The following is a 57,325-nucleotide window of genomic DNA, read 5'->3' as shown; positions in this document are numbered from 1 at the left end:
CGAACACCTCTCTCGGGATGTTCTGCAGCGTGGTAAGGAAGACCAGGAACGGCAGACTGGCGATCCACGGAAAGCCGATCATCAGCAACGCGCCGAGCGCGGTCCGCGGGTCGCCCACCCAGTTCAGCGCCAGGCTGTCCAGGCCGATCGCCTGCAACGCCCTGTTCAGTACGCCGTTGTTCGGGTCGTAGATGAACGACCAGACCAGGGTCGTGACCACACCGGGGAATGCCAGCGGGGCGATCAGTAAGGTCCGGAAGACGAACTGCAGCCGCTCACTGCGGAGGCTGATCACCAGTTCCGCGGCGAGCAGCGGGAACACCCACATCAGCGTCACGGACGCCGCGAAGATCACCCCGAGGTTCCGGAACGACCGCCACCAGAGGTCGTCGGCGAACATCGTCCGGTAGTTCTCCAGCCCGACGAAGGGCGAACTGAAGCCCGGTCGCCAGTCGAAGAACGAGTGCAGCACCCCGCTGATCGCCGGGTAGTACTGCAGCACGCCGAGTACGGCGAACGTCGGCAACAGCCCGAGGTAGATCAACCACCCGGACCGGCGCCGCCGTGGTCGCGGCGCCGCTCTGACAACCGCGGCCGCTCTGACGACCTCCGTCATAGAACCCTCTCCTCACCGACCGACAAACGCTTTCCGATGGACAGGTTTGCGCGGTGTTGGCGTTTCGTCAATATGTTGAAGGAGTTTGAGCGATGTTGCGAGATAGGCTAGAGTCCACTGCATGACGAAGCACGAACGGCTGCTCGCGTGCTAGCCGCCGAGCGGCGGTCGCGGATCATCGCGCAGGCCCGGCGCTCCGGCGCGGTCCGGGTCACCGACATCGCCGGCGCCCTCGGCGTCTCGGAGGCGACCGTGCGACGCGACCTGGACTCCCTGGTCGCCGACGGGCTGCTCGACAAGGTGTACGGCGGTGCCACGCTGAGCACTGCCGGACCGGTCACCGCGGCCATCCAGGTCGGCGTCGTGATCCCGGCCGCGACGGCGTACTACCCGCGGATCCTGGACGGAATCCGCGACCGGGCGGACGACCCCGACGCCGGCCTGACCGTGAACCTCGCGCTCTCCCGCCGCGGCACGGACCCGACACTGGAGTCGATCGTCGGCAGTGAGCGGGAGCTGATCGGCGGACTGATCGAGTCCGGCGTCAACGGCCTGCTGCTGCTGCCCGCGTTGGGCAGCCGGCAGCAGCACAACGCCGCCGTCCGGGAGTACGAAGCGTGGCTGTCGGAGCTACCGGTTCCGGCCGTCCTGATGGAGCGCGAGCTGCCGAGCATGTTCCTCGACGGCCCCAGCTCGATCCGGACCGCCCACGAGCGCGGCGCCGCAGGAGCAGTCCGACACCTGTCCGAACTCGGCCATCGCCGGATCGCGTTACTGGCCCGCACCGACACCCAGACCGCCGAGCTCGTCCACCACGGCTGGCAGCACGCGATCGCGGAGCTCGACCTCCCGGCGGACGTCCCGTTTCTGGCCGGCAAGAGCGCGCTGGACTGGCCGGGTTGGAGTACCGCCGATCTCGACCTGATCCTCGACCAGCTCCGTGACCAGGAGGTCACCGGTCTGCTCTGCCACAGCGACGAGGACGCGTTGACCCTGCTCCGGCACGCCCGCGCCCGCGGCGTCGACGTACCGGGCGACTTGTCGGTGGTTGCGTACGAGGACGAACTGGCAGCGTTGGCACACCCCGCACTCACCGCGGTTGCGCCACCGCGCCGCCAGGTCGGCCAACTCGCCGTACAGATCCTCCTGGGGCTGATCAACGACCAGGCGCGAGACACCGTCAGCCATCTGACGTTGGATCCGCAGCTGATCACCCGCTCCAGCACCAGCCGGCTCCTGGTGGATTTAGACGATTCAATCGGGGCTGACTAGACTGCCCGGGACCGAGTCGGCTGCTGGACGGGGGATGATGGCGACGCCCAGCATCAAGGAGGTTGCGCGGCAGGCCGGGGTGTCGGTGGGGACGGTCAGCAACTTCCTGAACCGGCCGGCGATCGTGGCGCCGGCGACGCGGAAGCGGGTGCAGGACAGTATCGACGCGCTCGGCTTCGTGCGGAACGAGGCGGCGCGGCATCTGCGAGCGGGCCGGAGCCGGACCGTCGGGCTGGTGGTGCTCGACGTCACGAACCCGTTCTTCACCTCGCTCGCCGAGGGGGCGGAGTCGCTCGCGTACGAGGACGACACTGTGGTGATGCTGTGCAACAGCAAAACCGACCCGGTGCGCGAGATGCACCACCTCGACCAGCTCGAGCAGCAACGCGTGATGGGCGTGCTGATCACCCCGTTCGACAGCAACGACCCGCAGCTCGGCGCGCTGGTCGAGCGCGGTACGCCGGTGGTGCTCGTCGACCGTACGGCGGACCGCGGGCTGTGCTCGGTGTCCGTCGACGACCAGCTCGGCGGGCGACTCGCCGGCAGCCACCTGATCGAGTGCGGGCATCGCCGGATCGCCTTCGTCGGCGGGCCGTTCAGCATGCAACAGGTTGCCGACCGCAAGCAAGGCATCAGCGCGGTGGTCGCGGGCGCGGACGGCGTCGAGCTGCAGTGCCACGAGGTCGACGTGATGGGCGTCGTCGAGGGCCGCGCGATCGGTGAACGGATCGCCGCGATGCCGGCCCGGTCCCGCCCGACGGCAGCCTTCCTCGCGAACGACCTGCTCGCGCTCGGATTCCTGCAGGGAATGGCGGTGGCCGGCCTGCGGGTCCCGCGGGACATGGCGATCGTCGGGTACGACGACATCGACTTCGCCCGCGCCGCCGCCGTACCGCTGTCGTCGGTGCGGCAGCCGGCCGAGCTGCTCGGGCGGTCCGCGATGGAGCTGCTGCAGGAAGAGGTCGAGGACGCCGAGCAGCACCGGCACCGGCAGGTGATCTTCCAGCCGGACCTGATCGTCCGCGAGTCGAGCGATTTCCGACGCCGTCGATGACGCCGACTCCGCCCGACGACGAACACGCGTCCGCCGCCGTGCTCTACGAGAACCCTCTCGCCTCGGCGGACGACCTCGGCGGTTTCCGGCTCGAAGGCGACGGTACGACGTCGTTCCCGCTCGGCCGACTCCGGTTGGAGAGCCTGCAGCCGGACGCGAACGTGGTGCTCTGGTGCCCGGAGGACTTCCCGCCGGACATCACCGTCGAGTGGGACTTCTGGCCGGTCCGCGAGCCTGGCCTCTGCATCCTGTTCTTCCACGCGCGGGGCCGCGCCGGTGAGGACCTGTTCGACCTGCGACCGCGCACCGGGCCGTACGACCAGTACCACCACGGCGACCTCGACACGTACCACGTCTCGTACTTCCGGAGGCGCTGGGCGGAGGAGCGGGCGTTCCACACCTGCAACCTGCGCAAGAGCTACGGGTTCCACCTGGTCGCGCAGGGCGCCGACCCGATCCCGGACGTCGCGGACGCCGACGGGCCGTACCGCCTGAAACTCACCGTCCGGAACGGCGAAATCTCCTTTGCGATCAACGATCTGGTCAGCTTCCGTTGGCAGGACCAACACCCGCTGGCCGGCGGCAAACTCGGCTTCCGGCAGATGGCACCGCTGATCGGCGAGTACGCCAACCTGCGCGTCAGCCGGCACTGAGCTGCCGCCGCGGCGCGCGAATCTCCTCGTGACCGGTCCCTGACAAACGCTTTCCAACGTCTTGACATTGAGACGATTCAACCATACGGTCACACCACTTTTCACCGTTGAAGAGGGCGGGAACCGGCATGGGCACTGGGTGGGCCATCAAGCTGTACGGCGTTGCGGACGAGGTCGTCTGGACGATCAAGCTCAACGCGCTGTGGATCCTATTCACGCTGGCCGGCGGTATCGCACTGGGTATCGGCCCGGCCACGCTTGCCGCATATTCACTGGCCAGACGCAGGTCATCCGATGAATCGTTTCATGCGTTCCCCGCTTTCCGTGCCGCGTTCCGCCAGGAGTTCCGGCGCGGCACGGTCCTGGTGCTCCCCCTGGTCGCGGTCGCCGTCGTCCTGGTCGGCAACTACCTGTACTTCGCCGCGCTCGGGGCCGCGCTCCCCCGCCTGGCCAGCCTGTTCGCGCTCGTCGCGCTCGGGCTGATCGCCGCCTACGCGTTCCCGATGGCCGTGCATTTCGACCTCGGCGTCCGCCTGTTGTTGCCCAAGGCATCGCTGCTCGCGCTCGCGCGGCCGGCGTCGTCCCTGGTCCTGCTGTTCGTGGCGGTCTCCGTCGGCTACCTGTCGGCGCGCTTCCCGGTGTTCGGGATCGTGCTCGCAGGCGGCGCGTGGATCCGCCTCGACACCTGGCTCTGCCTGCGCTTCTTCGCCGAGAACGACGCGCGCCTGCACCCCAGTAGTAACTGAAAGGGAACCAATGACCATCTTCTCTCCCCGGCGGCTCGCCGTCGCCGCAGTCACCACGGCCCTGCTCGCCGCATCAGCCTGCTCCGGCGGCGGTGGCGACTCCAAGGGCCAGGAGGCAAGCAACGAACTGACCGTGATGGCACCGCTGTTCGGCACCGCGCCGGATCCGAACGGCGAGCTGCAGCAGGCGGTCGAGAAGCTGATCGGCAAGAAGCTGCAGATCACCTGGGTGCCGAACGCGGAGTACGGCGACAAGTCGAACGTCACGCTGGCCTCGGACAAGATCCCGGACATCATGGTCGCGAACGAGAAGAGCCCGTCGTTCGTGAAGGCGGCCGAGGCCGGTGCGTTCTGGGACCTGACCGGCAAGCTGGACAAGTACCCGAACCTGAAGCCAGCCGACCAGCAGACCGCGAAGAACTCGCAGACCAACGGCAAGACGTACGGCATCTACCGCGTCCGGCCGCTGCTCCGCTCCGGCATCGTGATCCGCAAGGACTGGCTGGCGAAGCTGGGCCTCAAGGAGCCCGAGACCGTCGACGACCTGTACAACATCGCGAAGGCGTTCACCGAGAAGGACCCGGACGGCGACGGCAAGAAGGACACCTACGGGCTGATCATCCCGAAGTGGCCCGGCGGCTACGCGAGCGCCAGCCCGTACGACGTGATCGAGACCTGGTTCGGCGCGCCGAACGGCTGGGGCGAGCGGGACGGCAAGCTGGTGCCGGGCTTCGACACGCCGGAGTTCCTGAAGGCCAACGAGTGGCTGCGCAAATGGGTGCAGGAAGGCCTGGTCAACCCGGACTTCGCGACCCTGGACAGCGCGAACTGGAACGACCCGTTCGTGCAGGGCAAGGGCGGCATGATCATCGACGTGAACGTGCGGGCCACGCAGTTGCTCGACCTGTTCAAGGAGAAGAACCCGAAGGACTTCGACAAGGTCACGCTGGTCGGCAACCTGAAGGGCCAGGACGGCCAGAAGCACTCGTACCCGTTCACCGGCTACAACATGGTGATCGCGATCTCCAAGCAGCACGTGCGGACCGAGCAGCAGCTGGACGACGTACTGAAGACGCTGGACAAGCTCGAGTCCAAGGACGGCTCGATCCTGCTCACCAACGGGATCGAGGGCCGCAACTTCAAGGTCGACGGCAACTACGCGGTGCCGATCAACCAGGACGACCCGAAGGTGAAGGCGATCCAGAACGACGTCGACAAGGGCTTCATCCAGCTCGGCACCCGGGCGTCGGTCGGGCTCGGCGCCTACGCGCTGCGGCCGAACGACGAGGCCAGCCGGAAGATGCGGGAGAAGTTCGACGTGCTGATGAACGAGGACCTGAAGACCGCGGTGTTCAACCCGGCGCTCAGCATCATCGCGCCGACCGCGATCGCCAAGGGGCAGACCCTGGACACGATCATCCCGGACGCGCGGATCAAGTACCTGTCCGGCGCGATCACCGAGGACCAGCTCAAGGCGCAGATCAAGCGCTGGTACGACAGCGGTGGCACGGACATCGCCAAGGAGGTCAACGACCTGTCCGCCAAGGCGGGCGGCTGACCGATGGCCACCGACCTCGTACCGGAGGTGGTGCAGCCGGCCGCTGACGACAAGCGGCCGGCCCCCACCCCGAAGCGCCGTACTCGCGGGCGTGACCTCTGGCGCTACCGCTGGCTGTACCTGCTGCTGTTGCCGGGCCTCGTGTACTTCGTGGTGTTCAAGTACCTGCCGATGTACGGCCTGACGATCGCGTTCAAGGACTACGTACCGTTTCTGGGCTACTCGGGCAGCGAGTGGGTCGGGCTGAAGCATTTCCAGGAGCTGTTCAGCGGACCGGACTTCGGACGGTTGCTGTTCAACACCCTGTTGCTCGCATTGTTGACAATCCTCTTCGTCTTCCCGGCGCCGATCGTCGTCGCGCTGTTGCTGAACGAGTTGCGCGTCAATGTGCTGAAGCGGTCCGTACAGTCGCTGGTCTACATCCCGCACTTCCTGAGCTGGACGATCGTCGCGTCGCTGACCTACCTGCTGTTCTCGGTCGACTTCGGCGTGATCGCGAACTGGATCCACAGCATCGTCGGCGGGCAGAAGACGGACTACGTCGCGCAGGCGGCGTGGTTCCGGCCGCTGATCGTGCTGCAACTGCTGTGGAAGCAGACGGGCTGGGGCACGATCATCTACCTGGCCGCGCTGGCCGGGGTGGACTCGCAACTGTACGAGGCGGCCCGCGTGGACGGGGCCGGACGGTGGCGGCAGTTCTGGCACATCACGCTGCCGGCCATCCGGCCGACGATCGTGGTGATGGCGATCCTGACCTCCGGACACCTGATGGATTCCGGGTTCGAGCAGATCTGGCTGATGACGACCTCGCTGAACCGTGACGTCGCGGACGTGTTCGACACGTTCGTCTACTACATCGGCATCACCCAGGGCTCGTTCAGCTACGCGACCGCGGTCGGTCTGTTCAAGGGTGTCGTCGGCGTGATCCTGATCTTCGGCTCCAACCTGCTGGCCAAGCGCATGGGCCAGCGCGGCCTGTTCTGAGGAGGCGAAATGAAACAACGAGTGCGGTACTACGACTCCGTCGGTAGCCGGGTCTTCGACGTCGTCAACGTGGTCTTCCTGACCGGTTTGGCGCTCGTGACGGTGCTCCCGCTGCTCTACGTGCTCGCCGGGTCGTTCGCGACCGAGTCCGAGATCAGCTCGCGGCCGTTCTTCCTCTGGCCGCACAAGTTCGTCACCGACACGTACCACTACATCTTCTCGACCGACACGTTCGTCCGGGCGTTGCTGACCACCGTCCTGGTGACGGCGGTCGGCACGGTGATCCAACTGGTGCTGACGCTGACCATGGCGTACCCGCTGGCGAAGCGGTTCCTGCCGGGGCGGGCGCTGGTGCTGAACCTGGTGATCTTCACCCTCGTGTTCAGCGGCGGCATGATCCCGACGTACCTGGTGGTGCGCGACCTCGGGCTGCTGGACAGCTACTGGGCGCTGATCCTGCCGCTGGCGATCAACCCGTTCTACCTGATCGTCGTGAAGAGCTTCTTCCAGGAGTTGCCGGAGGCGCTCGAGGAGGCTGCCCGGATCGACGGGTGCAACGAGCTGAACGTGTTCCTGCGGATCGTGCTGCCGTTGTCGAAGCCGATCATCGCGACGTTCTCGCTGTTCTACGCGGTCGGGATCTGGAACGACTACATGTCGCCGCTGCTCTACATCGACGACAGCCACAAGTGGACGTTGCAGATGATCGTCCGGCAGCTGACCGCGGCGAACGCCGACTCGGCGAACGTGCTGCAGCAACTGGAGACCGTGACGTTCCCCGAGCAGGGCCTGAAGTTCGCGGTCGTGGTGGTGGCGACGCTGCCGATCCTGTTCTTCTACCCGTTCCTGCAGAAGCACTTCGCGAAGGGCGTACTGATCGGCTCGGTGAAGGAATGACCACACTTCATTGGCTGGAAACTCCTTGTAGACAGGGCGTTTCCTGGGGAGTGCCGTGGCCGCGCGGAAAGGTTGCCGAGGGCACCCGGTTCGCGTTGGCCGACGGTACGCCGGTGCAGAGCTGGACGACCGCCACCTGGCCGGACGGGTCGGTCAAGTGGTCGGCGCACGCGATCGGCCCGGCGCAGCGGCCGGAGCCGTCGTACGAGCTGATCACCGGGGAGCCGGCCACTCCGCCGCGGCCGGTCACGGTGGAGCAGGCGGACGGCGAGGTCCACGTGCGGACGGGGGACCTCACCTGGACGTTGCGTACGCCGTACCTGATCGCGTCGATCAGGTCCGGCGATCGGGAGATCGTCCGCGAGGTGCGGCCGGTCAGCATCCGGGACGGGCAGCAGACGACGGGGATTGTCGACAATCTCATTGTCGAACAGGACGGGCCGGTGCGGGCCGTCGTCCGGCTGGAAGGCAGGCACCGCGACTGGCTGCCGTTCTCCGTGCGGCTGTACTTCTACGCAGGTGCCACCGACGTACGGGTCGTGCACAGCTTCGTCTGGGACGGGGATCCGGAGCGGGACTTCCTGGCCGGGCTCGGGATCAGCGCCGACGTGGTGATGCGCGACGAGCCGCACAACCGGCACATCCGGCTCGCCGGCCCGTCCGGGTTCCTCACCGAGGCGGTCCGCGGCCTGACCGGCCTCCGGCGCGACCCGGGCGAGGAGGTACGCCGTCGGCAGGTGGCCGGCGAGGCCGTCGACGAGATCCCGAACCCGGAGGTGGCCGACCGCCTGCACCTCATCCCGCAGTGGAACGACTACACGCTCGACCAGAACAGCGCCGACGGCTTCACGCTGCGCAAACGCACCGGCCCCGGACACGCGTGGGTGACGATCCCGTCCGGCACCAGAGCACCCGGTTACGGATACGTCGGTGGCGCGAGCGGCGGGCTGGCCTTCGGCCTCTGCGACTTCTGGAAACTACATCCGACCCGCCTGGACATCCGCAACGCCGCAACCGATGTAGCCAGCGCCACGGTGTGGATGTGGTCCCCCAGCGCACCGCCGATGGACGTGCGTTCCTGGCATGACGGCATGGGCCAGGAAACGTACGCCGAGCAACTCGAAGGTCTCGAGATCACCTACGAGGACTACCAGCCGGGCTTCGCCAACGCGCACGGCATCGCCCGTACGCATGAGCTCCGACTGCGCGTTCACGACACCACGCCGTCGGCGGCCGAGCTGGCCGAGCACGTATCGCTGCTGAACTCCCCAGGTCTGCTGACCGTCGCCCCGGCGCGGCTGTTGGAGGCAGGCGTGTTCGGCACCTGGAGTCTGCCGACCGCGGACCACCAGGACATCGAGGCCCGGCTGAACTTTCTGTTCCAGTACTACGTCGCACAGCGCGAGGAGCGACGCTGGTACGGGTTCTGGGACTACGGCGACGTCATGCACACGTACGACGCCGACCGGCACACCTGGCGGTACGACGTGGGCGGCTTCGCGTGGGACAACTCCGAGCTCTCCCCCGACCTGTGGCTCTGGTACCAGTACCTGCGGACCGGCCGCGCGGACGTGTTCCGGTTCGCTGAGGCGATGACCCGGCACACCGGTGAGGTCGACGTACACCATCTGGGCCGGTGGAAGGGCTTGGGGTCGAGGCACAACGTGCAGCACTGGGGCTGTAGCTGCAAGCAGGTCCGGATCTCCAGTGCGATCTACCGGCGCTTCTACTACTACCTGACCGCCGACGAGCGGACCGGCGACCTGCTGGACGAACTCGACGGCATCGAGGAGACGTTCCTCACCACCGATCCCCAACGCAAGGTGCGGCCGGACGTCTACTCCCCCGACCTGCATGCGCTGTCGATCGAGCTCGGCGTCGACTGGGGTGCCTTGGCGGCCGCCTGGCTCACGAAGTGGGAGCGGTACGGCGACGAGCGCGCCCGGGCGCGGCTCTTGGGGACCATGGCCGACATAGCCGCCCTGCACTATGGCTTCCTCACCGGCAACGCCCGGTTGGACCTGTCCACCGGCCGGTTCGACACCAGCCGGCGAGGCATCGCGGTCTCGCACCTCTCCAGCCTCTTCGGGCTCCCTGAACTCTGTTCCGAGCTGATCGACCTCGACCTCGACGTACCGGGCTTCGAGAAAGCCTGGCTCGACTACTGCCGGCTTTACCTGCTCTCACCCGAAGAGCAGGCCGCCGAGCTCGGTCAGCCACTGCAAGGCATCTCGCAAGAGCTCGCACACAGCCGCCTGGCCGCGTACGCCGCCGCGCGCACCGGCGACCCCGAGCTGGCACGGCTCGCCTGGCGGAAGTTCCTTGTGGACAAGGCCGAATGGAAGACCACCCGCGTCGACGGCTGCCTGATGCCCGTCGACGAGGCCGCCTTCATCAGCACCAACGGCGCAGCGCAGTACGCGCTCGCAGCGATCCAGAACCTGTCCCTGATCCCCGAACACCGAAACGACAGAGGTGGAACGGCATGGAGGTTTCCCGACGCACCGTCCTAGCAGGGATGGCCGCCGTACCTGCGGTGTCCCTGCTCGACAACATCCAACCCGCCACAGCCACAGCAGCCGGCGCTCCGGACGTGAAGCTCAGCTGGCTCGAAGGCAAGCCCACCACGGCCGCCGTCACGACGTGGGGCACGCCGTGGCCGAAGGGCGCCGTACCGGCGAACCAGTCCTTCGCGCTCACGTCCGCGGACGGCGCCGCCGTACCGCTGCAGAGCTGGCCGACGGCGTACTGGCCGGACGGCTCGCTCAAGTGGAGCGCCCACGCGATCGCCGTGGACGCACCCGCCGAGTCCTACACGCTCGGCCCCGGTACGTCGACCGCGCCGGCGCAGCCTGTCACGGTCGACGACGAGAAGCTGTACGTCGACGTGAACACCGGTGTGATCAAGGTACGGATCCGGAAGAGCGGGACCGATCTGATCAGCCACATCTGGCGGGGCGAGGTACTGATCGCGCACAAGGGCCGGCTGATCAACCTCAAGCAGGACAAGATCGCCGACGACGAGGAAGGCGGTGCCGTCCGGGAGCGCTTCGACAGCGACATCACGAAGGTCACCGTCGAGCAGTCCGGTCCGGTGCGCGCCGTCGTGCGGATCGAGGGCCGGCACAAGTCCCGCAAGGGTGTGACCTGGCTGCCGTTCTCGGTCCGGCTGTACTTCGTGGCCGGGGCGGAGAACGTACGGATGGTGCACACGTTCGTGTACGACCGCGACGGGCAGAAGGACTACGTCGCGGGGCTCGGTGTGCGGTTCTCGGTGCCGATGCGCGACGCGGCGTACGACCGGCACGTCCGGTTCGTCGGCGAGGGGCACGGCATGGTGTCCGAAGCCGTGCAGGGCATCACCGGGCTGCGGCGTGATCCGGGCGCCACCGTGCGGGCCGCGCAGATCGCCGGGACCAAGCTGGCCGATCCGGCGACCTGGGACCAACGCGTGACGACGCGGCTGCAGTGGATCCCACAATGGAGCGACTACTCGCTGAGTCAGTTGACCGCGGACGGGTTCACCGTCCGCAAACGGACCGGTACCGGCCGCGGGTGGATCTCGGTCGACCAGGGCAAGCGTGCGTCCGGGCTCGGGTACGTCGGCGGCGTGAGCGGCGGGTTCGCCTTCGGGCTCAGGGACTTCTGGCAACGGCACCCGACCCAGCTCGACATCCGCAACGCGGCGAGCGACGACGCCGAGGTCACCGTGTGGCTGTGGTCGCCGGCTGCCGGAGCGATGGACACGCGGTTCTACCACGACGGCATGGGCGAGGACACATACCCGAAGCAGCTGGACGCCCTCGAGATCACCTACGAGGACTACGAGCCCGGCTTCGGTACGCCGTACGGCATCGCCCGCACGTCGGAGCTCACCTTCTGGGCGCTCGCAGCGACGCCGACCGCGGCCCGGCTCGGGGACCTGGCCGACCAGGTGCGGACGCCGCCGCAGCTGATCAACCCGGTGGATCACCTGGTGTCGGCGAAGGTCTTCGGCGGGCTGTTCACGCCGGTGGACCGTTCGGTGCCGGCCAAGAAGGCGATCGAGGACCACCTGGACTTCCTGTTCGACTACTACCGCGGGCAGGTCGAGTCGCGGCACTGGTACGGGTTCTGGGACTACGGCGACATCATGCACACGTTCGACGAGGACCGGCTGGTGTGGCGGTACGACGTGGGCGGGTACGCGTGGGACAACTCCGAGCTCTCACCGGACCTCTGGCTCTGGTACGCGTTTCTGCGGTCCGGGCGTGCCGACATCTTCCGCTTCGCGGAGGCGATGACCCGGCACACCGGCGAGGTCGACGTGTATCACCTGGGCAAGTGGGCCGGGCTGGGCACGCGGCACGGCGTACAGCACTGGGCGGACAGCGCGAAGCAGCAGCGGATCAGTACGGCGGCGTACCGGCGGTTCTACTACTACCTGACGGCCGACGAGCGTACGGGCGATCTGCTGTCGGAGCTGGTCGACTCGGACCAGACCTTCCTGGTGCTGGACCCGCTGCGGAAGATCCGCACCGAGCCGTACACGCCTGATCCGCACGCGCTGTCGATCGGCCTCGGCACGGACTGGAGCGGCCTGGCGGCGGCCTGGCTGACCGAGTGGGAGCGGCAGGGACCGAAGGCGGACGTGGCGAAGGCCAAGCTGCTCGGGACGATGGAGACGATCGGGGCGATGCCCAACGGGTTCGTCACCGGGAGCGGGCTGTACGACCTGGACACCGGGCGGTTCGCGCCGGTGACCGCGAAGACCGTCAGCGTGTCGCACCTGAGCGCCATGTTCGGCGAGGTCGAGATCTGCGCGGAACTCATCGACCTGGTGGACATGCCGGCGTTCGAGAGCGCGTGGCTGCAGTACTGCCGGCTGTTCAACGCCACCCGTGCGGAGCAGACCGCCGAGTGCGGGGCGTACTTCGGCAACCTCATCCTGCGGCAGGGCCACGCGCGGTTGACGGCGTACGCCGCCGTCCGCCTGAACCGCGATGACCTGGCAACCCGCGCCTGGAAGGAGTTCTACACCGGCGACGGCTACGCGCCGACGCTCCCCTGGTCCGCCGAGGACGTCACCACCACGCTCAACCCGAGCAAGGCCGCCAAGTGGGTCTCCACGAACACGACGGCGCTGTACGGACTCGCAGCCATCCAAACCCTGGCTTTGGTCGGGGACAGCATCGTCAATCCGTAACGCCGAGGGCCTCGCCGGTCGGTCAGCTGATCGACCGGAGAGGCCCTCGGGTTCGAAGGTCAGGCGTTGACGGCTTCCATGATCTCGTCCGAGACGTCGAAGTTCGCGTAGACGTTCTGGACGTCGTCGCTGTCCTCGAGGGCGTCGATCAGGCGGAAGATCTTGCCGGCGCCGTCGGCGTCCAGCTCCACCGTCATCGACGGGACGAACTGGACGTCGGCGGACTCGTAGTCGATGCCGGCCTCCTGCAGCGCGGTCCGGGCCGCGACCATGTCGGTGGCCTCGGTGACGACCTCCCAGGACTCGCCGAGGTCGTTCACCTCGTCGGCTCCGGCCTCCAGCACGGCCTCCATCACGTCGTCCTCGGACAGCGACTTCCCGTCCTGCTCCTTGTTCAGGACGATGACGCCCTTGCGATTGAACAGGTAGGCGACCGAGTTCGGGTCGGCGAGCGAGCCGCCGTTCCGGGACATCGCCGTACGGACGTCCGCGGCCGCCCGGTTCCGGTTGTCGGTGAGGCACTCGACCAGCATCGCCACGCCGTTCGGGCCGTAGCCCTCGTACATGATCGTCTGGTACTCCGCGCCGCCCGCCTCGGCACCGGAGCCGCGCTTGACGGCGCGGTCGATGTTGTCGTTCGGGACCGAGGACTTCTTGGCCTTCTGGATGGCGTCGTACAGGGTCGGGTTCCCGCCGGGGTCGCCACCGCCCATCCGGGCGGCCACCTCGATGTTCTTGATCAGCTTCGCGAAGAGCTTGCCGCGCTTCGCGTCGATGACGGCCTTCTTGTGCTTCGTGGTGGCCCACTTGGAGTGGCCTGACATGGCGAACCCAACCCTTCTGACTGCTACGAGCGTCTAGAGGCCGCGGACCAGCTCGGCGAAGTAGCCGTGCAGCCTGGCGTCCCCGGTCATCTCCGGATGGAACGACGTGGCCAGCAGCCGATCGTGGCGAACCGCGACGATCCTACCTGCGGCCGGGCCCGACCTCACCGTCGAGAGTACCTGTACGCCCGGACCGACGCGCTCCACCCACGGTGCACGGATGAACACCGCGTGGTACGGCGTGTCGAACCCGGGGCCCAGGTCCGGGAACTCGAGGTCGGCCTCGAACGAGTCGACCTGCCGCCCGAACGCGTTCCGCCGGACCGTCACGTCCAGCCCGCCGAGCGTCTCCTGGCCGCTGATGCCGCCGGTGATCTCGTCCGCGAGCATGATCATCCCGGCGCAGGTCCCGAACACCGGCATCCCGTCGGCGATCCGCTTCTGCAGCGGCTCGAACAGCTCGAACGAGCGGGCCAGCTTGTACATCGTGGTGGACTCGCCACCGGGAAGCACCATCGCGTCGACCCGCTCGAGCTCCGCGGGCCGCCGTACCGCGAGCGCCTCGACACCCACCGACGTCAGCATCGCCAGGTGCTCCCGCACGTTGCCCTGCAGGGCGAACACACCAATGGTCGTCACAACGTCACTCTCCGTTGCCAGTTGAGGGTGACCTCGATGCGGCCCTCGTCATACACCGCCGGGAGGTCGTGCTGGTGCAGGAGCCCGAGCACGTCCTCGAGGAGCGGCTCACCCGGCGCGACGTTGGCGGTGTCGGGATGCCAGAGCTTGAGCTCGAGCATCCCGAAGTCGACCGCGTGCCAGACGTCGGTGTCGGTGAAGAACACCAGCCCCTTCGGGTCGTCGGCGGCCTCCAGCGCCTGCCGGGCGGCGTGGTGGTCCGTCGTGTACCGGACCACCACCAGGCCCTGCGCCTCCAACTCACCGAGGACGTCGTCCAGCCGGTCCGGATCCGTGATCGCGGGCCAGCCGGCGGCCTCCTGGTCCAGGTCCATCACGGCCTCGCCGAGCAGCAGCGGCACCAGCGCGGCGGCGTCCATCGCCGGCGCGTCCTCCTGCACCGCCTCGGTCAGCGCCGCCGTGATCGCCGCATGGTCCGCATATCCGGACCGCACCAGGACGCGGGCCAGGCCGCGCAGTTCCCGGGCGGTCCGCTCGTCGACGCGCATACCACCAAGCGTAGTGCAGGGCGACCTGCCCTACGGCCTACTTGACACCGCCGGCGGTGGCGGAGGCCTGCAGTTGGCGCTGGAAGACGATGTAGACGACCAGCACCGGCGCCACGGTGATCACTACGGCGGCGAACAACGCGCCGAAGTCCACCGCGTACCCGGCCTGCGACGCGAACGACGCCATGCCCTGGGAGAGCACGTAGTTGTTCGAGTCGGTGTTCAGCGCGACCGGCAGCAGGAACTGGTTCCACAGACCGAGGAAGTTGAAGATGGCAACCGACGCCATACCGGGCCGTGCCATCGGCAACATCACCGAGAAGAACGAGCGCCACTCCCCCGCGCCGTCGATCTGCGCCGCCTCGTACACCTCGCCCGGCAACTGCTTGAAGAACGAGTGCAGGAAGAACACGGTGAACGGCAGCGCGAACGCGACGTACGTGATGATCAACCCTGGCAAGGTGTTCAGCAGCGAGAGGTTCTTGAGCACGAAGAACAGCGGCACGATCGCCAGGAAGACCGGGAAGGTCAGGCCGGCCAGCATCGCGTAGTAGATCAGCCGGTTGCCGGGGAACGTGAACCTGGCCAGCACGTACGCGCACATGGCGCCGAGGACCATCACCAGCACCAGTGCGCACCCGACGACGACCACCGTGTTCAGGAAGTACCGGCCGATACCGGCCGTCGTCCAGGCGTTCGCGTAGTTGCTGAACCGCAGCTTGCTCGGCAGCGACAGCGGGTTGCCGAGCACCTCCTGGGTCGACTTGAACGAGGAGATCAGCGTCCACACCAGCGGCAGGACCACCAGCAGTGACCAGATGATCAGCGCGACGTGGGCGGTGGCGGCGACGCCCCGGCCCTCGCGGGCCGCGTGCACCTGAGGGCGGGAGGCGGTGACCGGTTCGGCGGTCGTAGTCATCGGCGTACCTTTCGCTCACGTCCGCCGGTCAGGGCGTTCACCAGGAAGACGATGAACGAGAACAGCAGCGTCACGGCGGCGAGGACCACGCCCATCGCCGTCGAGTAGCCGAACTGCCCCTTGGTGAAGGCGGTGGTGAACAGTTGCTGGGGCATGACCAGGGTCGAGTTCTGCGGGCCGCCGCCGGGGTTCAGCGCCTGCATGTAGACGAACGCGTCCAGCGCGGCGATCCCGAGGTAGATGTACGCCGTCTGCACGTTGTCCCGGATCAGCGGCAGCGTGATGCCCACCGCGGTCCGGAACCGGCCGGCGCCGTCGATCCGGGCGGCCTCGAAGACCTCCGGGTCGATACCGCGGATGGCCGCGATGAACAGCACCATGTAGAAGCCGACGCCGCCCCAGATCATCACGAACATCGAGACCGGCATCGCGGTCCGCGCGTCGCCGAGCCAGGCGTAGTTCGCCATCTGGTGCAGCCCGATCTTCGACAGCACGGCGTCCAGGATGCCGGAGCCGGGCGTGAACACCTGCGCCCAGATCAGGCCGATCACGATCGCCGGGATGACGTACGGGAAGAACGAGACGATCCGGTAGAAGCTCGAGTTCTTCAGCCCACGGACTGTCCCGGTACCCGAGCCGCCGGTCGTCACCAGCGTGGCCAGTGTCAGCGCCAGCACGATCGTGACGATCGGCACCACGATCGCGAGTTCGACGTTGTTCCGGACGGCCTTCAGGAAGATGTCGTCGTGGAACAGCTTCACGTAGTTGTCGAAGCCGACGAAGTTCATCCCCGAGCTGAACCCGGACCAGTCGGTCAGCGAGTAGTACAGCGCCTGCACGAACGGGGAGACCACGAAGATCACGAAGATCGCCAGCGGCAGGCCGAGGAACACGACCATGAAGCTGACCCGGTCGAAGGTCAGCGGCCGGCGCCGCCGGGTGACGGATCGCTTGGATCCGGCACCCGGCACCACATCTTGCGTCACGGTCACTTCGTGACCGGAATCTTCTTGACGGAGGGGTCGTTGCGGACCTTGTCCATGATCTGCTGCAGGCCCTTCGTCAGGCCGGCCGCGTCCAGCTGGCCGGACAGGAACGAGTTCCAGACCACCAGCTGGTCGGTGTTCATGCCGTACAGGCCGAACACCTGGTAGTCGAAGACGTTCGTGCCGGCGGCGTCCAGCATCTGGGTCTGCGACTGCAGCGCGGTCGAACCGAAGCCGTCGGCGGGGACGAGGCCCTTGACGATGGTCGGCGCCAGCCGCGTCTTGGCGAAGTTGGTCGCCGCGTCCTTGGACAGCATGGCCCGCAGGAGTTCCTTGCCGCCGGCGGCGTTCTTGCCCTTCGACGGGACGATGTACGGCTCACCGGCCGCGCTGCGCAGCGACGCGTACGGCAGCTTCGGGCTGTCGGTGAGCGTCGGCTCCGGGACGCCCTTCATGTCGAAGCCCGCCTTGGTGGCCTTCTTCATCTCGTTCTCGATCCACGAGCCCGAGGGGTAGAGGATGGCCTGCTGGTCGTTGCTCCACTTCGCCTGCGCGGCGGTGAACTGGGTACCGGCGCCACCGGGGACGAAGTACCCGTTCTTGACCATGGTCTCCAGGGCCTTGAAGATGCCCTGGAACTGCGGCATCGACCACGCGTTCGGCTTCAGGTTCTCCAGCGCCAGCCGGACCTCGTCGCCACCCTCCTTGATCGCGCCGTCGACAGCCATCGTGTGGTAGTAGGTCGCGGCTTCCTTGCCCCAGACGAACAGGTACTTGCCCTTCGCCTTGGCCTTGGCGCCGAGGTCGAGAAGCTCGGGGTACGTCTTCGGCGGGGTCCAGCCGTTCTCCTTGAACAGGCTGTCGGAGTACCAGATGCCGTACAGGGTGAGGACGTAGTTCATCGCGACGAACTTGCCGTCGAACGTGCCCGGGTTCTTCGCGCCCGGGTACAGGGTGTCGGCGATCTTCGTGCCCTCGTAGTTGTTGGCCTCGAAGAGGTCGTCCAGCGTCTCCAGCTGGTCCAGGATCGTGTTGAAGCCGATCTGGCCGGCACCGGAGTTGTCGATCAGGTCCGGCGGGTTGCCGCCGACGAATCGCGGCTGCAACTGCTGGGCGATCTGGGTGGACGGCGCGACCTTGAACGTCGAGCCCGCGTGCTTCTTCTGCGCGATGTCCGCCGCGAACTGCACATAGTCGTAGCCGTAGCCGCCGTTGAAGATGACCGCGTCGACGGTGGACTTGTCCGCCATCCCGAACGGGTTGTCGGCGCTCTTCGTCCCGGTCGAGCCGGAGTTGTTGCTGCCGGTGTTGCCGCTGCTCGCGCAGCTGGCGAGCGTGCCGCCGAGGGGAAGCACCGCGGCCGCCGCCAGGCTCCCCCGTAGGAGACTCCGGCGTCCGATCTTGCTGGTCTCGCTCATGTGGTCCTGCCTCTTCTCACTAGATTCCCGACGGTGCTGTTGGCACCTGCCCCTTGTGCTGAGCGTCCCCCGGTCCGTAGGCGGCCAGCGCTCGACAGCGGTACGCACTCGAACGCGTACCCCCGCTCAAGTAGTTTCGCATTGTCTTTGCCAAAGTCGTTCGGCGTCAAGCCTTCGGACGGCGAGTCCTGGACCCGCCGATCGACGGGCTTCCACCCCTGAACCCCTTGCAAATACACGCCCCCACGCTTGCCCTCCTGCACCCGCTCCGCGACCGACGCGCCGAATCCGATCCCATTTCGTAACCTCATGGCAAGTGGAGAGCTGCTCGAAAATACAGAAACCCGATCATCGGCGTGCAGCCGGTGATCGGGTTTCTGGATTTGTACTTACTTACATTGGCCTACTTACCAGCCGCGCTCGGCCAGCCGGTGCGGCTGCGGGATCTCGTCGACGTTGATCCCGACCATCGCCTCGCCGAGGCCGCGGGAGACCTTGGCGATCACGTCGGGGTCGTCGTGGAAGGTCGTTGCCTTCACGATCGCCTCGGCGCGCTGCGCCGGGTTGCCGGACTTGAAGATGCCGGAGCCGACGAACACGCCCTCGGCGCCGAGCTGCATCATCATCGCCGCGTCCGCCGGGGTCGCGATCCCGCCGGCGGTGAACAGTACGACGGGCAGCTTGCCCAGTGCGGCGACCTCCTTCACCAGCTCGTACGGCGCCTGCAGCTCCTTCGCGGCGACGTACAGCTCGTCCTCCGGAAGGCTCTGCAGCTTGCGGATCTCCTGGCGGATCTGACGCATGTGCGTGGTCGCGTTGGAGACGTCGCCGGTGCCTGCCTCGCCCTTGGAGCGGATCATCGCCGCGCCCTCGGTGATCCGGCGGAGCGCCTCGCCGAGGTTGGTCGCGCCGCACACGAACGGCACCGTGAACTGCCACTTGTCGATGTGGTTCGCGTAGTCGGCCGGGGTGAGCACCTCGGACTCGTCGATGTAGTCGACGCCGAGGCTCTGCAGCACCTGCGCCTCGACGAAGTGACCAATCCGGGCCTTGGCCATCACCGGGATCGAGACCGCGCTGATGATGCTGTCGATCATGTCCGGGTCGCTCATCCGGGAGACGCCGCCCTGGGCGCGGATGTCGGCCGGGACGCGCTCCAGCGCCATCACCGCGACCGCGCCGGCGTCCTCGGCGATCTTCGCCTGCTCGGCGGTGACGACGTCCATGATCACGCCGCCCTTGAGCATCTCCGCCATGCCGCGCTTCACCTTCGCGGTGCCGGTCTGGTTGTCCTGGCTCACTGCATCCTCCTGGTCGTGGGGCTCGTTTTCCAGGTTAGGAGGTGCACTGCACCCAACTTCAGTCCACTGCGGATCAAGTGGACTGAAGCGCCTCGCCGAGCCGGGCGACCACCAGCCGCAGCGTCGCTGGTGGTGCGGTGAACGGGATCCGGATGTGCCGGCGATCGGTCGCCTCGGGCGTGAACAGGTCCCCGGCGCCGAGCAGCAACGCCCGCTCCCTGGCGGCCTCCAGCACCCGTCGTGCTCTGGTCTCGGTGAGCTCCAGCCAGAGCGTCATGCCGCCCGTCGGCGTGGCCCACGCCACACCGTCCAGTGTCCGCAGACCGGTCTCCAAGGCGTTCAAGTTGGCCCGTAACCGGGTCCGCCGCCGACCGATCACCTTGTCGAGCTTGGGCACGATCGCCTGCGCCAGCAGATCGTCCAGTGCACTGGGCGACGCGACACTCAACTGCGCCGCGGTATTGATCCGCCGCCTCAGTTGCTTCCCCGTCCGCACCCACCCGACCCGCAACCCACCCCAGACAATCTTGGAGAGCGATCCCACACTCACAGTTCTGGGATAACGGCTCAGCGGCTCGGCCTGCTCGCCATTCGCCAGCCACAGCGGCCGCATCGTCTCGTCACTGATCAGCGCCGCGCCGTACCTCCGCGCGATCTCGACCACCGCCTGCCGCCGATCGGCCGGCAGACTCAGGCCGGTCGGGTTGTGGTTGTCCGGCTGCAGGTAGATGACCTTCGGTCGATGCCGTCGGCAAAGGTGCGCCAGTTGGTCGGTGTCCCAGACTCCCGCCGGCCAGCCCGCCACGTCCAGTCGGTGTTTGCGCAGCAGGTCGAAAGCCGCCGGGTACGTCGGTGTTTCGGTGATCGCCACGCCCGGGCCGAGGTCCAGTCCGGCCAGCGCCGCGTTCAGGCCCGCGGCCGCGCCCACGGTCAACGTGAGCTGATCGGGCTCGGTCGGAACGCCTTCCTTGGTGAGCCGCTCGGCCAGCGCGGTGCGGAGCTCCTGGGAGCCGCCCGGCGGTGGACCGTCGCCACCCATCGCCTGGGGCAACCCGTCCTGCACGATCTGCGCCGCCGCCTCCGCCACGTCGTGCGGCGCGGCCGTGGTCGCGAACCGCAGGTCCAGCACGGGCCGGTCCCCCGCGGTCACCGTCGACGCCGGCGCGACCGGATCCAGCAGCCGGTCCAACGGCCGCACGACGGTCCCCGAGCCGCGCTTCGTCTCCAGTACGCCGTCCCGCCGAAGGTTCTCGAGCGCCCGCACAACAGTCACCCGACTGACCCCGAGCCGCTCCGCAAGCACCCGCTCGGAGGGCAGCCGAGACCCGATCGACAGGTCCCCACGCTCGATCCGCCGCAGCACCACCCCCTCGACCTGCTCGGTCTTGGTGCCGTCCGCCGGATCCAGATCCCCCACCCGCCACATAAGTCCAGCTTCCCACAACTGGCCTCATAGTCGTCGGCTGTCGGTCGTGGGTGCTTGGATTCGGGTATGGACGAACGGTGGGCGATCGCCGCGGCCGAGGGCGGAGGCGCGACGCTTGTCGCGCTGCACCCGGACGGGCAGCCCGCCGGGGAGATCCGGCACGAGCCGGACCTGGTCGCGGCCGTGGCTTCGCGACCGCACGTGGCCCGGTGGGTGTGGCGGTCGACCGCGGAGGTCTACCCGCGGCTGCTCGCGGCGGGGGTCCGGGTGGAGCGGTGCTACGACATCGAGAACACCGAGGGCCTGCTGCTCGGTCACGAAGGCCGGCTCGGCGAGCCGCGGTCCGCGGCGGCCGCGTGGGGCCGGCTGAGCGGCGGCCCGGTGCCGGCCGACCCGCCGCTGCGGGCCGTCGTGCCGGGTGAGCAGTCGTCGCTGTTCGAGATCGCCGCGGAGCCGGTCCCGTTCGGGGCGTTGCTGAAGGTGTACGCCGACCAGCTCCGGCGGCACGCTCTGACGGAGTTTCCGGAGCGCATGCGGTTGCTCACGGCATCGGAATCGTCCGCGATGCTGATCGCGGCCGAGATGGACCTGGCCGGCCTGCCGTGGAGCGCGGACGCGCACCGGGCGGTGCTGAGCGAGCTGCTCGGCGAGCGGTTCGCCGGCTCCGGCGAGCCGCGCCGGCTGACCGAGCTCGCGGACGAGATCTCGGCGGCGTTCGGGCACCGGGTGCGGCCGGAGCTGCCGGCCGACGTACTGAAGGCGTTCAAGCAGGCCGGGTACGAGGTGAAGTCGACGCGGAAGTGGGAGCTCGAGCACCTGGACCATCCGGCGGTCGCGCCGCTGCTGGAGTACAAGAAGCTCTACCGGATCTACACGGCGAACGGGTGGAGCTGGCTCAACGACTGGGTCCACGACGGGCGGTTCCGGCCCGGGTTCCTGCCGGGCGGGACGGTGTCGGGCCGGTGGGTGACCAACGGCGGCGGCGGGTTGCAGATCCCGAAGGTGATCCGGCGGGCGGTGGTCGCCGATCCCGGGTGGCGGCTGGTCGTCGCGGACGCCTCGCAACTCGAGCCACGGGTGCTGGCCGCGATCTCCCGGGACCGGGCTCTGATGGAGGTCGCGAGCGACCCGGGCGACCTGTACAAGGCGGTGTCGGACCGGGCCTTCTCCGGCGACCGCGCGCAGGCGAAGATCGCCGTACTGGGCGCCATCTACGGGCAGACGTCGGGCGACGGGCTGAAGAACCTCGCGATGCTGCGGAAGCGGTTCCCGCAGGCGGTCGGGTACGTCGACGACGCGGCCCGGGCCGGCGAGGAAGGGCGACTGGTCCGCACGTACCTCGGCCGCACCTGCCCGCCGAGCGGGCACCCCCTCGACGAGGCCATGCTCGAAGGACCGCCCGCGGACGTCCCGGCGACGGACCCGCGACATGCCCGCGCCCGCGGCCGCTTCACCCGCAACTTCGTCGTCCAAGGATCCGCTGCCGACTGGGCGCTGTTGCTGCTGGCTGCTCTCCGGCAGTCGCTCGCACCTCTGAAGGCGGAGCTGGTCTTCTTCCAGCACGACGAGGTCATCGTGCACTGCCCGGCGGACGAAGCCGACCAGGTAGCCGCCGCCATCCAGCGGGCCGGCGACCTCGCCGGCACCCTCACCTTCGGCCCAACGCCCACGAACTTCGCCTTCACCACCGCGACCGTGCAGGTCTACGCGGACGCGAAATAGTTTCGCCGACGGAGCTTTCCATGGGAACCGAATAGCTGGACCTGGCCTCTCACACTTGTATGTTCAGTGACGCCCGGAGTTCGGGAAGGCGAAAATCCAGGCCTGGCGAGAGGAAGTGCTGGCATGGCCCGCAAGTTCGGCAGAGGCGAAGTTTCCAAGAAGGAAGCCAAGACGAAGGAGAAGATCGAGTCCGGCGAGCCGGTCAAGGTCTCCTGGAAGGAAGCCAAGCGGTACGCGAAGAGCCAGAACCGACTCGGCAGATAGAACCGAGCAGCGTTCCGTCACCGACATTCGGAGGTTGGTTGTGGCCGGTAGATTCGGGATCCGTCAAGACCCCAAGGACGATCGTCCTGGGATGACTCAAGGCCGCAAAGGCCGCCCGATGCCTGGCAGCATCGAAGCGCGGCAGGCTGCAGCCGAGGAGAAGAGGAAGGCCGACGCCAAAGCGGCCAAGGACGCCAAGAGGGCGCCCAAACCGGGGCAGATGAGCAGGGAAGATCGCAAGATCAGTCGCGCCAACATGGCGGCGAACGCCGCGTTGGAAGGAAACGGCCGCATCTCTGGGCGCCAAGCTGCCCGCGTGGCCAGGGGACGTAGCAAATTGGAGATGTGACCGCCGGCCCGGGCCGTCAAATGGTCCCGGGTAACCCGTAGCGCCCGTAATCGGTGGTTTCGAATGCAGTGATCTCGGCGATCAGGCCGGATTCCAGGCGAAAGACATCCAGGGCGAACAAACGGTACGCGGTTCCACCTGGGGATTGTAAATAGGCGGCCAGGGCGGGTTGCCGGTTGACGGTGGTGGGGCGGAAGCGCCAGTGGCCGCGGTACGTCGGTGTCAGGTTGGGGACCAGTGAGCGCAGGGCGTCCTCCCGCCCCTGGAACCAGAACGGGTACGGCGGCATCGTGATGCGGATGTCCTCGTGCATCAGCGCTGCCAGGGCCTCGGGATCGGCGTTGTCCCACGCGGTCACGTAGCGGGCGAGGAGCCGGCGTTCTTCGTCGGAAGGGTCGCGGGCCGTCCACTCCGAGCGGTGTGGCGGCAGGTGTTCGCGCAGTACCGGGCGGGCGCGTTGGACCGCCGAGTTGACCGCCGCCACCGACAGATCGGTCGCCGCGGCGGTCTCGCGGGCGGACCAGCCGAGGACGTCGCGGAAGATCAGTACGGCGCGCTGCCGCGGCGGCAGGTGCTGGATCGCGATCAGGAACACCAACTCGATCGTCTCCCGGCGGATCACGGTCGCGTCCGGTTCCTCGGCCCGGTCCAGCAGTACGTCGGGAAACGGCTGCAGCCACGGTACGTCCTCCCGCGGTGGGAGCGCCGTCGCCGGGAACGACGCCGGCTCCAGCTGGTACGGCAGCACCCGCCGCGGCCGCCGTACGTCGTCGATGCACACGTTGGTCGCGATCCGGTACAGCCACGCCCGCAGTGACGAGCGCCCCTCGAAGGCCTCCCGGCCGCGCCACGCCCGCAGCAGGGTCTCCTGCACCGCGTCCTCGGCGTCGTCGAAGGACCCGAGCATCCGGTAGCAGTGCACGCGCAGCTCGTGCCGGAACCGCTCGGCCTCCTCCTCGAACCCGTCCACGACGTCCATTCAATCCGACGTTCGCCCCGGTACGCTGGTCCGCGCCGAGGAGGACGTCTGATGGGCAGTGGGCTGACCGCCGCGGAGGTCGCGGAGCGTGTCGCCGACGGCCGGACCAACGCTGTCCAGGTCCGTACCAGCCGGACGTTCGGGCAGATCGTCCGGGCGAACGTGTTCACGTTCTTCAACGGGCTCCTCGGCACGCTGCTGGTCGCCGTGATCGCCACCGGCAGCTGGCAGAATGCCCTCTTCGGCTTCGTGATCCTGACGAACTCCGGGATCGGCATCTTCCAGGAGCTGCGCGCCAAACGGACCCTGGACCGGCTCGCGCTGCTCAACGTCACGCACGTGCGGGTGGTCCGCGACGGCGAGGTCCACGAGGTCGGGATCGCCGACGTCGTCCAGGACGACCTGGTCCGGATCGGCAGCGGCGACCAGGTTCCGGCCGACGGTCCGGTACTGCGTTCCGCGGGCCTCGAGCTGGACGAGTCGTTGCTGACCGGTGAGTCCGACCCGGTGCACAAGCGGGCCGGCGACGAGGTCCGCTCGGGCGCGATCGTGGTCGCCGGCGAGGGCGACTTCACCGCGACCTCGGTCGGCCCGCGGACGTACGCCGCCAAGCTCGCGGCCGAGGCCCGCCGCTACCAGGTGACGACGTCCGAACTCGTGGCCGGCACGAACCTGCTGCTCCGCCGGATCTCGCTGATCCTGCTGGTCGTCGGCCCGCTGCTGCTCTGGGCGCAGTTCCGCAGCAAGGACAACCACGGCTGGCAGGACGCCGTCACCGGCACGGTCGCCGGCCTCGTCGGGATGATCCCCGAGGGGCTGGTGCTGCTGACGTCGCTGGCGTTCATGCTGGCGATCGTCACGCTGGCCCGGCGGCGCACGCTCGTCCAGGAACTGCCCGCGGTCGAAGGGCTCGCGCGCGTGGACGTGGTCTGCCTGGACAAGACCGGCACGCTGACCAGCGGTGAGATCGTCCTCGACCGCCTCGTCCCGCTCAGCGCGGACGACCGTACCGCCCAAGCACTCGCCCTGGCCGCCGTCAGCGACACCCCGAACGCCACCGGCAAGGCGATCACGGCGTCGTACGCCGACACGTCCATGACCGCGCTCGCGCGGGTCCCGTTCTCCTCCGCGCGCAAGTGGCAGTCGGTGACGACGGCCACCGACACGTGGGTGCTCGGCGCTCCCGAGATGGTCCTGACCGACACCGCCGACCCGGCGATCGCGGACGCCCGCGCGCAGGCCGACCAGATCGCCGCGCAGGGCCGGCGGGTGCTCGTGCTGGCCCGCGGGACGGCGCAGGACGGCGACCAGCTGCCGGTGAAGCTCGTACCGGTGACCCTCGTCGTCCTCGCCGAGAGGATCCGTGAGGACGCTGCCCCGACGATGCGGTACTTCACCGAGCAGGGCGTCAAGCTGAAGGTGATCTCCGGCGACAACCCGCGCACGGTCGGCGCGGTCGCCGCCGCGGTCGGCGTACCGGGGGTCGGCGGGGCGGACGATGCGGTGGACGCGCGGACGTTGCCGGAGGACCTCGACGAGTTGGCCGCCGTACTGGACGGGAAGTCGGCGTTCGGGCGGGTCAGCCCGCAGCAGAAGCGGGCGATGGTCGCGGCGCTGCAGCGCCGCGGGCACGTCGTCGCGATGACCGGCGACGGCGTGAACGACGCGCTCGCGCTGAAGGACGCCGACATCGGTGTTGCGATGGGCAACGGTTCCCCGGCGACCCGCGCGGTGGCACAACTGGTCCTGCTCGACGGGCAGTTCCGGCATCTGCCGGACGTGGTCGCCGAGGGCCGGCGGGTGATCGCGAACATCGAGCGGGCGGCGACGCTGTTCCTGGTGAAGAACGTGTATTCGTTGCTGCTGACGATGACCACCGCGGTCGCGCTCGTCGCGTATCCGCTCGCCCCGATCCAGCTGACGCTGATCTCGAACCTGACCATCGGCATCCCGGCGTTCTTCCTCGCGATCGGCCCGAACAAGCAGCGCTACGTCCCGGGATTCCTCGGCCGGGTACTGCGCTTCGCCGTACCTGTCGGTGTGGTCACCGCGGTCTGCGCTTTCACGGGTTACCGGCTGGTGCGGGTGTTCGACCCGGCCACGACGGTCGCGGAGGCGCGTACCGTCACGACCGTCGTCGTACTCGTGGTGTCGTTGTGGACGTTGTCGATCCAGGCGCGGCCGTTCCGGCCATGGAAGGCAGGGCTGGTGGCGGCGATGGCCGTGCTGGCGGCCGTCGCGGTCCTGGTGCCGGCGATCGGGCACGGGATCTTCCTGCTCGAGGTCAGCCCGCGGCGGGTGCTCGGCGGGCTCGTGATGGGTGCGGTGGGGATCGTGCTGATCGAGATCGTCCGCTGGGTCGCTGACCGGATGCGGCGTACCTAGTCCTCGAGCTCGATCGTGGTCGGCATCGGTGCGTGGCCCGCGAGACGGAACCAGGTCACCAACCGCCGCTGACGCAGATCACGGGTCGACACCACCACGTCGTTGTGGAACCGGCGGGCCAGCTGGACGCGGCGCATCGCCAGGCCCAGCTCCCCGGCCCACGGTTCGACATCGGTGCCGGTGGCATGGATCGCCCGGGTCAGCGCGGACTCGGCCTGCTCGTGGACCTCGACCGATGCGAGCGCCGCGGCGCGCGCACGATGCGCGGCGTCGACGAGGAGCAGCGCGGACGCCGGGTCCAGGATCTCGCTGCCGGCCAGCTCCGCGACCAGCGCGGCCCGGCGGGCAAGCTCGGTCTCCAGCGCGGCGCGGGCCAGCTCGACGCGCTGGTGCAGGCGGTCCAGGCGGCCCGCGGTCCAGCTCGTGTAGGCGCCGAACAGCAGCAGCACGGCACCCACCGCGAGCAGCACCCAGGAGATCTCCACGGTCCCATTCGACCATTCCTTACGTCCTTACGGAGCGCTGACGGTCCGGCCGGATCCGGTAGTCGGCGCGCCCGGCGGCACTAGCGTCGCTTCCATGGCTGATATCGGCGTACTCGGCGGATCCGGGTTCTACTCGTTCCTGTCCGGCGCGGAGCGGGTCGAGGTCGACACCCCGTTCGGCGCACCCAGCGAGGCCCCGGTGGTCGGGGAGCTGGACGGGCGGTCGGTCGCGTTCATCCCGCGGCACGGCGCGGACCACCGGTTCCCGCCGCACCGTGTGAACTACCGCGCGAACCTGTGGGCGCTTCGTGAGCTCGGCGTACGGCAGGTGCTCGCTCCGTGCGCGGTCGGTTCGCTGAAGCCGGAGCTGACGCCGGGGACATTCGTGGTGCCGGATCAGTACGTCGACCGCACGTGGGGACGGGAACAGGCCGTGTACGACGAGGTGGTGCACGTCGACGCGGCCGATCCGTACTGTCCGGCGGGCCGGGCGACCGTGATTGCCAGCGGCAACGTCGTACCGGAGGGGACGATGGTGGTGATCAACGGGCCCCGGTTCTCGACCCGCGCCGAGTCCCGCTGGCACGCCGCCCAGGGCTGGTCCGTCGTCGGCATGACCGGCGCTCCCGAGGCTGCCGTCGCCCGCGAGCTGGCCCTCTGTTACACGTCGATCGCCGTGGTCACCGACCACGACGCCGGTGTCGAGACCGGCACCGGAGTCACCCAGTCGGAGGTCTTCGAAGCCTTCCAGCACAGCATCCAACGCCTGCAGGAACTCCTCAGAACGGTCATCACCCAACTCCCCAAGCCGGACACGGACTGCCCGTGCCGCCACACGCTCGACGGAACGGCGGTTGCACGATGAAGGTGCTGGTGACCGGTGGGGCCGGGTTCATCGGGCGGCAGGTCGTCCGGGAGCTGACTGGGGAAGGCCACGAGGTTGTGGTGCTCGACTCGTTCCGGCCGGATGTGCATACGAGCAGGCCCGAGCCACGGGACGGGCTGATCGTGGGCGACGTGCGGGACGAGCGGACGTACGACGGGATCGACACCGTGGTGCATCTCGCGGCGAAGGTCGGGCTGGGGGTCGACCTGAACGACATCGACGACTACGTGTCCTCCAACAGCCTCGGCACCGCCGTACTGCTGAAGTCGCTCGGCCGGATCCGGAACCTCGTGTATGCGAGCTCGATGGTCGTGTACGGCGAAGGCCGCTACGACTGCGACGAGCACGGCCCGGTCGCGCCGGGTCCGCGGCGCGTGGAGGACCTGGAGGCGGGACACTTCGAACCACCCTGTCCGTACTGCGGCAAGCCCCTCACGCCGGGCCTGGTCCCGGAAGACGCCCGGCTCGACCCGCGGAACGCCTATGCCGCCGGCAAACTGAACGGCGAGCATCTGGCCGCGGCCTGGGCCCGGGAGACCGGCGGCCGGGTCACCGCGCTGCGGTTCCACAACGTCTACGGACCAGGCATGCCACGCAACACGCCGTACGCCGGAGTCGCCGCGATCTTCCGGTCCGCGCTCGAACGCGGCGAAGCACCCCGCGTCTTCGAGGACGGCCGCCAGCGCCGCGACTTCGTCCACGTCCGCGACGTCGCCGCCGCGGTCGTCCTGTCCGCCGCCGCACTCCCCGAGCAGCCGGCCTTCACGGCGTACAACGTCGGCAGCGGCACCGTCACCAGCATCGGCGAGGTCGCCACCGAACTCTCCAAGGCGTACGCCGGCCCGCCGCCGATCGTCACCGGCGAGTACCGCCTCGGCGACGTCCGCCACATCACCGCCTCGTCCGAACGCATCAAGTCCGACCTCAGCTGGAAACCGGCGTACGACCTCACCACCGGCCTGACCGAACTAGTGCACGGGCGGTAGGTCGATCTCGAAGGCGCAGCCGCCGTCGACGTTGCTGACGGCAATCTTTCCGTCGTGCGACTCGACGACGCCGCGGGCGATCGCCAGGCCGAGGCCGCCACCGGAACTGGCCGCCGCGGCCTGCGGCGTCCGTTGCTCGTCGCCCCGCCAGCCGACGTCGAACACCCGCTCCAGATCGTCCGCCGGGATCCCGCCGCACCCGTCGGTGACCGCGAGCCGCACCCGGCCGTCGGTCTCCCGGTCGACCGACAGCGTGACCGTCCCACCTGGTGCCGTGTGCCGGATCGCGTTGCCGACCAGGTTCGTGACCGCGCGCGTCAACTCGTCCGGATCCCCTTGCACAGCGAGCCGATCGTCCCCGTCCGGTGTCGACAGCGCGAGCCGTACGCCTTCCGCCCGCGCGTGCTCGTTGTTCTCCCCCGCGACGTCCTCCGCCAGCTCCCGCAGGCTCACCGCGGCCCGGCGGCGCGGCGGCGGTGCGGCCGACAGCCGGGACAGCTCGAACAGGTCGTCCACCAGCCCGGTCATCCGGTCCACCGTCGAGCGCATCTGCCGCAGCGCGCCCGGTACGTCGTCGATCACCCGGTCCTCGAGCCCTTCGGACACCGCCCGCAACCCCGCGAGCGGGGTCCGCAGGTCGTGTGACATGAACGCGACCAGCTCCCGCCGGCTCGTCTCCAGCGCCCGCTCCCGCTCGTGCGACGCGGCCAGCTTCTTCCGCGTCATCTCCAGCTCGTCCGTCAGCTCCGCCAGCTCGGCCGGCACCGCACCGCCGGCGATCTCGGGCGCCTCGTACGACGTCCCGAGATGCCGCAGCCGCCGGCCGACGTCCCGGGATCCGGTGCTGATCCAGTGCCCGAGCAGGACCGACATCGCCAGCCCGAGCAGTGCCGCGAACGCCAGCGTCCACAGCACCACCCACGAGTCGTGCTGCGAGATGAACATCGCCCGCACACTCTGCAGTACGGCGGCCAGCGCGGCCGCCATCGGCGCGAGCGCCACGACGATCATCGTGATCCGCAGCGACCGGCGGCGGAACCGCCACAGCACCACGGCCCCGACGGCCGCGACCACCAGCGTCCACAGCGTGGTGAGGGCGAGGATCGTCGCCATGTCCTTCATCAGGCGTCACCCGCGAACAGGTACCCGGTGCGCGGCACGGTCAGCACCAGCTTCGGGTCCGACGGATCGGCCTCGATCTTCTCGCGCAATCGCCGTACGTGCACCGTGACCGTCGACGAGTCGCCGAAGTCCCAGCCCCACACGCGGCGCAGCAGCTCAGCCTTCGTGTACGCCTTGCCGGCATGCGACACCAGGTACGCGAGCAGGTCGAACTCCCGGTGGGTCAGCGACAGCTCGTCCTCGCCGAGGTACGCGCGCCGCGCCGCCGTGTCGACCGTGACCGGTCCGGCGCTGAGCTTCGTCGGCGTCAGGTCGAGCCCGGCCAGCCGCTCCTCCCGCCGGACCATCGCCTGCACCCGCAGGGTCAGCTCCCGCGGGCTGAACGGCTTGACCACGTAGTCGTCCGCGCCGACCTCGAGGCCGACCAGCCGGTCCTCCTCCTCGCCGCGCGCGGACAGCATGATCACCGCGGCGCCGTCGTCGGCCGCGCGCAGCCGGCGCAGCACCTCCAGGCCGGACAGCCCGGGGAGCATCACGTCCAGGACCACGACGGACGGCTTCCACTGCTGCCAGACCTCGACCGCGGACAGGCCGTCCGCGACCACGCGGGCGTCGTACCCGGCCTTGGTCAGGTACGCCGAGACGACATTGGACACGGTCGGGTCGTCGTCGACGACGAGCACACGAGTAGCCACGCCCCGAGCGTAGATCCTCGGCGTGGCCCGGAGCCGCACCGGCACCGGAACGCAGTACGCCGTAAGCGACCCGTAGCCGAGTTGCGGCCCCGGCGGGGCGGGTTCCTCCTTACCGTCGAAGCATGCCCGTCGATGTCGTCCTGCCCTGCCTGAACGAGGCGGCCGCGCTGCCCTGGATCCTCGAACGGCTCCCGTCCGGCGTCCGCGCGATCGTCGTCGACAACGGCTCGACCGATGGTTCGGCCGAGGTCGCCGCACGCCTCGGCGCGACGGTCGTGGCCTGCGAGGTCAAGGGGTACGGCGCTGCCTGCCATGCCGGGCTGCAGGCGGCCGAGGCCGAGGTGGTCGCGGTGATGGACGCGGACGCGTCGCTCGATCCGCGGCAACTGGTACGGGTCACGGCGCCGGTCGAGAGCGGGCGCCTCGACCTGGTCCTCGGGCGTCGCCGTCCCGTGTCGCGGGACGCCTGGCCGTGGCATCTGCGGCTCGCGAACGCGGAGCTGTCCCGGCGGATCCGGCGCCGCACCGGTGTCTCGCTGCACGACCTCGGGCCGATGCGGGCGGCACGTCGTACGGCGCTGCTCGGTCTGGAGCTGACCGACCGGCGGTCCGGGTATCCGTTGGAGACCGTGGTACGAGCGGCCGACGCCGGCTGGCGGATCGCCGAGGTGGACGTCGACTACCTGCCGCGCTCAGGACGCTCGAAGGTCACCGGCACGCCGCTGGGCGCCGCCCGCGCCGTACTGGACATGTCAAAGGTGCTGGCCGGGTGAACGGCACGGTGATCGTGATCGCGAAGGAGCCTGTGCCGGGGCGGGTGAAGACGCGGTTGCAGGCGGAGTTCACGCCCCGGGAGGCGGCCGCGTTGGCGCGCGCCTCCCTGATGGACACGTTGAGCGCCGTACGGGCGACCGGAGCGCGGGGGGTGATCGCGTTGGAGGGGTCGCCGGGGTCGTGGCTGCCGGACGGGCTCGAGGTGGTCGCCCAGCGCGGAGACGGGCTGGGCGAGCGGATCGCGGCGGCGTTCGAGGACGCGTACGACGGTTCGCCGATGCTGCTGATCGGGATGGACACGCCGCAGGTGGTGCCGGAGTTGCTCGGGTTCGAGTGGGGCGAGTACGACGCCGTGCTCGGGCTGACGGAGGACGGCGGGTACTGGTGCCTCGGGCTGCGGACGCCGGATCGCCGGGCGCTGGCCGGCGTACCGATGTCGACCGAGCACACCGGGCGGGACCAGCTGCGGCGGTTGCGGGCGCTCGGCCTGCGGGTCGGGATGCTGCCGACGCTGCGGGACATGGACACGCCCAAGGACGCGGCGTACCTGGCGGCCGAGTTCCCGGAGCTGCGGGTGTCCCGGTTGTACGCGCGAGTGGTGCACTCGGCGCATCCCGGGCTGCTGTTCGAGCAGGCGCTGGGCGGTACGGCGCGGGTCGTTGCCACGGGCATCGATGGGCGGGCCGTGCCGTCGCTGTCCGAGCTGGACCGGTGGTCGGCGCCGGCGGACGAGGTGGACCGGCTCGCGTTGAGCCGGTGCGAGGGACCGGTGCTGGACATCGGGTGCGGTCCCGGGCGGATCGTGACGGCGCTGGCGGAGCGCGGGATTCCCGCGCTCGGGGTGGACGTGTCGCCGCGGGCGGTGTCGCTGACCACCTCGCGCGGGGCGGCCGCGCTGCACCGGCCGGTGCAGGAACCGCTGCCCGGCGAGGGACGCTGGGGCAGCGTGGTGCTGATGGACGGGAACATCGGCATCGGCGGCGACCCGGCCGACCTGCTCCGCCGCTGCGCCGAGCTGGTCCGCCCCGACGGACTCGTGCTGGTCGAGGTGGACCCGGACGACGACCTCGACGACAGCACCCCGATCATCCTGCACACCTCCACCGGCCGCCGCTCCACTCCGTTGCCCTGGGCAAGAGTAGGAACCCGCACCCTGCTCCGCCACGCCCGAACCACCCCCCTCCACCCCACCGAAGACTGGCGCACCCCACACCGCGCCTTCCTCACCCTCCGGCGCACCGCATGACCCCCCACAACCCGGCCCCACGCCCCGGGCAACACGAACGGACAACCCCTCAAACGCACGGTCGCGGTCGGGCTCCGCGTGTCGGCGCGGGTGTGGGTGGGCTGGTGGTGGTTGGGGTTTGTGTCGGGGTGATTGCTGCCGCTCGGGCGCACTGGTGGGCGGATGTGATGTTGGTGGTGGGGACGTTGGTGGTCGGTGGACTGGTGTGGAGGTTCAGGCGGGGGCTCAGCGTTGGGATCGTGGTGGTTGTGGCGGCGGCTTGTCAGGTGCCGGGCGTTCTGCACACGCCGATCACCAGTACCGACGCCTACCGGTACGTGTGGGACGGGCGGGTGCAGCTGGCGGGGCACTCGCCGTACCGGTATGTGCCGCTGGACGATGCGCTCGCGAAGTTGCGGGATCCGGTCCTGTTCCCGGGGTTGTCGCCGGAGCAGCGGTCAGGCGTCAGCGGGAGATCGGACGATCCGTCGCAGTCGCCGGTGGACGATCCGCGGACGCGGATCAACCGGCCCGGCGTGCCGACGATCTACCCGCCGGTCGCCGAGGCGTACTTCGCCGCCGTCGCGCTGTTCACGCCCTGGTCCGCCGGCACGCTCGGCCTCCAGATCGCGGCCGCACTGATCGCGATCGCGCTCACCTGGCTACTCGCCGTACAGAGTCCCCGCTGGGCCGCCTTGTGGGGTTGGTCACCGATCGTCGTCCTCGAGGCCGGCAACGCGGCCCACGTCGACGTCCTCGCCGCCCTGCTGATCACGGCTGCCGTGATCACCACCGCACGCCGTCCGCGGCTCGCCGCGATCCTCCTCGGCGCGGCCGGGAGTGTGAAGCTCCTCCCCCTGCTCCTGCTCCCGGCATTCCGCGGCCGGAAACCGATAGTTGCCGTGAGCACCTTCATCGCGAGCTACCTCCCGCACCTGCTCGCCGTCGGCACCCTGGTGCTCGGCTTCCTCCCCGGCTACCTCAACCAGGAAGGGTTCGAGGACGGCAGCTCGAGATCGGCGATTCTCGCGCTTCTGCTGCCTCCTGAGGCCCGCCAGCTGGTCGCCGCCGCCCTCGCGCTCGTCGTCGCCGCCGTCGCCTTCCACCGCACCAGGACCGACCCGATCGCACTCACCTGTTGCTGGCTGTACGGCGCCGCGCTGCTGATCGCGACTCCGACGTACCCGTGGTACGGGCTTCCGTTGATCGCGCTCGCGGCACTCGCCCGGCGCCCGGAGTGGATCGCCGTACCGCTCGCCGCCTACCTCGCCTACGCGAGCTACGGACACGACACCCGGCAGGGCCTGATCTACCTCGCCGCCGTTGTCATCGTTGTCACCGCGACCACCGTCCGTCACCGAGTCGTTGCCGATTCAGGTTTGACCGGACACCCCCTGCCCACGAACACTGGCGGGCGTGACGAAACGCATCGCCCTCGCAACCTCGGCCGCACTCGCCGAGCTGCACCCTGACGACCGCCCGCTGCTCGACGCGCTGCGGGCGCACGACCTCGAGCCGGTGGTCGAGGTCTGGACCGACCCGTCGGTCGACTGGTCCGTGTACGACGCGGTCCTGCTGCGCACGGTCTGGGACTACTTCCAGCTGTACGCCGAGTTCACCGAGTGGCTCGGCCAGCTCGACAAGGCCGGCGTACCGGTCCTGAACGACACCGGTCTGGTCCGCTGGAACAGCGACAAGCAGTACCTGCTCGAACTCCGCGAACGCGGTGTGTCGATCGTCCCGTCACAGGTCGCGGCGGGCGCCTGTCTGCGTGAGGTCGTCGCCGGGCTGACCGGCACGCAGATCGTCGTCAAGCCGACGGTGAGTGGCAACGCCCTGCACACGGTCCGCGGCGTCGCCGGCTCCCCCGAACTCGAGCAGGCGCTCGCCGAACTGCCCGACCTCGTGTACCTCGTGCAGCCGTTCGTCCCGGAGATCCAGTCCGAGGGCGAGTGGTCGCTGCTGTTCTTCGACGGCGAGTTCAGCCACGCGGTCGTGAAGCGGCCCGCGGACGGCGACTACCGGGTCCAGGAGTTCTACGGCGGCCGGACCTCCCTCACCGAGCCGCCGGCCGCCGTACTGGAGAGCGCCCACGCCGCGCTGACCGCCGCCGGACCGGCACCGGTCTACGCGCGGGTCGACGGCGTCGTGGTCAACGACCGGTTCTTGCTGATGGAGATCGAGCTCATCGAGCCGTACCTGTTCTTCCCGCAGTCCCCCGCCGCCGTCGGCAAACTCGCGGCAGCCGTCGCCGGAAGGCTCTAGCTTCTAAGGTCTGAGGTATGCCGACACTCGATGACATCCGCCAGGCCGCCCGGGAGCTCGAGGGACGCATCCACCGCACGCCGATGCTGACCTCCTCGGCGCTGAACGAGCGCTTCGGCGCCGACCTGGTGCTCAAGGCCGAGCTGTTCCAGAAGACGGGCAGCTTCAAGGTCCGCGGCCTGCTGACCAAGCTGCTCCGGCTCAGCGCCACGGAGCGAGAGCGTGGCGTGATCACGGTCTCGGCCGGGAACGCGGCCGCTGCGCTCGCCTGGGCCGCGCGGGACGCCGGCGTTCCGGCCACGGTTGTGATGGCCCGGACCGCCGTACAGGCGAAGATCGACGCGGCGCGCGGGTACGGCGCGACCGTGGAGCTCGTCGAAGGTGACCTGATGGCGCACTACGAGCGGATCAAGGACGAGCGGCAGCTCACCGGTGTTCATCCGTTCGACGACGAGCATGTGATCACCGGGCACGGCAGCCTCGGGCTGGAACTGCTGGCGGACCGGCCCGACCTCGGCACCGTCCTGGTGCCGGTGGGTGGCGGTGGGCTGATCTCGGGGGTCGCGACGGCGCTCAAGCTGATGAAGCCGGAGATCCGTGTGATCGGGATCGAACCCCAGCAGGCCGACGTGGTGAGCCGCAGCCTCGAAGCCGGCGCGCCGCAGCAACTCGGCACAGCCCGATCGATCGCCGACGGCCTCGCCGCGCCCGTCTGCGGCACCCGCAATTTCCCGCTCGTCCAGCAGTACGTCGACCAGGTCGTCCGCGTGAGCGAGGAAGCCCTGCTCGACGCGACCCGCCTGGTCATGTCGCGCACCAAGCTCGCACTCGAACCCGCGGCAGCCGCCCCGTTCGCCGCACTACTCGAGGGCAGCATCCAGCTCGACCATGCCACGGTCACCGCCGCTGTCGTCAGCGGCGGCAACCTCGACGTGTCGAAACTGATGCTCTAAGCGGGATCCAGCACAGTAGCCAGCCTGCCTCGGTCACGCGACGGTACGCCGTCGCTCGGATCGTCGACCAGGTCGCCGCGTCGCACCGGGTCCTTCTCCGGGAGCAGGATGTCGCGGGCTACCACCAGCATCAGCCAGAGTGTGCCGGCCATCCGCAGGATCACCGAGAACCAGTAGATCCGGTCCGGCACGTTCGGGTCGCCCGGTTGCAGGAACTGCGCCAGATGCATCCACACCAGCATCCAGTAGAAGCACTCACAGGCCTGCCAGATCAGCCAGTCCCGCAGCCGCGGCCGCGCGAGCGCCACCAGCGGCAGCAGCCACAGCACGTACTGCGGTGAGTACACCTTGTTGATCAGCAGGAACGCCGCCACCACCAGGAACGCGAGCTGGGCGAACCGCGGCGGCCGCGGCGCCATCAGCCCGAGGATCGCGATCGACAGGCAGAGCCCGGCGAAGATCACGATGTTCAGCTGGTTGACGTCCGTGACCTCGTGCTTGGCCAGCTTCAGCACGTACCAGATCGAGCCGTAGTCACTCTCCCGCTGGTCGTTGAACTGCCAGAACGACAGCCACTCGTTCTTCGCCAGCAGGTAGATCGGCGCGTTCACCAGACCCCAGGCGACTCCCGCCGCGATCGTCGCCTGGAACCACGGCCACAGCTTCCGGCCGCGCAGACACACGATCAGCAACGGCCCGAGCAGCAGGAACGGATAGAACTTCGCCGCTGTCCCGAGCCCCAGCAAGATGCCGAACCAGACAGGTCTCCCGCGCGACCAGGCCCACATCGCCCCAGCCGTCAACGCGACCGCGAACAGGTCCCAGTTGATCGTCGACGTCAACGCCAGCGCCGGTGCGGCAGCGACGTACAGCGCGTTCAGCGGCTGCCCGCGGGCCGCGCCGGGGCGGGTCGCGACGCCGCGCGCGGTCGCGACCGTGAGACCGACGATCACCAGCGCGCAGAGAAACAGCATCACGGTGTTGACCACGAAGAACACACCCGCCGTGTCGCGCTTCTGCTCGACGGTGATGTCCTTCTTCGGGTCGCCGGTCATCAGCCAGGTGATCCGCGCCGCGACCTCCATGAATCCGCCGGTCAGCACCGGGTACTCCAGGACCGGGTAGTTGCCGGTATCCAGGAACGGCCGGTTGCCCTCCGCGAAACCGCGTTCCTGGTAGAGGAACCCGATGTCGGAGTAGCAGAGCGCCTTGAACGGCCGCCAGCTCTGCCGGTCCCAGCCGGCCTCCATGCACGGCGCCTTCTGCAGCACGCCGAGACCGAACGTGATCGTGCAGACGGCGAGCGCGATCCGCAGCGGTGTCCACCACGACGAACCCGGCCGGGCGAACCGGCCGGACGGTCCGCCGAGCCCGACGGTCAGGCCGGCGACGGCCGGATCGGCCTCCGACGGCGTCGGCGCGAGCTCGCGTTGTGGTCCGGTCACGGTCGGCATCATCTCCTATCGGCTCACCTGGCGACAGGCCGGGTCCCGGCGTGTCACTCGGCCAGGAAGGCCCGGAGTACTTCGGTCCCCTCGGGCCCCGCCGGCAACCACCGAGTGCCGGCGATGGCGTCCGCGATGACGCGATCGGTGACGAAAACGGTTCCGCCGTACGCCCTGGCCTTCCGGCGGACTTGTTCCCGGTCGACGCGGCCGTACACCACGACCGCGTGTTTGACCCGGGAGGCGGCCAGCATCGGCAGATCGGTGACCAACTGCTCGCTCTCGAGCATCGACTGCCAGTCCTCCATCAGCAGATGCGTAATGCCGTCCAGGTCGCGGAGCGTGAGCTTCTCGCGGATGCTCGCGACCGGGCCGAGCTCGCGGGCCCACTGCTCGGCAGCGGTGGCGCCCATCGGCCCGATCACCAGCTTGGTCGGCTTCTCGGTGAGATCCGGCGCGCCGACCAGTTCGGCGTACAGCTCGCGCAGGTGTCCGGCCTGTGCCTCCCAGGACATCTCTCTGCGCAGCCCGGGATCCGTGGTCCGCTCCCGGTACGCCGCCGGGTCGCGCTGGATCCGCTGTACGGCGGCCGCGAGGTCGTCGGGGTTCTCGACCTCGAACACCTCGCCGATCCCGGTCTTGCCGACGAACTCCACCAGCGTCGGCATGTCGCTGGTGACGACCGGCAGACCGGCGAACGTGTACTCGAAGACCTTGTTCGGCAACGCCATCTCGTGGCTCGGGTACCGCAGGATCGGGATCAGGCCGATGTCGGCGGTGCTCAGGAACGGCACCACCTCGTTGGTCGGCACCGGATCCAGGAAGTGCACCCGGTCCTCGACGCCCAGCCCGGCCGCCTGGTCGCGCAGCTCCGCGACCGGACGCGTCCCCGCGTGCGGCACGCAGACGACGGCGAGGTGGACACCGGGCAGCGACTGCAACGCCGCGACCGCGGTCTCGACACCGCGCGCCCGGGTGATTCCACCGCTGTAAACCAGCAGCGGTACGTCGTCCGGAAGGCCGGCCGCCGTCCGGATGTCGGTGCCGGACGTGGCGTCCGTCGACAGCTGCGGGCTGTTGATCACGACGGTCGGCTCGCGGTCCAGCTTGTACCGCGTGTGCAGCGTCCGCGCGATCTCCGGGCTGACCGTGACCACACGGTCGACGGTCTTGATGTACTCCCGCTCGTGCTGCGCCCAGGCCGCGATCGTGCGCGGCGTCCGCCCGCCGTACTCCGACAGCCCGGCGACGTATTCGTGGGCGTCGTACACGACCTTGACGGTACGGCGGCGCAGCGCGGCCCGCCCGGCGGCGCGGGACGCGACCCCGATCACGTGCATGTCGTGGGCGTGCAGGACGTCCGGGCGCAGGTCGTCGAGGATTTCGGCGAAGATCGCCTCGTAGTCGTCCGCCTCGGGAATGACCGAACGCCAGTTCACCATCCCGCGCCGGGCCGGCAGCCAGCCGTCCCACCACTGCCAGAGGTCCGAGGCCTTCCGGCTCTCGTAATCGGTCAGCCACGCCCCGGAGGCCAACGCCGTCTGGGCCAGCTGCCAACGGCGGCGGCGTACGGCACGTGCGACCCGGCCGGCCTGGAAGCCCACCCGGCCGATCTCGCCGGCCCGGCGGCCGGCCAGCGCCCGCCCGGACTCCGCCCGCAGATCCGCGACCCGCGCCGCGATCCGGGCCGAACGCGCCGGGTCCGCCTGGACTCCGAGCAGTCGCCGGCTGCGGCGCGCGAACCGTCGCCGGTTCCGCTCGTCGCGCAGCACGAAGCGACCGGGCAGCCGGATCATCACGACCCCGCCCTCGATGGTGTCCACCAACGTACGCCCGGCGGTCGTCACGCCGAGCAGGGTCACCCGGTAGCCCGCCTTCCCCAGAGCGGCGGCTTCCTTCAGTACCCGGGTGTCGTTGGTGATGTCGTTCGCAACGAGCATGACGACATGTGGTCCGCCCACTCACTCTCCTGAAACTTCAAGGGGACCCCGGTTGTACGGTGACCCTGAGCAGGCAATATACGACCTCTATGCAAGAGGGCGCACTTCTGCCGCACGTGTCCCCCCGTCGATTCGGTCCGGCGGCTCGAGGTACCCGAGCCAGGTCGTGAGCAAGGCCTCCAGTTGTGCCCGCTCGGCGGGCTCGAGACTGCTCAGCAGGCGCTGCTCGTTGGCCATGTGCGCGGTGAACGCCTTGTCGATCAACCGCCGCCCGGCAGGAGTCAGCCGGACCACCCGCCCGCGGCCGTCCGCGTCGCTGCGCCGCCGCCGTACCAGACCGGCGGCCTCCAGCCGGTCGACCCGCTTCGTGACGGCCCCGGTGGTCACCATCGTGTGCAGCGCGATCTCCCCCGGGGCCCGTTCGTACGGCGCGCCCGCCCGGCGCAGCGCCGCGAGCACGTCGAACTCCCCCTCGGTCAGCCCGAACTGCGCGTAAAGCAGCGTCAGCTCGGCCGTCAACTGGTTGGCGATCCGGTGCAGCCGGCCGATCACGCCCTGCGGCGCGGTGTCGACGTCCGGCCGCTCGGCCCGCCACTCCGCCTGGATTCTCGCCACGTGGTCCACGGATTCCACTATATCTTCCCGGGAAGATATAGTGTTTTCCATGGAAGATACTTTCCGCTGGACGCTGGTCACCGCGATCGCGCCGATCGCGTGGGGCACCAACTACTTCGTCACCCACGAGTACCTGCCGGCCGGGCATCCCTTGTACGGCGCGGTGTTCCGGGCGCTGCCCGCGGGACTCCTGCTGCTCGCCCTCGCCCGGCAACTCCCGCAGGGCGTCTGGTGGTGGCGCTCGCTCGTGCTCGGGATCTGCAACATGGGCGCGTTCTTCGCGCTGATCTACCTGGCGTCCCAACTGCTCCCGGTCAGCCTCGCGTCGACGATCATGTCCGCGGCGCCGTTCACGATGGCCCTGTTCGCCTGGGGGCTGCTGGCCGAGCGCCCGACCGTTCTCGTCCTGACCGGAGCGGCCTCCGGTATCGCGGGCGTCGTACTGCTGCTCGGTGCCGGACCGGCCGCCGTCGACGTACGCGGAGTCGCCGCTTCGGCTGCGGCGCTGACGATGTCGTCGTTCGGGTACGTACTGGCCAAGAAGTGGGGTCGCGCCTCGATCGCGTCGACGTCGTGGCAGTTGATCGCGGGCGGTCTGGTCCTGATCCCGTTCGCGGTCCTGTTCGAGGGCGCGCCGCCGCACCTCGACCTTCCGGCCGTCGCCGGATTCGCGTACGTCGGCCTGGTGGCGACCGCGCTCGCGTTCACCGCATGGTTCGCCGGTCTGCAGCGCCTGAGCGCGGCGAAGGTCGGCCTGATCGGGCTACTGAACCCGGTGACCGGTGTTCTGCTCGGCGTACTGGTGTCCGGCGACGTCCTCGTCCCCCGCCAGTTCCTCGGACTCGCGCTGGTCCTGCTCGGCATCACGCTGAGCCTACCCCGGCGCGGACCCCGAACGAGGCCCCAGGAGGGTCTTGCCCCGGCTGGCGGGAAACCCTCCTGGAGCCTGCCGAATCAGCTGGACGTGACCGAGTAGGAGTTGCTGGTGAAGTTCATGCCGCCGGCCGACGAGGTGATTTCGAAGCCGAACTGGACTTCGCCGACGGTGACATCACCCATCCAGCCCTGGCCGCGGAGCCAATTCAGGACGGACTTGATGTCGACCGAGCCGGAGTCGGTGTTGGAGGTGCGGACGAACGAGAAGACCGCGTTCGCACCGTTGCTGCCGCGGTAGACGTCCCAGGTGTGCCCGCCGACGCCGACCGTGGTCTGCTTGCTGCCGATCGGGCCGACCGCGCCCGTCTTGTTCATCCAGAGCATGATTTCGTAGGCGTTGTTGCCGGCCCAGATGTCGTAGGTCGACGAGTACGATCCGCTGCCGGGCCGGGAGACGTTGAAGCTGCTGGTCAGGGTGCCGAGGGCACTGATCTGCTTGCCGATGTTCCGGGCGGAGTGGGGGTAGGACTTGACGCCGCCGGTGTTCGGGTGGTCGGCCCAGACACCCCAGTTGCTGTAGGAATTGGCCCAGATGGTCTGTGGCCCGGCACCGCTGCCCCAGACGTCGTTGCGGACCGTGTAGCCGCCGTTGGACCAACTACCGTACTTGTCGGACGACGACCAGACCGCGGCCTGGGCCGGTGCCGCGGTCACCAGGCCGGCGGCCAGTAGTGTCAGTACCGCGATTGCTGCTTTCCACCATCTGTGCATTTCCGTTTCCTCTCGTCGAGCCCGGCCGGTGGCCGGACCTTGGGCGAACGCAGGGGAAAGAAGGGGGTGTCGAAGCGCTTCGACTAGGGTAGAACTGGGGAATCGCGGGAAGGGAAGTGCAATGGTCACGATCGCGGACGTCGCGCGGCACGCCGGGGTGGCGGCCAGCACGGTCTCGTATGTGCTCAGCGGAAAGCGGGCGATCTCGACCGACACCCGCGAGCGTGTGCAGCGGAGCGTCCGGGCACTCGGTTACCGCCCCAACGCCAGCGCTCGCGCGCTCGCCAGCCAGCGGTCCAACGTGCTCGCGCTGGTGATTCCGCTGCGCACCGACATGCACGTCCCGGTGATGATGCAGTTCGCCGCGGCGATCGTGACCACGGCCCGCCGGTACGACCACGACGTACTGCTGCTGACCGCCGACGAAGGACCGGAAGGGCTCGAGCGGGTCGCGCAGAGCTCGCTCGTGGACGCGCTCGTGGTGATGGACATCGAGCTCCACGACCAACGGGTGCCGGTGCTGCGAGAACTGCCGATGCCGTCGGTGCTGATCGGCTACCCGGACGACGCGGACGGACTCACCTGCATCGACCTGGACTTCGTTGCCGCGGGCGCACGGTGCGTCGACCACCTGGCCGACCTCGGCCACCGTTCGCTGGCCCTGCTCGGTACGCCGACCACGGTGTACGAACGGCAGACCGCCTTCGCCCAACGCACGCTGACGGGATTCGAGGAGGCCGCCGAACGGCGCGGCGTGCTCGGCGTCGAGACGCCGTGTGAGCACACGTTCGACGCGGTCCTGCACACGGTGCAGCGGCTGCTCGACAACCATCCGGACATCACCGGGCTGGTGGTGCAGAACGAGCCGATCATCGGACCGCTCCTGGACGTCCTGCGCCGGCTCGGCCGCCGGGTTCCCGAGGACATGTCGCTGGTGGCGATCTGCGCCGACGACGTCGCCGAGCGACAGGTCCCGCGGTTGTCCTCGGTCACCATCCCGGCGGAGCGGATCGGCGGCCAGGCGGTCGAGTCGCTGATCTCGAAGCTCGAGGGCGCCGACGTGGCCGCGCTGACACTGCTGCCGGCCGCGCTCACCGCGCGCGAAAGCAGTTGCCAGGCCCCTCATCGCAACCTCACCACCGCATAACCACCAGGCCGCAACGGCAGCTCGCCGACGACCAGCTCGCTCCCTTCCGACGGTACGGCGACCTCCGCGTCACCGTGGTTCAGCAGGAACGTCCACGTGGTGTCACCGGACCGCCGCCGTACCGTCTCCACCGGTGACGCCGGCAGGCCCAGCAACCGACCGGCGGTCTCGTCGTCCACGTCGGTCGACAGGTACCAGGCGACGCCCGCGCCGACCTCATGACGCGTGATCGCGGGCTTTCCGTCGAGCACTCCCCCGGCGTACCGATCGATCACCTCGGCCGACACGATCCGTACGTCCTCGCTCCAGACCCGTCCGCGCCCGCCGGACGCCAGGGCGACCTCACCGTCGATCGGCAACGGGTGGAATTCGTCGACGCGGACGCCGAGCAGTTCCGCGAAGGCGCCGGGGTACCGGACCCGGAGATCCGGATCGACCGTCCCGCTGAAATACCCGACCACCAGCTGCCCGCCGTTCTCGACGTACGCCGTGAGGTTCGCTGCGGCCTGGTCGGAGACCAGGTAGAGCGACGGCACCACCACGGTCCGGTACGACGAGAGGTCCGTGTCCGGTGCCGCGAAATCGACGGTCACGCCGGCGCGCCAGAAGTGCCGGTGCGCGGACCGTACGGCGGCGAGATAGTCCAGCGCCGACGACGGCAGGTGCGTCCCCTGCATCGCCCACCAGCACTCGACGTCCCACAGGATCGCGACGTCCGCCACAACGTTGCTCTCAGCAACTTCAGCCAGCCGCGGCAGTACCGACCCGAGCTCGGTGATCTCCCGGAACATCCGGCTGTCCGGCCCCGCATGCGGAACCATCGCCGGGTGGAACATCTCCGCCCCACCGCGCGAAGCCCGCCACTGGAAGAACAGCGCACCCCGGGAGCCCCGGGCGACGTGCGAGAGGCTGTGCCGCGCCATCCTGCCGGGCTCCTTCGGATGCCACCGGCTGCCGACGTTCACGCCGCCCGCAGCCTGCTCCATCAGCAGCCACGGCTTCCCGCCGGCCCAGCCGCGGGCCAGGTCGGCACCGAACGCGGTCTGCTCCTCCGCGCCGATCCCGGCCTGGTCCGGATAGTGGTCGATGGCAACGACGTCGACCTCGGCGGCCCACTTCGCGTGGTTCACCGGCACCCAGCCACCGAACACGAAGTTCGTCGTGACCGGCACGTCGGAGAACTCCCGCAGGACGGCCTTCTGCTCGCGGTACGCCGCCAGCAGTTCGTCCGACCAGAACCGCCGGAAGTCCAAGTACTGCGCCGGATTCACCAGGTACTGTGTCTTCCGCGGCGGCTCGATGTCCCTCCAGTCGGCGTACCCCTGACTCCAGAAGGCCGTCGTCCACGCCTCGTTCAGCCGCTCGAGCGATCCGTACCGCTCCCGCAGCCACTCACGGAACCGCTCCCCCGTGAGCGAGCAGTAGCACGTCGTCCCGTACTCGTTGTGCACGTGCCACATCGCCAACGCAGGGTGCTCGTGATACCGCTCGGCCAACTGGCGGGCGATCCCCTGCGCGGCGTCGCGGTACGCCGGCGCGCACGCGCAGTACGTGTCCCGGCTGCCGTGCGTCAGCCGCACGCCCTCCGCCGTCACAGGCATTGCCTCCGGGTGCAACCGGCTGAACCACGGCGGCGGCGAGGCGGTCGGGGTGGCGAGGTCCACGCTGATCCCGCCGTCGTGCAGCAGGTCCAGGACCTCGTCCAGCCAGCCGAACTCGTACCGTCCCGGCTCGGGCTCCAGCGACGACCACGAGAACACGCCGACGGTCACCAGGTTCACTCCGGCCTGCCGCATCAGGGCGATGTCTTCCTTCCACATCCCTGGATCCCACTGCTCGGGGTTGTAGTCGCCGCCGTACCAGAGTCGTGTCATACCGGCTCACCGTAGGGGATGCCGAATCCGTTGGTGGACAGGTACACCCGCCCGTAGACCCGCGGATCGCCCGCGATCGCCTCACCCGTGGACGCGTACTGGTGCCGGTCGTCGTTCACCCGCACCCAGGACCCACCGCTGTCGTCCGATCGGTAGATGCCGCGGACGCCGGCGACCTTGCCGGACGTGTACGCGGCCATCTCCGCGCGTCGCGGGGCCGCCTTGCCGAAGCCGATCGTGTACGCCTCCTCGATCGACGACACCCGCCCGTACGTCGACCCGCGATCGACCGATCGGTACAACCCACCTGCGCCGGCCGCGAGCCAGCAGTGCCCGGCCCGGTCCAGCACGGTCTCGAGCTTCCCGGCGCCGGTCGGCAGACCGGTCGCGGTCGCCGTGAAGGAGGCCCCACCGTTCGTGCTCAGGTACGCCGTTCCGGTCGCCGGATCGAATCCGTAGAACACCCGCCCGTCGACCCGATCGCCGGCCAGCGCGGAGCCGGTAGGCAAGCCGGTGACGGGGATCCAGGTCACGCCACGGTCGCGGGAGTAGTGCGCGACCAGATCACCCGGCACCCAGACGATCGTTCGCGCGTCGGCAGCGACCGCGACGTGACCCGGCTGGGTCATCCCGGACGGCTCGCTCGCGAACGGCTGCCAACTCCTCCCGGCATCGGTCGAGTAGGCGCCCCGCTCGCCGGCGTTCGCGTTGGCCAGCCGGACGACGAAGCCTGGCGCGAGCGCCGCGTAGTCCAGGCTCGGCGACGTCCCGCTGACCGGATTCGACGCCTGCCCGTCCGGCGGTACGACGTCCAGCCGGTCGTGCCGGTAGACCCCGATGTCCCCGAGCGCGCTGATCAACGGCGGCCCCCAGGGCGGACTGATCAGGTCCAGGACGGCCGTCTCCTCGAGTCCCTGCGCACGCACCGACCAGTGCGTACCGCGGCCGGCCTCGGCCTCGGTCACGTCGTCGGTTCCGAAGATCGTCGCGCCGGTGACGTACATGACCTTGTCCGAGTCGAACGGATCGATCGAGATGTCGCCGATCATCCAGCCGAGCTTCGGCGTGCCGTGGAAGTCCAGGTACGGCGCACCGGACGTGTCGAGCACGATCCGCTCGCCGATGGAGTGCCAGGTCCGGCCGCCGTCGACGGACCGGAACACGTCGTCGACCGGGCCCCACCGGCCCATCGTCGACACCATCACGGTGCCGGGCTTTCGTGGGTCGGTGGCGAGACCGGCGTACCCGAACCCGGCTTCGGCACCGGAGTTGGGGCGCAACGGGGTGATGTCGGTCCAGTCGCCGGTCGCGGTGTCCAGTCTGTGGACGGCACCGTCGTACATCTCGTACGGCCCGGGCAGGTCGCCGTACGTGACGTAAATGTTGCCGTCGGCCCCCAATTCGCCGTGGTGGGGCAACAGGCCGGTGGGCTGTCCGGGGACCGGTACCCAGCTGCGACCCGCATCGGTGCTGCGGTAGAGCGGGTTCGCCGGATCCGCGACGCCGGCGTAGATCGTGCCGTCGCGCCGGTCGAAGAAGACGAAACCGATGCCGATCCCGGAGTTCCCGGTCACCGGGAAGCTGTCCACCCGCGACCAGGTGACGCCGCGATCGGAGCTCCGCCACAGACCCTGGTTGCGGGTACCGAACAGCAGCACGCGACCGTCGTGGGGATCGACGACGAGGCGCTCGCCCATCGAGCGGCCGGGCTCGTTGCCGCCGAGCTTGAACGGCAGGTCGGTCCGCTCGAAGGTCCGCCCCTGGTCACACGATCGCAGGATCGCACCGTTGATCGGCGACCACTCGTTGGTGTAGGTACCGACCGCGAGGTACAGCCGGTCAGGATCCGCCGGGTCGAGCGCGAGGCTCTCGACCCCGGTCCAGTTCCAGTCGTCCCAGCCGACCCAGTGCAGCAGCTGCACCCAGCGGCGGGTGCGGTTGTCGAACCGCACGGCTCCGCCGATGTCGGTCCGTGCGTACACCAGGCCCTGCCGGCCCGGATGGTGGACGATCCCGGTGACGAAGCCGCCCCCGACGATCTCCACGTTGCGCCAGCGGTACCGGGTCGAGGACTCCACCGCGGAAGCGGTCGTCGCCGCGGTTGCGGCGAGCACCGTGCCGGTGCTGAGGGCCAGGAAATGCCGCCGTGCCAGACTCATCGTGACCTCATCCCTTGACCGCGCCGATGATGACGCCCTTTTGGAAGTGCCGCTGGATGAACGGGTAGGCCAGCAGGACCGGCACGATCGCGATCACCACGATCGCCATCTTGATCGCCAGCCCGGGTGCCGGTGCCAGGCCCAGACCGACGTTCGCCACACCGCCCGCGCCGGTCGGCAGCGGTGCCTGCTGCACGATGTAGGTCCGCAGCACCATCTGCAGTGGCCACTTGCTGTTGTCGTTGATGTACAGCAGGGCGTTGAAGAACGCGTTCCAGTAGCCGACCGCGTAGAAGAGGCCGACGACCGCGACCACAGCCTTCGACAGCGGCAGCACGATCCGGCGCAGGATGGCCAGCTCCCCCGCGCCGTCGATCCGGGCGCTGTCGATCAGCTCGCCCGGGATACCCATGAAGAACGACCGCATCACGATCAGGTTGAACGCCGAGATCGCGGCCGGCAGGATCAGCGAGGCGTAGTGGTCGATCAGCCCGAGTGAGTTCACCACCAGGTAGCTCGGGATGATGCCGGGCCCGAACAAGAACGTCAGCAGCACCACGAACAGCAGCGGCCGGTGGAACAGCGATCCCGGCCGCGAAAGCCCGTACGCCGCCAGCACGGTGATCCCGAGACTGAACGCCGTACCGATCACGGTGATCCCGACACTGATCAGCAACGCCCGAGTCACCACACCACCGGAGAGCAACTGCACGTACGCCGCCGCGGTCAGCTCTCGCGGTATGACGACCAGCCCGCCCGCACGCGTCACGGCCTCTGTGGTCGAAAGGCTCGTCACCACCACGACGTACAGCGGGAACGCGACCGCGAGCGCGATCAACGTCAGCACCAACGGCCTGCCGAGCCGGCCGACAATGGTCGGTTCTTCTTCCCAGACAGCTCTTGCCGTCATGACTTTGAATACACCCCCTGCTCGCCCACCATGTGCGCGAAGCGGTTGGCCACCAGGACGAGAACGAGACCGACGAGGCCCTTGAACAGACCCGCGGCGGCGCCGTAGCCGAAGTCGCCGACGAGCAGGCCCTGGTAGTAGACGTAGGTATCGAGGACCTCGGCCGCACCGCCGCCGACGGCGCTGCGTTGCAGGATGAACTGCTCGAAGCCGACGGTCAGCGCGTCACCGAGGCGCAGGATCAGCAGCAGGACGATCACCGGACGCAGGCCGGGCAGCGTGATGTGCCAGAGCCGGCGCCAGCGGTTCGCGCCGTCGGCCGCGGCGGACTCGTAGAGCTCCGGGCTGATCGTCGACAGCGCGGCGAGGAACACGATCATGCCCCAGCCGGCGTCCTTCCAGACGGCCTGTGCGGTGACCAGCAGGATGAAGGTGTCCGGCTTCGTCATCAGGTCGACCGCCTGGTGACCGTGGTCGCGCAACGTCTGCGCGAGCAGTCCGGCGCCGCCGATCATCTGCTGGAACAGCGAGACGACGAGCACCCAGGAGAAGAAGTGCGGCAGGTACACCACACCCTGGACGATGTTCCGGATCTTCGCCGACAGCACGCTGTTCAGCAGCAACGCCAGGGCGATCGGGACCGGGAAGAAGAAGATCAGCTGGACGGCCGTGATCGACAGCGTGTTCGCGACCGCCTGCCAGAACGCCGGCTCGGCGAACATCCGCTGGAAGTTCCCGAACCCGATGAAGTCGCTGCCGCGGATCCCGGCGTACGGCGAGTAGTCCTGGAAGGCGATCACGTTGCCGAGTGTCGGGAAGTAGTGGAACACCCCGAGCAGCACGACCACCGGCGCCACCATCACCAGCAACGGCCAGTCCCGCCGCAACCGATGCCGGAAACTCATCCCGCCGGCCCGGGTCGCACGGACCCGGGCGCCGCGGACGCGGACCCTACCGACCGTTGTCACTGAGGACCTTGGCGTAGAAGTCGCGGCCTTCGTTGCCGCCGTTGGTCTGCCACTGCTTGATGGCCGTCTGCAGCTCGCTGACAGGTCGCCGGCCGCGGAAGATGTCCTGCAGCGCGTCGTCGAACGGCTGCGCCAGTGCCGCCATCTTGGCCGGCTGCTCGACCCGGATGCCGTCGAAGAGGCTCTTCTGCCGCACCTTGATCGCCGCGTTCTCCCAGGCACACATCGACTGCACGTAGCCCGGGTACTCGCTCTGGGTGATGGCCGTCGGCCGGCCTCCGAGGAAGATGTAGGTCTGCGACACCTCCTTCTGCCCCAGTGGTGTCAACTTCGGCGCACCGCTACTTTCCAGGGTGTAGTGCTTGCCCTTGACCCCGTAGTTGTAGAGCTGGTACTCCTCGGTCCCGAACGGCGCCGCGGTGTAGTTCAGCACCCCGAGCAGTTCCTTCACACGGTCCGCACCGACCCCCTTCTTGACGAAGGTGAAGATGCCGGCCGGGTCGCCGCCCCAGGTGATCGGCGTACCGCCGTCATGCGCGAACGGCGCCACCGGCTGCGGGTTGAACTTCGGATTGCTGGTGAGCTGCCGCTGCAGCGACTCGGCCCAGCCGCCGAGTCCGTCCTGGCGGATCAGCAGCTTGCCGCCTTCGAACAGCGCCTTCTCGTCGCCGCCGGAGTTGGCCACGACCTCAGGGTGCACATAGCCCGACTGGAACAGCTTGCGGACGAAGGCGACGGACTCCGCGAACTCCGGGGTCTCGATCTTGTTCACCAGCTTGCCGCTGGAGTCCTTGCGCCAGTCCGCCGGAGCCCCGAACGCCCGGGCCATCTCGTCCGCGACCCCACCGAAGGCCCAGCGGTTCGCCTTCGGGTCGGTGAGTTGTTTGCCCAGCGCCAGGAGATCGTCGGTGTTCTTCGGCGGCTCCGCACCGAGTTGGTCGAAGATGTCCTTGCGGTAGAACAGCGCCCAGGGGAAGCCGTCCGACGGGAACGGTACCGCCTTCAGCTGCGAGTTCCAGACGCCGTACGCCCAGGCGCGGGTCGGCAGGTTCGCGAGCATCGGGTACGCCGACACCTTGTCACCGGCAAGGTACGGCGTGAGGTCCTCGAACAGCTTGTCCGCGGCCTGGGCGAACCGGGTCAGCCCGGAGATGTTCCAGCCCGGGATGCAGAGCAGTTCCGGGATGTTGCCGGCGGCAAGGATGGGGCCGAGCTTGTCGCCGTAGTCGTTGCCGTTCAGGATGTTGAACTTGACCGGGGCGCCGATCCGCTCGTTGTTCGCGTCGAAGTACGAGTTGTTGGTCAGCGGCGGGATCGGGCTCCACAGCGGCGTCATCGCGGTCACTTCCTTGCCGCTCGGCACCATCTTGTCCGGCACCGCCCGCTTCAGCTCGGCCGGGTAGTGCGAGAAGCCGGGTGAAGCACCGTCCACGCCGGGAATGTCCGGCTTCACCGGCTCGTACGCGGTGTACTTCGGCAGCAGGCCGGACAACTTGTCCTCGGTCTCGGCCCGACCCTTGGTGCTGGATCCGGAGCCGCCCTTGGAGCACCCGGTCAGCGTGACCCCGCCGGCCGCGGCTGCCGCGCCGGCGCCGAGCAGGGAGATGAAGGTCCGGCGGCTGGCTCCGCCGATCTCTGGTCCAGTCACGTCGCATCCCCTAGACTTAGTTGGGCTGGTAGCCAAACAAATTAACGCAGAGCCGACAGCTCGACAAGGTGTAGAACTGACCCAGAACTTTTCTTCGACGGGACGGACCTTGAGTACACAGACCGCGGACCACACCGACATCCGGGCCACCAACCTGGCCGCGGTGCTGGGCCATCTGCGCCGCCAGGCGCCCTGCTCGCGGGCCGCGATCGCCTCCGGGACCGGGCTGAACAAGGCGACCGTGACGAGCATCGTCGGCGATCTCCTGGACCGCCGCCTGGTCCGCGAGACCCAGCAGACCCAGAACCACGTCGGCCGCCCGGCGACACTGCTGGTGCTCGACGGGTCGGCGTACGCGACGATCGGGCTGGAGATCAGCGCACGCGGGCTGACCGCGCTGGGCTGCGACACCGCGGGCGAGCAGATACTGCGCTGGCACCGGGCCGGGCCGGGCGTCGATGCCGGGCCGGCGAAGACGATCGCCGCCCTCGCCGCTCTGGCCCGCCGGGCGATCAGCACCGTGCAGTCCTCCGGGCGGCGCGTCCTCGGCATCACGGTCGGCGTACCGGGGCTGGTGAACCGCGAGGGCAGCGTCGTACTCGCCGCCGGGCTCGGCTGGCGGGACGTGCCGTTGCGGGCCGAACTGGCGGCGGCGCTCGGCCGGCCGGACATTCCGGTGACCGCCGACAACGACGCCTCGCTGGGCGTGCTGGCCGAGCATCTGTACGGGCCGCTCGCGGGCGCCGCGAACCTCGTCCAGCTCACCGGGGACACCGGCGTCGGCGCCGGCATCATCGTCGACGGGCGCCCGCTGCAGGGGAATCTCGGGTACGTCGGGGAGATCGGCCACCTGCGCCTGATCCCCGACGGGCCGTTGTGCGGGTGCGGGCGGCGCGGATGCCTCGAGGCGCTGGCGAGCCTGCCGGCGATCCTCACCCGGGTCGACGGCACGATCGACGACGATCCGCAGCACCAGCTCGACACGCTGATCCGGCGCGCCGACGCCGCGGACGCGGCGGTCACCGACGCCCTGGCCGAGGCCGGCATGCATCTCGGCCACGGCATCGCGGCGATCGTCAACCTGCTCAACCCCGAGGCTGTCATCCTCGGCGGCGCCTACGCACTGCTCGCCGACCACCTCACCCCGGCGATCGACAAGGCGCTCCGTGAGGCCACGATCGCCCCGGACGCGGGCGGCTGCACGATCGTCGCGTCCGCGTTCCCGTCCACCGCCACTCCCCTGGGCGCCACCGCCCAGGCCCTCACACCGCTCACCCAGGGCCGCCTACCGGCCGGCTGAGACCGGCCGGGAAAGCGCCTGCCCGTCCCGCCGCCGAGGTCTTGACCGTGAGCGCGCGGGATGCAACCCTCTGTTCACGCCCGATCCGTCGAAGCGCTTCGATCCTGATTCCCGCTGTATCGTCGAAGCGCTTCGACTCCGAGTCCGTGGAGTCGATCGCCGATGAGCGCTCCAGTACCGCAGTACCCGTTCCGCGATCCGGCGCGGCCGCTCGACGAGCGGGTCGACGACCTGCTCGCCCGGCTCACCCGGGACGAGAGGATCGCCCTGCTGCACCAGTACCAGCCGCCCGTCCCCCGGCTCGGCGTCGCCGGCTTCCGTACGGGCACCGAGGCGCTCCACGGTGTCGCCTGGCACGGCCCTGCGACAGTCTTCCCGCAGGCGATCGGCCTCGCCACCACCTGGAGCCCCGACCTGGTCCGCGCGGTCGGATCCGCGGTCGGCGACGAGGTCCGGGTGTTCCACCGGAAGGACCCGGCCGGCGTCGGCCTGAACGTCTGGGCGCCCGTGGTGAACCCGCTCCGCGACCCGCGCTGGGGCCGCAACGAGGAGGGCTACGCCGAGGATCCCTGGCTGACCGGCGTGATCGCGACCGCGTACGGACACGGGCTGGCCGGCGACGACCCGACGTACCTGAAGACCGCGCCGACGCTCAAGCACTTCCTCGCCTACAACAACGAGACCGACCGCTGTACGACGTCGAGCAACCTCCCGCCGCGGGTCCTCCACGACTACGAGCTTCCGGCCTTCCGCGCCCCGATCGAGGCCGGCGCCGCGACCGGGGTGATGCCGTCGTACAACCTGGTCAACGGCCGCCCCGCACACCTCACGCCACTCATCAACGACGTACTGCGGACCTGGACCCGTGACGAGCTCCTGGTCGTCAGCGACGCGTACGCACCGGGCAACCTCTTCGGCCTGCAGCACCACCTCCCCGACGGCCCGTCCGCGTACGCCGCCGCACTCCGCGCCGGTGTCGACAGCTTCACGCAGGACGGCACCGACACTGCTCCGACCGTCGACCGACTGAGGACGGCACTCGACCGAGGCCTGATCACCGTCGCCGACATCGACGCCGCCGTACGCCGGTCGCTCACGATCCGCTTCCGGCTGGGCGAGTTCGACGAGCTCGATCCGTACCGCGGGCTCGAACCCGAGCTGGTCAACGGCCCCGTCCACCGCCGCCTCGCGCACGACGCCGCACGACGGTCGATCGTCCTGCTCGAACACGACGGCGAAGTGCTGCCGCTCACCACCTCCACCCGCGTCGCCGTCGTCGGCCCGCTCGCGGGCACGCTCTCCGAGGACTGGTACGCCGGGACGCTGCCGTACCAGGTCACGGCCAAGGACGGGATCGCCGAGCGGCTTGAGCACGTCGAGTACTGCGAAGGCGTCGACCGGATCACGTTGCGCGTCGCGGGTTCGTCGTCGTACCTGACCGTCGGCGAGGACGCCGTACTGCGGACGAGCACCACGGCGGGCGAGTTCGACCTGTTCGACTGGGGCGGTGAGGCGTTGGCGTTGCGGTCGGTCCGCAACGGACAGCACCTGAGCGTCACCGACGATGGCGAGCTGGTCGCGGATCAGTCCGGGCCGAACGGCTGGGAGGTCAAACAAACCTTCGGCCTCGTACGCACGTCCGCCGGACTCCTGATCCGGCACCTGCACACCGACCAATATCTGGAAGTGGGAGCGACCGGCACGGTCGGCCTCGGTCTCGAGGGGACCGCCTTCGAGGTGGATGTGGTCGTCGACGGCGCTGCCGCGGCCGCCGAGCTCGCGGCCGGTGCCGAGGTGGCCATCGTTGTCGTGGGCAACCACCCGTTGGTGAACGGCCGCGAGACCGAGGACCGGGAGAGCCTCGACCTGCCGGCCGCGCAGGACCGTCTCATCCGCCAGGTACATGCGGCGAACCCGCGCACCGTCCTGGTGCTGAGCAGCAGCTACCCCTTTGCAATCGGATGGGCTCAGGAGCACCTGCCGGCGATCCTGTGGTCGGCCCACGGCGGGCAGGAGTACGGTCGCGCGCTGGCCGACGTACTGCTCGGCGACCACGACCCGTCCGGCCGGCTCACCCAGACCTGGTACCACTCGGCCGCGGATCTGCCCGGCCTCCTCGACTACGACATCATCGCCACCGACGCGACGTACCTGTACTACCGCGGCACGCCGCTGTACCCGTTCGGCCACGGCCTCAGCTACACGACTTTCGCGTACGGCGACCTGAGGCTGAGTGAACCGTCGGACGGCCAGGTCCGGGTGACCTTCACCGTCACGAACACCGGCGACCGCCCCGGCACCGAACTCGCCCAGCTGTACACCCGCCAGCAGAACTCCAGGGTCAAGCAACCCCTCCGCCAACTCCGCGGCTTCCGTCGGGTCTCCCTGCAGCCCGGCGAGTCAGCAGACCTGGAACTGACGCTCGCGACAGCCGACCTCGGCTTCTGGGACGTCACACGCAACCGTCACTGCGTCGAAGCAGCCCGCCACACGCTCATGATCGGCCGCTCCAGCGCCGACATCCGCCTCACCACGACCCTGGACGTCGAGGGCGAACGCATCCCACCCCGCACCCTCGACCGCCTACCCGCCACAGCCTTCGACGACTACTGCGCCGTCACCCTGACCGCGGCACCCGGCGAGCCCGGCGACGCCGTCGTCTCCCTCGAATCCCAAGCATGGCTCGCGTTCGACGACGTACTCGTGCCCACCGGCACCCTCCACGCCCGAGCAGCCAACCCCACCCTTCACCCCGCCAGCGTCGAACTCCGCCTCGACGACCCGCACCACGGCGATCTCCTCGGCACCTTGGAGATCCCACCCACGGACACCCTTGTCCCGATCCCCATCACGCTCACCGCCCGCCCCGGCACCCACACCCTCTACGCGGTGTTCTCCGCACCGAACGTCATCCTGGAACGCTTGCAGCGCGCCAGTCCAGGTAGCTGACCAGGGCGGCGTCGGCACGAAGCCGGGCCAGGCTCCGGCTGTGCAGCTGGGCATCGCGGCGGTTGAGTTCGGCGCCGACGCGTTCGGGGCGGCCGTCCGGTGAGGAGTGCATCTCGTCGAGTGCGGCGCGGATGATCGTCATCGGGAAGTTGCCTTCGCGGAGGAGACGCACGAGATGCGCGTCACGGGCGGCGCCGACGTCGTACCTGCGGTAGCCGGTCGTGCGTTCGCGAACGGGGCGGATCAACCCTGAGCGTTCCCAGAAGCGCAACGCCGACGGTCGTACGCCGAGCAGGTTCGCCAACTGGCCGACCCGCAACGGAGCGCCTTGCCGGGTGATCTGCCCGAGGGCGGACGCCATCCGCGGATCCGCGTCGAGCGGATGCGTCACTACGACCTCGAAGGCCCGGAGGGCCTGCTGGATCCGGTCGCGCTCCTGGTGCAGCGCCGCGTGGGCCTCGTCGACACACGCCACGGCTGTGCGCAGGTCGTCGCGGTGCACGGCCGCCAGGATGGCAGCGGCGGTGTCCCAGCCGTACGCGCGAACCAGCACCCGCGCCGCAGTCAGCGCCTGCCGGTGCGACTCGTCGAACTCGCGATAGCCGGCCGCCGAGCGGCGGGCCGCCGGCAACAACCCGGCCTGCTCGTAGTTCCGCACCTGCTGGACCGAGATCCCGGCCTCCCGGGCCAGGACGACCCCACGGACGGTCTTTGACGCACCGCTTGAGGGTTTCGGCACGGCACTCCTAGATCGTTAAGCGACAAACAGTCAAGCATAACTTCAACGATAAACTTTAAGCATGGATGCCGTCGAAGTGGATGACCTCTCGATGACGTACCGCGTGCCTGTGCGTGACGGCGGGCTCCTCGCAGCCGCCCGCACTCTGGTACGCCGGCAGCACCGCGACGTTCACGCGGTCCGCAACGTCAGCTTCCGGATCCCGGCCGGGCAGGTCGTCGGATTCCTCGGCCGGAACGGCGCGGGCAAGACGACGACGTTGAAGATCCTGGCCGGCATCCTGCACCCGACCGGCGGCCGGGTCCGCGTCCTCGGGGAGGTCCCGTGGCAGCGGCGTAACCACTACCTCCGTGAGATTGCGCTGATCCGGGGCAGCCAGCCGATCGGCGACGCACCGGAGCTCACCGTGATGGACTCCTTCCACTACCAGCAGGTGCTCTACGACATCGGTGCTGCGCAGTTCGAGCACAACCTGGCCGAGCTCAGCGAACTCCTCGACCTCGGCGGCATCCTGCAGCGTCAGGTCCGCGCGCTGAGCCTCGGTGAGCGGATGCGAGCCGGCCTGGCACTCGCGCTGGTGTACCGGCCCAAGGTGCTGTTCCTCGACGAGCCCACGATCGGGCTCGACGTGTCGGCGGCGCGGACCATCCGGACCTTCCTCGCCGAGTACTCCGCCCGGACCGGCGCGACCGTCCTGCTGACGAGTCACGCGATGGCCGACGTCGAGTCGCTGTGCCCACGGCTGGTCCTCGTCGACGACGGAGCGATCGCCTTCGACGGCCGGCGCGACGAGCTCGGCTCACTCTTCGCACCGGCAAAGCTGATCCGGGTGACCGTGACCGACGACGAGCCGGACCTGACGCCGTACGGCGAGGTGCTGCAGCGCGACGGGTACCAATGGCTGCTGCGGGTCGGGCGCGCCGAGGTGCCGGCCACCACCGCGCGGCTGCTCTCGCGGTTCGCGGTCGCGGATCTGTCCGTCGAGGAGCCCTCGCTCGAAAGCGTGATGGATCAGGCCTATCAACGCCTTCGCCGTACGACGGACCTCGTGTCATGAGCCGCGTCCTCCGACTGATACGGCTGGAGATCTGGCGTCAGGTTATCGGCTGGTCCGGCGCGTGGTGGTTCATCGTCACGCTGATCCTCGGGCAGGCGGTCGCACCGTTGCTCGGTCTCTTCGTCTGGCGGCACGTCCCCGGCGCGGACCCGGGCATCGCCGGCTACTACCTGGCGGTCATCTGTGTGACGTTGCTGACCGCCTCGTTCGAGAACCACACGTTCGCGCAGTCGATCTACAACGGGACGGTCGCGGCCGCTCTTCTCCGCCCGCAGCCCGCGGTGATCGGGCCGCTCGGAGAGAACCTCGCCATCCGTTTCTGGATGTTCGTGCTCGGCATCCCGCTGCTCGCGGCGGCCGGTCTCGCCACCGGCGTGAGCTTCGCGCCGACGGCCGTCCTGTTCGCCGTACCGGCGCTCGTCCTTGCCGCCGTCCTGCAGTTCCTGTTCGTGTGGACACTGGCAATGGCGGCCTTCTGGACCGAACGCGTGCACGCAGTGGTTGCCTTCGGCACCGTGTTGGTTTTCCTGCTCGGCGGTTCCGCGGCCCCGAACGCGCTGCTCCCCGACCCGTTGCGGACAATCGCCCAGGTCCTGCCGTTCCGTTCGATGCTCGGCTTTCCCGCCGAACTGGCCATCGGCACCCTGACACCTGCCGCTGCCTCCGCGGGGTACGCGGTCTCGGCGGCGTGGACCGTGGTCCTGGGCGCCTGTGCGGTCGGTGCCTGGCGGCTCGGTGTCCGCCGCTACAGCACGGTGGGTGCGTGATGAGATCCGTGCGCCTGTTCGGTACGGCGTTCTCGCTGTCGTTG

Annotated in this window: 50 protein-coding genes (2 of these 50 only partly in view); 27 read left to right on the top strand and 23 right to left on the bottom strand. The window is 69.2% G+C overall.

What is annotated here, in order from left to right; translation table 11 throughout:
- On the bottom strand, positions 1 to 616 hold the 5' portion of the coding sequence (locus tag AB0M51_RS13260) for a sugar ABC transporter permease (RefSeq protein ID WP_363749394.1). It extends 326 nt beyond the left edge of the window; 616 of the gene's 942 nt are visible here — the first part of the coding sequence; the start codon lies at positions 614 to 616; its stop codon lies beyond the left edge, outside the window.
- 147 nt (positions 617 to 763) lie between these two features.
- Here AB0M51_RS13260 and AB0M51_RS13255 point away from each other — a divergent pair, with 147 nt between their 5' ends.
- From AB0M51_RS13255 to AB0M51_RS13215, 9 genes are all read left to right on the top strand, one after another.
- Entirely contained in the window at positions 764 to 1,888 is a 1,125-nt protein-coding gene (locus AB0M51_RS13255; protein ID WP_363749392.1) for a LacI family DNA-binding transcriptional regulator, read from the top strand.
- Positions 1,889 to 1,925: 37 nt separating this feature from the next.
- Entirely contained in the window at positions 1,926 to 2,942 is a 1,017-nt protein-coding gene (locus AB0M51_RS13250; protein ID WP_344187560.1) for a LacI family DNA-binding transcriptional regulator, read from the top strand.
- Positions 2,939 to 3,595: a DUF1961 family protein gene (locus tag AB0M51_RS13245; RefSeq protein ID WP_344187561.1), complete on the top strand. Its 657-nt coding sequence runs from the start codon at positions 2,939 to 2,941 to the stop codon at positions 3,593 to 3,595. The genes AB0M51_RS13250 and AB0M51_RS13245 overlap by 4 nt, the downstream gene beginning before the upstream one ends.
- A gap of 128 nt (positions 3,596 to 3,723) precedes the next feature.
- Entirely contained in the window at positions 3,724 to 4,341 is a 618-nt protein-coding gene (locus tag AB0M51_RS13240; protein WP_344187562.1) for a DUF624 domain-containing protein, read from the top strand.
- A gap of 10 nt (positions 4,342 to 4,351) precedes the next feature.
- Positions 4,352 to 5,899, top strand: coding sequence for an extracellular solute-binding protein (locus AB0M51_RS13235; RefSeq protein WP_344187563.1), 1,548 nt, complete (start codon positions 4,352 to 4,354; stop codon positions 5,897 to 5,899).
- Between the two features lie 3 nt (positions 5,900 to 5,902).
- The gene (locus AB0M51_RS13230; RefSeq protein ID WP_344187564.1) at positions 5,903 to 6,883 is read left to right on the top strand and encodes an ABC transporter permease subunit; all 981 of its coding nucleotides are present in this window, start codon (positions 5,903 to 5,905) and stop codon (positions 6,881 to 6,883) included.
- Between the two features lie 9 nt (positions 6,884 to 6,892).
- Entirely contained in the window at positions 6,893 to 7,780 is an 888-nt protein-coding gene (locus AB0M51_RS13225) for a carbohydrate ABC transporter permease (protein ID WP_344187565.1), read from the top strand.
- Positions 7,777 to 10,293, top strand: a complete 2,517-nt coding sequence (locus AB0M51_RS13220) for a Tat pathway signal sequence domain protein (RefSeq protein ID WP_344187566.1) — start codon at positions 7,777 to 7,779, stop codon at positions 10,291 to 10,293. The genes AB0M51_RS13225 and AB0M51_RS13220 overlap by 4 nt, the downstream gene beginning before the upstream one ends.
- On the top strand, positions 10,266 to 12,965 hold the full coding sequence (locus AB0M51_RS13215; protein ID WP_363749388.1) for a Tat pathway signal sequence domain protein: 2,700 nt from the start codon (positions 10,266 to 10,268) through the stop codon (positions 12,963 to 12,965). Before AB0M51_RS13220 ends, AB0M51_RS13215 begins: the two co-directional genes overlap by 28 nt.
- Before the next feature lie 59 nt (positions 12,966 to 13,024).
- Here AB0M51_RS13215 and AB0M51_RS13210 read toward each other — a convergent pair whose 3' ends face one another.
- The 8 genes from AB0M51_RS13210 to AB0M51_RS13175 form a co-directional block, all read right to left on the bottom strand.
- On the bottom strand, positions 13,025 to 13,789 hold the full coding sequence (locus tag AB0M51_RS13210) for a YebC/PmpR family DNA-binding transcriptional regulator (protein ID WP_344187568.1): 765 nt from the start codon (positions 13,787 to 13,789) through the stop codon (positions 13,025 to 13,027).
- Between the two features lie 33 nt (positions 13,790 to 13,822).
- Positions 13,823 to 14,428, bottom strand: coding sequence for a pyridoxal 5'-phosphate synthase glutaminase subunit PdxT (pdxT, locus tag AB0M51_RS13205; protein WP_344187569.1), 606 nt, complete (start codon positions 14,426 to 14,428; stop codon positions 13,823 to 13,825).
- The gene (locus tag AB0M51_RS13200; protein WP_344187570.1) at positions 14,425 to 14,976 is read right to left on the bottom strand and encodes a hypothetical protein; all 552 of its coding nucleotides are present in this window, start codon (positions 14,974 to 14,976) and stop codon (positions 14,425 to 14,427) included. Before AB0M51_RS13200 ends, pdxT begins: the two co-directional genes overlap by 4 nt.
- A gap of 37 nt (positions 14,977 to 15,013) precedes the next feature.
- Entirely contained in the window at positions 15,014 to 15,895 is an 882-nt protein-coding gene (locus AB0M51_RS13195) for a carbohydrate ABC transporter permease (protein ID WP_344187571.1), read from the bottom strand.
- Complete coding sequence (locus tag AB0M51_RS13190; protein ID WP_344187572.1) at positions 15,892 to 16,881, bottom strand: sugar ABC transporter permease; 990 nt, start codon at positions 16,879 to 16,881, stop codon at positions 15,892 to 15,894. Before AB0M51_RS13190 ends, AB0M51_RS13195 begins: the two co-directional genes overlap by 4 nt.
- A gap of 2 nt (positions 16,882 to 16,883) precedes the next feature.
- Positions 16,884 to 18,299, bottom strand: a complete 1,416-nt coding sequence (ngcE, locus tag AB0M51_RS13185) for an N-acetylglucosamine/diacetylchitobiose ABC transporter substrate-binding protein (RefSeq protein ID WP_344187573.1) — start codon at positions 18,297 to 18,299, stop codon at positions 16,884 to 16,886.
- A gap of 407 nt (positions 18,300 to 18,706) precedes the next feature.
- Positions 18,707 to 19,600: a pyridoxal 5'-phosphate synthase lyase subunit PdxS gene (pdxS, locus tag AB0M51_RS13180; protein ID WP_344187574.1), complete on the bottom strand. Its 894-nt coding sequence runs from the start codon at positions 19,598 to 19,600 to the stop codon at positions 18,707 to 18,709.
- A gap of 73 nt (positions 19,601 to 19,673) precedes the next feature.
- Complete coding sequence (locus AB0M51_RS13175) at positions 19,674 to 21,026, bottom strand: PLP-dependent aminotransferase family protein (protein ID WP_344187575.1); 1,353 nt, start codon at positions 21,024 to 21,026, stop codon at positions 19,674 to 19,676.
- A gap of 66 nt (positions 21,027 to 21,092) precedes the next feature.
- Here AB0M51_RS13175 and AB0M51_RS13170 point away from each other — a divergent pair, with 66 nt between their 5' ends.
- The 3 genes from AB0M51_RS13170 (at position 21,093) to AB0M51_RS13160 (ending at position 23,361) form a co-directional block, all read left to right on the top strand.
- Entirely contained in the window at positions 21,093 to 22,748 is a 1,656-nt protein-coding gene (locus AB0M51_RS13170) for a bifunctional 3'-5' exonuclease/DNA polymerase (protein ID WP_344187576.1), read from the top strand.
- Positions 22,749 to 22,871: 123 nt separating this feature from the next.
- Entirely contained in the window at positions 22,872 to 23,012 is a 141-nt protein-coding gene (locus tag AB0M51_RS13165; protein ID WP_344187577.1) for a hypothetical protein, read from the top strand.
- Positions 23,013 to 23,103: 91 nt separating this feature from the next.
- Positions 23,104 to 23,361, top strand: coding sequence for a hypothetical protein (locus AB0M51_RS13160; protein ID WP_344187578.1), 258 nt, complete (start codon positions 23,104 to 23,106; stop codon positions 23,359 to 23,361).
- Between the two features lie 16 nt (positions 23,362 to 23,377).
- Here AB0M51_RS13160 and AB0M51_RS13155 read toward each other — a convergent pair whose 3' ends face one another.
- Positions 23,378 to 24,340 (bottom strand): sigma-70 family RNA polymerase sigma factor, encoded by a 963-nt coding sequence (locus AB0M51_RS13155; RefSeq protein ID WP_344187579.1) that lies wholly within the window; start codon positions 24,338 to 24,340, stop codon positions 23,378 to 23,380.
- A 51-nt stretch (positions 24,341 to 24,391) separates the two neighbouring features.
- Between AB0M51_RS13155 and AB0M51_RS13150 the strand changes: the two genes are divergently transcribed.
- Positions 24,392 to 26,725, top strand: a complete 2,334-nt coding sequence (locus AB0M51_RS13150) for an HAD-IC family P-type ATPase (protein WP_344187580.1) — start codon at positions 24,392 to 24,394, stop codon at positions 26,723 to 26,725.
- Here the strand turns inward: AB0M51_RS13150 and AB0M51_RS13145 are convergent.
- Positions 26,722 to 27,210, bottom strand: a complete 489-nt coding sequence (locus AB0M51_RS13145) for a hypothetical protein (RefSeq protein ID WP_344187581.1) — start codon at positions 27,208 to 27,210, stop codon at positions 26,722 to 26,724. The genes AB0M51_RS13150 and AB0M51_RS13145 overlap by 4 nt on opposite strands.
- Before the next feature lie 94 nt (positions 27,211 to 27,304).
- On the opposite strand from AB0M51_RS13145, the gene AB0M51_RS13140 reads away from it, so the two are divergent.
- Positions 27,305 to 28,075 carry an S-methyl-5'-thioadenosine phosphorylase gene (locus AB0M51_RS13140; protein WP_344187582.1) on the top strand — a complete coding sequence of 257 codons (771 nt, stop codon included), beginning with the start codon at positions 27,305 to 27,307 and terminating at the stop codon, positions 28,073 to 28,075.
- Positions 28,072 to 29,082: an NAD-dependent epimerase/dehydratase family protein gene (locus tag AB0M51_RS13135; RefSeq protein WP_344187583.1), complete on the top strand. Its 1,011-nt coding sequence runs from the start codon at positions 28,072 to 28,074 to the stop codon at positions 29,080 to 29,082. Before AB0M51_RS13140 ends, AB0M51_RS13135 begins: the two co-directional genes overlap by 4 nt.
- Here AB0M51_RS13135 and AB0M51_RS13130 read toward each other — a convergent pair.
- Both AB0M51_RS13130 and AB0M51_RS13125 read right to left on the bottom strand, forming a co-directional pair.
- Positions 29,065 to 30,204, bottom strand: a complete 1,140-nt coding sequence (locus AB0M51_RS13130) for a HAMP domain-containing sensor histidine kinase (protein ID WP_344187584.1) — start codon at positions 30,202 to 30,204, stop codon at positions 29,065 to 29,067. The two genes, AB0M51_RS13135 and AB0M51_RS13130, sit on opposite strands and share 18 nt — an antisense overlap.
- Complete coding sequence (locus AB0M51_RS13125; protein WP_344187585.1) at positions 30,204 to 30,899, bottom strand: response regulator transcription factor; 696 nt, start codon at positions 30,897 to 30,899, stop codon at positions 30,204 to 30,206. The genes AB0M51_RS13130 and AB0M51_RS13125 overlap by 1 nt, the downstream gene beginning before the upstream one ends.
- Before the next feature lie 122 nt (positions 30,900 to 31,021).
- Between AB0M51_RS13125 and AB0M51_RS13120 the strand changes: the two genes are divergently transcribed.
- The 5 genes from AB0M51_RS13120 to AB0M51_RS13100 all read left to right on the top strand — a co-directional run bounded on the left by AB0M51_RS13120 (position 31,022) and on the right by AB0M51_RS13100 (position 36,116).
- Positions 31,022 to 31,672, top strand: a complete 651-nt coding sequence (locus AB0M51_RS13120; protein WP_363749380.1) for a glycosyltransferase family 2 protein — start codon at positions 31,022 to 31,024, stop codon at positions 31,670 to 31,672.
- Positions 31,669 to 32,919, top strand: coding sequence for a DUF2064 domain-containing protein (locus AB0M51_RS13115; RefSeq protein ID WP_363749378.1), 1,251 nt, complete (start codon positions 31,669 to 31,671; stop codon positions 32,917 to 32,919). The genes AB0M51_RS13120 and AB0M51_RS13115 overlap by 4 nt, the downstream gene beginning before the upstream one ends.
- 239 nt (positions 32,920 to 33,158) lie before the next feature.
- Positions 33,159 to 34,370, top strand: a complete 1,212-nt coding sequence (locus AB0M51_RS13110) for a glycosyltransferase 87 family protein (protein ID WP_344187588.1) — start codon at positions 33,159 to 33,161, stop codon at positions 34,368 to 34,370.
- Positions 34,315 to 35,163, top strand: coding sequence for a hypothetical protein (locus AB0M51_RS13105; RefSeq protein ID WP_363749376.1), 849 nt, complete (start codon positions 34,315 to 34,317; stop codon positions 35,161 to 35,163). Before AB0M51_RS13110 ends, AB0M51_RS13105 begins: the two co-directional genes overlap by 56 nt.
- A 17-nt stretch (positions 35,164 to 35,180) precedes the next feature.
- Complete coding sequence (locus AB0M51_RS13100; protein WP_344187590.1) at positions 35,181 to 36,116, top strand: threonine/serine dehydratase; 936 nt, start codon at positions 35,181 to 35,183, stop codon at positions 36,114 to 36,116.
- Here AB0M51_RS13100 and AB0M51_RS13095 read toward each other — a convergent pair.
- The 3 genes from AB0M51_RS13095 to AB0M51_RS13085 form a co-directional block, all read right to left on the bottom strand.
- A complete protein-coding gene (locus AB0M51_RS13095) occupies positions 36,113 to 37,570 on the bottom strand; it encodes a glycosyltransferase 87 family protein (protein WP_344187591.1) in 1,458 nt (485 codons plus the stop codon). The genes AB0M51_RS13100 and AB0M51_RS13095 overlap by 4 nt on opposite strands.
- A 44-nt stretch (positions 37,571 to 37,614) precedes the next feature.
- Complete coding sequence (locus AB0M51_RS13090) at positions 37,615 to 39,522, bottom strand: glycosyltransferase family 4 protein (protein WP_344187592.1); 1,908 nt, start codon at positions 39,520 to 39,522, stop codon at positions 37,615 to 37,617.
- 66 nt (positions 39,523 to 39,588) lie between these two features.
- Complete coding sequence (locus AB0M51_RS13085) at positions 39,589 to 40,125, bottom strand: MarR family transcriptional regulator (protein WP_363749373.1); 537 nt, start codon at positions 40,123 to 40,125, stop codon at positions 39,589 to 39,591.
- Positions 40,126 to 40,165: 40 nt separating this feature from the next.
- On the opposite strand from AB0M51_RS13085, the gene AB0M51_RS13080 reads away from it, so the two are divergent.
- On the top strand, positions 40,166 to 41,092 hold the full coding sequence (locus tag AB0M51_RS13080; RefSeq protein ID WP_363749371.1) for an EamA family transporter: 927 nt from the start codon (positions 40,166 to 40,168) through the stop codon (positions 41,090 to 41,092).
- Here AB0M51_RS13080 and AB0M51_RS13075 read toward each other — a convergent pair.
- On the bottom strand, positions 41,071 to 41,763 hold the full coding sequence (locus AB0M51_RS13075) for a hypothetical protein (RefSeq protein ID WP_344187595.1): 693 nt from the start codon (positions 41,761 to 41,763) through the stop codon (positions 41,071 to 41,073). The two genes, AB0M51_RS13080 and AB0M51_RS13075, sit on opposite strands and share 22 nt — an antisense overlap.
- 121 nt (positions 41,764 to 41,884) lie before the next feature.
- Here AB0M51_RS13075 and AB0M51_RS13070 point away from each other — a divergent pair, with 121 nt between their 5' ends.
- Positions 41,885 to 42,910 (top strand): LacI family DNA-binding transcriptional regulator, encoded by a 1,026-nt coding sequence (locus AB0M51_RS13070; protein WP_363749369.1) that lies wholly within the window; start codon positions 41,885 to 41,887, stop codon positions 42,908 to 42,910.
- On the opposite strand, the gene AB0M51_RS13065 is transcribed toward AB0M51_RS13070, so the two are convergent.
- The 5 genes from AB0M51_RS13065 to AB0M51_RS13045 are packed head-to-tail and all read right to left on the bottom strand — an operon-like array spanning position 42,886 to position 50,469.
- Entirely contained in the window at positions 42,886 to 44,784 is a 1,899-nt protein-coding gene (locus AB0M51_RS13065) for a beta-galactosidase (RefSeq protein WP_363749367.1), read from the bottom strand. The two genes, AB0M51_RS13070 and AB0M51_RS13065, sit on opposite strands and share 25 nt — an antisense overlap.
- Positions 44,781 to 46,943 (bottom strand): carbohydrate-binding protein, encoded by a 2,163-nt coding sequence (locus AB0M51_RS13060; RefSeq protein WP_363749365.1) that lies wholly within the window; start codon positions 46,941 to 46,943, stop codon positions 44,781 to 44,783. The genes AB0M51_RS13065 and AB0M51_RS13060 overlap by 4 nt, the downstream gene beginning before the upstream one ends.
- 7 nt (positions 46,944 to 46,950) lie before the next feature.
- A complete protein-coding gene (locus tag AB0M51_RS13055; protein WP_344187599.1) occupies positions 46,951 to 47,853 on the bottom strand; it encodes a carbohydrate ABC transporter permease in 903 nt (300 codons plus the stop codon).
- A complete protein-coding gene (locus tag AB0M51_RS13050; RefSeq protein ID WP_344187600.1) occupies positions 47,850 to 48,821 on the bottom strand; it encodes an ABC transporter permease subunit in 972 nt (323 codons plus the stop codon). Before AB0M51_RS13050 ends, AB0M51_RS13055 begins: the two co-directional genes overlap by 4 nt.
- Positions 48,805 to 50,469, bottom strand: coding sequence for an extracellular solute-binding protein (locus tag AB0M51_RS13045; RefSeq protein ID WP_344187601.1), 1,665 nt, complete (start codon positions 50,467 to 50,469; stop codon positions 48,805 to 48,807). The genes AB0M51_RS13050 and AB0M51_RS13045 overlap by 17 nt, the downstream gene beginning before the upstream one ends.
- 109 nt (positions 50,470 to 50,578) lie before the next feature.
- On the opposite strand from AB0M51_RS13045, the gene AB0M51_RS13040 reads away from it, so the two are divergent.
- Both AB0M51_RS13040 and AB0M51_RS13035 read left to right on the top strand, forming a co-directional pair.
- Positions 50,579 to 51,769, top strand: a complete 1,191-nt coding sequence (locus AB0M51_RS13040; protein ID WP_344187602.1) for an ROK family transcriptional regulator — start codon at positions 50,579 to 50,581, stop codon at positions 51,767 to 51,769.
- A 162-nt stretch (positions 51,770 to 51,931) separates the two neighbouring features.
- Positions 51,932 to 54,718, top strand: coding sequence for a glycoside hydrolase family 3 C-terminal domain-containing protein (locus tag AB0M51_RS13035; RefSeq protein WP_363749362.1), 2,787 nt, complete (start codon positions 51,932 to 51,934; stop codon positions 54,716 to 54,718).
- Here the strand turns inward: AB0M51_RS13035 and AB0M51_RS13030 are convergent.
- On the bottom strand, positions 54,678 to 55,457 hold the full coding sequence (locus AB0M51_RS13030) for a MerR family DNA-binding transcriptional regulator (protein ID WP_363749360.1): 780 nt from the start codon (positions 55,455 to 55,457) through the stop codon (positions 54,678 to 54,680). The genes AB0M51_RS13035 and AB0M51_RS13030 overlap by 41 nt on opposite strands.
- Before the next feature lie 61 nt (positions 55,458 to 55,518).
- Between AB0M51_RS13030 and AB0M51_RS13025 the strand changes: the two genes are divergently transcribed.
- The 3 genes in view from AB0M51_RS13025 to AB0M51_RS13015 are tightly spaced (each overlapping or abutting the next) and all read left to right on the top strand, a layout consistent with a single transcriptional unit that may run on beyond the window.
- Positions 55,519 to 56,514 (top strand): ATP-binding cassette domain-containing protein, encoded by a 996-nt coding sequence (locus AB0M51_RS13025; RefSeq protein WP_363749358.1) that lies wholly within the window; start codon positions 55,519 to 55,521, stop codon positions 56,512 to 56,514.
- Entirely contained in the window at positions 56,511 to 57,281 is a 771-nt protein-coding gene (locus tag AB0M51_RS13020) for an ABC-2 family transporter protein (RefSeq protein WP_363749356.1), read from the top strand. The genes AB0M51_RS13025 and AB0M51_RS13020 overlap by 4 nt, the downstream gene beginning before the upstream one ends.
- Positions 57,281 to 57,325, top strand: partial view of an ABC-2 family transporter protein gene (locus AB0M51_RS13015; RefSeq protein ID WP_344187607.1) — the beginning only. 738 nt of this gene lie beyond the right edge of the window; 45 of the gene's 783 nt are visible here — the first part of the coding sequence; the start codon lies at positions 57,281 to 57,283; the stop codon falls past the right edge of the window. The genes AB0M51_RS13020 and AB0M51_RS13015 overlap by 1 nt, the downstream gene beginning before the upstream one ends.

The organism is Kribbella sp. NPDC051137, from assembly GCF_040682535.1.
In the GTDB taxonomy this organism is placed as follows: domain Bacteria; phylum Actinomycetota; class Actinomycetes; order Propionibacteriales; family Kribbellaceae; genus Kribbella; species Kribbella karoonensis.
This window is presented reverse-complemented; position numbering and strand designations above follow the sequence as displayed.

Bases quoted from the DNA above. Each gene is read 5' to 3' on its own strand.
- AB0M51_RS13250 (WP_344187560.1), top strand. From the start codon at position 1,926: ATGGCGACGCCCAGCATCAAGGAGGTTGCGCGGCAGGCCGGGGTGTCG.
- AB0M51_RS13245 (WP_344187561.1), top strand. From the start codon at position 2,939: ATGACGCCGACTCCGCCCGACGACGAACACGCGTCCGCCGCCGTGCTC.
- AB0M51_RS13240 (WP_344187562.1), top strand. From the start codon at position 3,724: ATGGGCACTGGGTGGGCCATCAAGCTGTACGGCGTTGCGGACGAGGTC.
- AB0M51_RS13235 (WP_344187563.1), top strand. From the start codon at position 4,352: ATGACCATCTTCTCTCCCCGGCGGCTCGCCGTCGCCGCAGTCACCACG.
- AB0M51_RS13230 (WP_344187564.1), top strand. From the start codon at position 5,903: ATGGCCACCGACCTCGTACCGGAGGTGGTGCAGCCGGCCGCTGACGAC.
- AB0M51_RS13225 (WP_344187565.1), top strand. From the start codon at position 6,893: ATGAAACAACGAGTGCGGTACTACGACTCCGTCGGTAGCCGGGTCTTC.
- AB0M51_RS13220 (WP_344187566.1), top strand. From the start codon at position 7,777: ATGACCACACTTCATTGGCTGGAAACTCCTTGTAGACAGGGCGTTTCC.
- AB0M51_RS13215 (WP_363749388.1), top strand. From the start codon at position 10,266: ATGGAGGTTTCCCGACGCACCGTCCTAGCAGGGATGGCCGCCGTACCT.
- AB0M51_RS13210 (WP_344187568.1), bottom strand. From the start codon at position 13,789: ATGTCAGGCCACTCCAAGTGGGCCACCACGAAGCACAAGAAGGCCGTC.
- AB0M51_RS13200 (WP_344187570.1), bottom strand. From the start codon at position 14,976: ATGCGCGTCGACGAGCGGACCGCCCGGGAACTGCGCGGCCTGGCCCGC.
- AB0M51_RS13195 (WP_344187571.1), bottom strand. From the start codon at position 15,895: ATGACTACGACCGCCGAACCGGTCACCGCCTCCCGCCCTCAGGTGCAC.
- ngcE (WP_344187573.1), bottom strand. From the start codon at position 18,299: ATGAGCGAGACCAGCAAGATCGGACGCCGGAGTCTCCTACGGGGGAGC.
- AB0M51_RS13175 (WP_344187575.1), bottom strand. From the start codon at position 21,026: ATGTGGCGGGTGGGGGATCTGGATCCGGCGGACGGCACCAAGACCGAG.
- AB0M51_RS13170 (WP_344187576.1), top strand. From the start codon at position 21,093: ATGGACGAACGGTGGGCGATCGCCGCGGCCGAGGGCGGAGGCGCGACG.
- AB0M51_RS13165 (WP_344187577.1), top strand. From the start codon at position 22,872: ATGGCCCGCAAGTTCGGCAGAGGCGAAGTTTCCAAGAAGGAAGCCAAG.
- AB0M51_RS13160 (WP_344187578.1), top strand. From the start codon at position 23,104: ATGACTCAAGGCCGCAAAGGCCGCCCGATGCCTGGCAGCATCGAAGCG.
- AB0M51_RS13155 (WP_344187579.1), bottom strand. From the start codon at position 24,340: ATGGACGTCGTGGACGGGTTCGAGGAGGAGGCCGAGCGGTTCCGGCAC.
- AB0M51_RS13150 (WP_344187580.1), top strand. From the start codon at position 24,392: ATGGGCAGTGGGCTGACCGCCGCGGAGGTCGCGGAGCGTGTCGCCGAC.
- AB0M51_RS13140 (WP_344187582.1), top strand. From the start codon at position 27,305: ATGGCTGATATCGGCGTACTCGGCGGATCCGGGTTCTACTCGTTCCTG.
- AB0M51_RS13135 (WP_344187583.1), top strand. From the start codon at position 28,072: ATGAAGGTGCTGGTGACCGGTGGGGCCGGGTTCATCGGGCGGCAGGTC.
- AB0M51_RS13130 (WP_344187584.1), bottom strand. From the start codon at position 30,204: ATGAAGGACATGGCGACGATCCTCGCCCTCACCACGCTGTGGACGCTG.
- AB0M51_RS13120 (WP_363749380.1), top strand. From the start codon at position 31,022: ATGCCCGTCGATGTCGTCCTGCCCTGCCTGAACGAGGCGGCCGCGCTG.
- AB0M51_RS13100 (WP_344187590.1), top strand. From the start codon at position 35,181: ATGCCGACACTCGATGACATCCGCCAGGCCGCCCGGGAGCTCGAGGGA.
- AB0M51_RS13095 (WP_344187591.1), bottom strand. From the start codon at position 37,570: ATGCCGACCGTGACCGGACCACAACGCGAGCTCGCGCCGACGCCGTCG.
- AB0M51_RS13080 (WP_363749371.1), top strand. From the start codon at position 40,166: ATGGAAGATACTTTCCGCTGGACGCTGGTCACCGCGATCGCGCCGATC.
- AB0M51_RS13075 (WP_344187595.1), bottom strand. From the start codon at position 41,763: ATGCACAGATGGTGGAAAGCAGCAATCGCGGTACTGACACTACTGGCC.
- AB0M51_RS13070 (WP_363749369.1), top strand. From the start codon at position 41,885: ATGGTCACGATCGCGGACGTCGCGCGGCACGCCGGGGTGGCGGCCAGC.
- AB0M51_RS13065 (WP_363749367.1), bottom strand. From the start codon at position 44,784: ATGACACGACTCTGGTACGGCGGCGACTACAACCCCGAGCAGTGGGAT.
- AB0M51_RS13060 (WP_363749365.1), bottom strand. From the start codon at position 46,943: ATGAGTCTGGCACGGCGGCATTTCCTGGCCCTCAGCACCGGCACGGTG.
- AB0M51_RS13055 (WP_344187599.1), bottom strand. From the start codon at position 47,853: ATGACGGCAAGAGCTGTCTGGGAAGAAGAACCGACCATTGTCGGCCGG.
- AB0M51_RS13035 (WP_363749362.1), top strand. From the start codon at position 51,932: ATGAGCGCTCCAGTACCGCAGTACCCGTTCCGCGATCCGGCGCGGCCG.
- AB0M51_RS13025 (WP_363749358.1), top strand. From the start codon at position 55,519: ATGGATGCCGTCGAAGTGGATGACCTCTCGATGACGTACCGCGTGCCT.
- AB0M51_RS13020 (WP_363749356.1), top strand. From the start codon at position 56,511: ATGAGCCGCGTCCTCCGACTGATACGGCTGGAGATCTGGCGTCAGGTT.